Origin of the sequence: Delftia sp. CH05, from assembly GCF_009827015.1 — a bacterium.
GTDB classification, from domain to species: Bacteria; Pseudomonadota; Gammaproteobacteria; order Burkholderiales; family Burkholderiaceae_C; genus Comamonas; species Comamonas tsuruhatensis.
The window spans coordinates 1-56,548 of record NZ_WUMG01000006.1 but is presented as its reverse complement, the minus strand read 5'-3'; the positions used below and the strand labels follow the sequence as shown (position 1 = coordinate 56,548).

Here is a 56,548-nt window from a genome sequence, read left to right as displayed (position 1 = left end):
AGCGCCTCAAGGAAGCGCTGGAGAACACCGGCGAGACCGATGCCCTGGTCGTCATGGGCGGCGCCATCAAGAGCGTCAACGTGGTCGCAGCCTGCTTCGAGTTCGAATTCATGGGCGGCTCCATGGGCTCCGTGGTCGGCGAGCGCTTCGTGCGTGGCGTCGAGACCGCCATCGAGCAGAAGGTCCCCTTCATCTGCTTCACCGCCACCGGCGGCGCGCGCATGCAGGAAGGCCTGCTGAGCCTGATGCAGATGGCCAAGGCCAACGCCGCGCTCACACGCCTGGCCAAGAAGGGCCTGCCCTACGTCTCGGTGCTGACCGACCCCACCTTCGGCGGCGTCTCCGCCAGCTTCGCCTTCGTGGGAGACATCGTCATTGCCGAGCCCAAGACCCTGGTCGGCTTCGCCGGCCCGCGCGTGATCGAAACCACGGTGCGCGTGAAGCTGCCCGAAGGCTTCCAGCGCGCCGAGTTCCTGCAGGACAAGGGCGCCGTGGACATGATCGTGGACCGCCGCGAACTGCGCGACCGCATCGCCGCATCGCTTGCCATGCTGCAGCGCCTGCCGGCCGACGCTGTTCAGTAAAGCCTCGCGCAGACACAAAAAAGCCGCCGCAGGTGGGTGCCTGCGGCGGCTTTTTCACGTCCGGGAAACTGGGGAAATCAGGCCAGCAGCATCAGGCCCGAGCCCTGGATATAGCCCAGCACCATCAGCGCAATCTGCAGCAGCACCAGGGCCACCAGTGCCGACAGATCGATACCGCCGATCAGGGGCACGATGCGGCGAATGGGCCGCAGCATGGGCTCGGACAGGCGCTGCAGCACGCCGTACATCGGCGACTGCGGCTGCACCCACGACAAGATGACATAGATCAGCAGCACGCCCACCATGCCCGACAGCGCCACGCGCGCCAGGCCGCACAGGGCCAGCCACGGCAAGGCGACCACATTGGACTGCCCGCCCATCAGCAGCCACAGCAGCACGAACTGCAGCATCTGCAGCAGGAAGGCCGCGATCAGGCTGGACATGTCCCAGCGCCCGGCCGGCTTGATGACGCGGCGCAGCGGCATCACGATCCAGTCGGACAGCGCAAACACCAGTCGGCCGACCGGGTTGCCGAAGGGAATGCGCTGGGCCTGCATGTACATGCGCAACAGGCAGACGCCGGTCAGCAGGCCAACGACCACATCGAGCAAAAAGGAAACGATCTGAAAAAGCATGGCGTTGTAGGACTGCGAGAGGAAGATCGGACCACGGCCAGCCGGCCTTGGCACAGCATGGGATGATAGCTGCCGCATCCCGCCCATCACATGACCGCCCATACCGCACTGCACTCCCTGCCGCTTTTCCCCCTGGGCAGCGTCCTTTTTCCCCAAGGCCTGCTGAGCCTTCGCGTCTTCGAGGTCCGCTACCTCGACATGATCCGCAAGTGCGAGCGCACGGGAGCCCCCTTCGGCGTGGTGGCATTGCAGGCCGGCAGCGAAGTGCGCAAGGCCGGTGCGGCCGCCGAGCAGCTGCATGCCGTGGGCACGCTGGCACGCATCGTCCAGCTGCAGCAGCCCCAGCCCGGCCTGCTGCACCTGCAGTGCGAGGGCACGCAGCGCTTTCGCATGCAGGATCACCGGCAGCTGCCCCACGGCCTGTGGGTGGCCGATGTGCAGTTGCTGCCTGCCGACACCGCCGTCCCCGTCCCCGATCACCTGCTCGCCACGGCCCAGGCCCTGGCCCAGGTGCTGATGCAGCTGCACGCACGATCCACCGACGCCGACCATGCCCGGCTGCCCAGCGCCGAACAGATGGGCGACTGCGGCTGGGTGGCCAACCGCTGGACCGAGCTGCTGCCCCTGCCCGTGTCCATCAAGCAGCAACTGATGGCCTTGGACAGCCCGCTGGTGCGGCTGGAGCTGGTGGCGGATGTGCTGGAACGCAGCGGCATAGGCAATTCGCAGGGGACGGCGCCCGGCCCCCCGCCCGCCGCGCACTGACGAATTGGCGGTCCTGCGGCGTCATACCGCAGCAAGGTCCGGCACATTGACGGCACCACGCACCGAAAGCGCGACAAAAAACTTAAAATCGCGAATTCAGCCCGCCAGCTGCGGGGCCTGCCGGTGGCATTTGCTGCTGCCGCTGCATTTTCCAGCCCTTCCCGCCTGGCTTTTTTTCGGCTTTCCCCGATTTCCCCCTCCGGCTTTTTTCCGGCCCCTCGGCGTTTTGCGCTGGCGCTCATTGTCATGACCGAACACAACACACCATCTGCAGCGGACCAGACCGCTCCCCAGGACGAAAACCAACTCATCGCCGAGCGCCGCGAAAAACTCAAGGCCCTGCGCGAACAGGTGCGTGAACAGGGCGGCGTGGCCTTCCCCAACGACTTCAAGCCGGCCGACCGCGCCGAGGCCCTGCAGCAGGCCCATGCCGACAAGAGCGCCGAGCAGCTCGACGCCGAATCCGTGCAGGTCAGCCTGGGCGGCCGCATGATGCTCAAGCGCGTCATGGGCAAGGCCAGCTTCGCCACCATCCAGGACGGATCGCTGGGCCCCACGCACGGCCGCATCCAGCTGTACATCACGCGCGACACCGTGGGCGAGGAGGTCTATGCGGCCTTCAAGCGCTGGGACCTGGGCGACATCCTGGGCGCCGAAGGCACGCTGATGAAGACCAAGACCGGCGAGCTGTCGGTCAAGGTGCAGACGCTGCGCCTGCTCACCAAGAGCCTGCGCCCCATGCCTGACAAGTTCCACGGCATGGCCGATCTGGAGCAGAAGGTGCGCCAGCGCTACGTGGACCTGATGATGGACGAGCAGGCCCGCCGCCGCTTCATCGCGCGCAGCAAGGCCGTCTCGGGCATCCGCGAATTCATGGTGGAGCATGGCTTCCTGGAAGTGGAGACGCCCATGCTGCATCCCATTCCCGGCGGCGCCAACGCCAAGCCCTTCGTCACCCACCACAACGCGCTGGACCAGGAGATGTACCTGCGCATCGCGCCCGAGCTGTACCTCAAACGCCTGGTGGTCGGCGGCTTCGAGCGCGTGTTCGAGATCAATCGCAACTTCCGCAACGAAGGCATCTCGGTGCGCCACAACCCCGAGTTCACCATGATGGAGTTCTACGCGGCCTACTGGAACTACCGCGACCTGATGGACTACACCGAGGCACTGGTGCGCGACGCCGCGCAAAAGGCCGTGGGCACGCTGCAGCTGACCTACGGCGGCAAGCCCGTGGACCTGTCCCAGCCCTTCCAGCGCCTGACCATTCCCGAAGCCATCGTCAAGTTCACCGAAGCCGGTGACAAGGTGGCCGACCGCGAATGGCTGACCAATGCCCTGCGCAAGCTGGGCATGACGGAAGAAAAGGACCGCCTGTCCACCCGTACCCTGGCCAGCCTGCAGGTGCTGTACTTCGAGGAAGTGGTCGAGGAAAAGCTCTGGCAGCCCACCTTCATCATGGAGCACCCCACCGAGATCTCGCCGCTGGCACGCGCCAATGACGAGCGCCCCGAAGTCACCGAGCGCTTCGAGCTGTACATCACGGGCCGTGAATTCGGCAACGGCTTCTCCGAACTCAACGACGCCGAGGACCAGGCCGCGCGCTTCAACGCCCAGGTCCAGGCCAAGGACGGCGGCGACGACGAAGCCATGTACTTCGACCACGACTTCGTGCGTGCCCTCGAGTACGGCATGCCCCCCACGGGCGGCTGCGGCATCGGCATCGACCGCCTGATGATGCTGCTGACCGACAGCGCTAGCATCCGCGACGTGATCCTGTTCCCCGCCCTGCGCCGCGAACAGTAACCCCCCGGCATCCAGCGCCTGCGCGCATGGCCAACTGAAGCCGCCTGCGTTCCCTTGGGAGCCAGGCGGCTTTTCCCTATACTGGCTCGCCATGCACATCCCCACCTACTGGGCGCAGGCGCGCCTGCGGCATGAAAGCCGCCCCACCCACGGCATCACCGTCCAGCGCTGGGGATGGTCCGACACCAGCCAGGAGGCTGCCCAGGCCCACGCCCAGGAGCGTGCCGCCAAGGCCCTGCAAGACGCCCGCAATGCGGCGCTGCCCCCAGGCGAGCCGCGCATGGAATGGAAGAACGAGTACGCGCTCGACGGCTTCAGCACCCCCATACGCGAAGAGGTCCTGCAGCGGCGCGACGGCACGGTAATGACACGCAACAGCTACGGCGCCCACTGCCTGAACACCGAGCGCGTGGCCATCGCCGATATCGACCTGCCCGAGCCGCCCAGCGCTGTGCGCTTTCCCGTCGTGACCCTGCTTTTGCTGGCTTCGGCCGCCACCTGGCTGGCCCGGCTGGCACCGCACAAGAACAATTCGAGGATGGTGGCCACGGCGCTGGTCGTGCTGCTGCTGTTCCTGGCCATGCGGCGCGTGCAGCGCTGGTGGGAGGCGCGGCAGGCGCGCCGGCGCGCGGCCACGGACTCGCCGTCCGCACGCGCCATGGAGCGCGTACAGGCCTTCCACCAAAGCCATGCCGACTGGGGGCTGCGCGTCTATGAAACGCCCAAGGGCCTGCGTGTCATCGTCACGCATACCGATTTCGCACCCGACGACCCTGCCGTCGCGCAGTTGTTCGACGCCTTGCAGGTGGACCCGCTCTATGCCCTGCTGTGCGAGCGCCAGCAGTGCTTTCGCGCCCGCGTATCGGGCAAGCCCTGGCGCATGGGCCTGACCGGACTGTCCACCTCGCTGCGCCGCTGGCCCCAGCCCGAGCAGACGCGGCAAGAGCGCCGCCAGTGGGCGCTTGCCTATGACGAAAAAGCCCAGGGCTTTGCAGCTTGCAGGCTACTGCAGCAACTGGGCAACCCACGCCTGTGTGCGGCCGCCGACGCCTTCGTGCAATGGCACGACGAAGCCAGCCGGGCCCGCACGGACCTGCCCCTGGCCTGAAGAAAGCCGGGCATCCACAATCGCACACGAATACAACGACCGACTTACACTGGCGCCACCCCCATGCCGCGTACTGCGCAGCCCCCTGACCCATTTCTGGTCTCACAACCCTGAAGGCCATGCCCGCTGCCCCACCACCTTCGCCCACCGACAGCACCGACTCTCCCGCCATCGAGCCCACCGGAGCGCGCTTCGCCAAGCCGACGGACGAGGCATCGCCGTTTTGCGTGCTGGTCGTGGAAGACCAGGCCTCGGTACGCACCAGTCTGGTCAGCGAGCTGCTGCATGCCGGCGTGACCCGCGTGCTGGAGGCTGCCGATGGCCCCAGCGCCCTGGCACTGTTCCGCGAGCAGCGCCCCGACCTCGTGCTGCTCGACATCCGTCTGCCGGGCGAGGACGGCTACTGGGTGGCCCGCCAGCTGCGCGAGGCCGAGCCCGGCGAGTGGACGCCCGTCATCTTCCTGTCCGGACTGGACAATGACCTGGACGTGTGGCGCGGCATCGAGGCCGGAGGCGACGACTACCTGGTCAAGCCCGTCAAGCCCATCGTGCTCGTGGCCAAGCTGCGCGCCATGCGCCGCCTGCTGGACATGCGCCGGCGCCTGGTATCGCTGTCGGCCGAGCTGCATGAGGCCAACCAGAAGCTCAACGAAATGGTCGAGCTCGACCAGCTCACGGGCCTGGTCAACCGCCGAGGCTTCGACCGCATCCTGCATGCCGAGATCGCCTCGGCCCGCCGCGAGGGCCAGCCGCTGACGCTGATGCTCTGCGACCTGGACCATTTCAAGCGCTACAACGACACCTATGGCCATGTGCATGGCGATGAATGCCTGAAACAGATAGGACGCCTGCTGCGCGAGGTCTGCGTGCGCCCGCGTGACGTGGCGGCGCGCTATGGCGGCGAGGAATTCGCGCTCATCCTGCCGCGCACGCCACGCTCGGGGGCCATGACGTTCGCGCGTGCCGTGGGCCAGATGCTGCGCGTGCTGCGCATACGCCACCCCGACTCACCCCATGAATCGGGCCTCACGCTGTCGGGCGGCATCACCACCTGCGTCCCCGACGAATACACCAGCGCCGAAGCCATGCTCATGCGTGCCGACCAGGCTCTGTACGCGGCCAAGGCGCAGGGGCGCGACCGCTTCTTCAGCTTCGAGATGCAGATGGACACGGTGGAGCAGCGCCGCACCTGACTGCCGGGCCTTGCGCCTGCGCTTACGATCGCAGCTCAATGCCGGGCGCGCGCAAGCCGCGCATCCGGGTCCCGAAAGCGGATTCCTGTTTCCTGAATGTTTGAAGTTATGCGTCGTTTTCAAGCGCACCTGCCCACCTGGATGCAGGATTGGCTGGAGTTCATCATCCCCGGTGCCCAGATCCTGCTGATCATCGGCGCGGCCTGGCTGCTCAATCGCCTGGTTCGCCGGCTGATCGCACGCGCGGGCCGGCACTACGGCCTGCCGCCGGAGCTGCTGGTGCCGCTGCGCGGCGTGTTCCGCTGGATTCTGATTGCCGCCACCGTGCCGCTGGTACTGGAGCGCCTGGGCGTCTCGGCCACCGTGCTGTGGACGGCCTTCACCGGCTTTGCCACCGTGGGCGCCGTGGCCTTCTTTGCGGCCTGGAGCGTGCTGTCCAATCTGTTCTGCGCCCTGCTCATCGTCATCGTCGGGCCCTTTCGCCTGGGCGACTACATCGAGGTGCTGGACACGGCCGAAAAGCCCGGTGCCAAGGGCCGCGTGATCGACATCAACATGCTCTACACCACCTTGCAGGATGCCCATGCGCCCGATGGCTCGCCCAATCTGCTGCAGATCCCCAACTCGCTGATCTTCCAGCGCGTGGTCCGGCGCTGGAAGGGGGGCCTGGGCGCGGATGGCGAGCATGCCAGCCATGGCGAGGAGGAGCGCGCCATCCGGCTGACCACGCCGCATGATGCCCAGCCCTCGCAGCCTCCCATGCACACGACCAACTAAGGCCGGCACCCCATGAAAAAAGCCGCCGCCCGGCAAAGGGACGGCGGCTTTGTCATTGGGCAGCGCCTCAGGGCTTGCGCGGCCGGACCTTGCTGGCGGCCAGCTTGGCGTTGGTGCGCGCCTGCTCCACATCCTGGGCGCGCGCCAGGGCCACGCCCATGCGGCGCTTGACGAAGCTCTCTGGCTTGCCAAACAGGCGCAAGTCCGTGCCCGGCACGGCCAGGGCCTCGTCCACGCCGTCGAACACCAGGCCTTCGGCATCCTGCCCGCCATAGATCACGGCGCTGGCGCCGGGGTTGCGCAGCGAGGCATCCACGGGCAGGCCCAGAATGGCGCGCGCATGCAGCTCGAATTCGCTTTGCCACTGCGTGGCCAGCGTGACCAGCCCCGTGTCGTGCGGGCGTGGCGAGACTTCGCTGAACCAGACCTGCTCGCCCTTGACGAACAGCTCCACGCCAAACAGGCCCAGGCCGCCCAGGTCATCGGTCACCGCCTTGGCGATGTCGCGCGACTTCTGCAGCGCCGCCGGGTGCATGGGATGGGGCTGCCAGCTTTCCACATAGTCGCCGGACTGCTGGATGTGGCCGATGGGATCGCAGAAATGCGTCTGCACCTGGCCGTCCGCACCCTTGGCGCGCACCGTGAGCTGGGTGATTTCGTAGTCGAAGTCGATGAAGCCTTCGACGATCACACGGCCATGGCTCACGCGGCCGCCGGCCATGGCGTAGTCCCAGGCCTTGGCCACGTCGTCCGGGCCGTCCAGCTTGCTCTGGCCCTTGCCCGAGCTGCTCATCACGGGCTTGACCACGCAGGGAAAGCCGATGGCGGGCTGGCCATCCGTGCCGTCGATGGCAGCCTGCAGTTCCTGCTGCGAATCACAGAAGCGGTAAGGGCTGGTGGCCAGGCCCAGCGTCTCGGCGGCCAGGCGGCGAATGCCTTCGCGGTCCATGGTCAGGCGCGCGGCGCGGGCCGTGGGGATCACGGTGACCACGCCTGCCGCCTCCAGCTCTTCGAGCATGGGCGTGGCAATGGCCTCGATCTCGGGCACGACCAGGTCGGGTTTCTCGGCCTCGATCAAGGCCTTGAGCTGGGCCGGATCGCTCATGGTGATGGTGCGTGCGTGGTGGGCCACCTGCTGACCGGGCGCGTTCTCGTAACGGTCCACGGCAATGGTTTCCACGCCCAGGCGCTGCAGCGCGATCAGCACTTCCTTGCCGAGTTCGCCGCTGCCCAGCAGCATGACTTTGGTGGCATGGGGGGAGTAAGGGGTTCCAAGGGTGGTCATCTGCGCGTCCGGTGAGCCAGGCAGAGCCTGGGCAAGATAAGAAAGAGAGGGAGGCAGGCCTGCACGGCCCGCCGCAGCCCCCGATCATAGGATGCCGACACAGGCGCCGCCTACAAACCCAGCGCCTGCGCGAGGTTGCACCGCGCCCGCGCCTCCAGCCGTTGCCGGAACCAGTCGGTGCAGTAGATGGCCTCGCGCTGCATGAAGCCCAGCAACACCTCGCGGCGCCTGGCGCGGTACAGCGGCAAGGGCACCCATTCGTACTCGGCCCGCACCTGTACCTCGTACTCGGCAAACCGCAGAGGGTCGGCCGCGAGAATGCCCAGGTCGGCATCCACCAGCAGTTGGGCGTCGATCCCGGACGGCTGTGCCGCGTGGCAGGTCGCCATGATCAGGCCGTGCACGCGCCCGGCCACCTCCGCCGGCAGACCCTGCCCGCGCACCACGGCCACGGCCCAGTCGGCGCTGCGCGCCTCGTTGTCCTTGGCCTGGGTTTCGTAGACGGCATCATGGAACCACAGCGCCAGCGCCACCTCGCCGGGGTGCGCGGCCAGGCCCAGCGCCGGCTGCAGCAGGCCCAGGGCCTCCCCCAGGTGCTGCAGCGTGTGGTAGTGGCGCTGGGGCTCGCTGTAGCTTTGCAGCAGCTCGGCCAGCACAGGCTGCGGCGCGCTGGCGCCCAGTGCGGACCAGGCATGCTGCCAAGATGCCTGCCAGGTCTGCAGCGATGCATCGTTTGCGCTGGGCATTTCGGCCCCTGGTCCAGCCTGGGTCATCGCCTGCTCCTTGGGTCTTCAGAAGATGCCGGGTGCCAGAGCCCGCAACGGCGCACCCGCCGGTGACAGCAGCCAGGCCAGCAGGCCGCAGTTGATCCCCACGGTGATCCAGAACACCAAACGGAACGAGGCCTTGCTGGACTTGTGCCGCAGCAGCCCTTGCGCGAGCAGCGCGCCAGGCCAGCCGCCCAGCAGCGCCAGCAGGTGCAGGCGGCCTTCGCTGGTACGCCAGCGGTCGTGCACGGCGGCGGACTTGTCGAATCCGTAGACCATGAAGGTCACCAGGCTTGCCGCCGCATACAGGCCGACCAGTGCCCAGGGCATGCGGCCAATCCAGGCAACGGCCATCAGCACGCAGAAGAAAGCAGCGGCCAGCCCCACTGCCACCTGGCCTCGCACAGTTGACTGAGGCCGCGAGGACATGCCGGCACGGCGTCGCCGCGCAGGCTGCGGATGGCCGCTCCTGGACTCGCCAATGAAGGCGACATCCTGGGCGCGCCATTTCCCCTGGGCGTTGCGGCCGGGCACGTAGCTGACGCGCTCGCCGCCCTCGGGCCTGCGGCGGCGGTCGGTGAAGGACTTGATGTGGACAAAGACCGGCGCCCCGCCGCCATCGGGCTCGATGAAGCCGAAGCCCTGATCGTCCTTCCAGCCGGTGATGCGCCCCTGTTGCCGCATGGCGGGCTCAGTGGCGGCCAGCGCGGCCAGCGGCGGCCGGCGACGCAGCAGGCTTGCGGGGCTCGCCCAGGCAAATGCCTATGTCGCGCGCCATGGTGAGCAGGCCGTGGTCCAGCGGCACGGTGCGCTGGGTGTTGGCCACGCGTGAGATTTCCACGCTGCCGATCTGCCCGCCCTGCAGCGTGACCATGCGCCCAAAGCCGCCGGACAGCACCAGCTGCGCCGCATGGTGGCCGTACTGGGTGGCCAGCACGCGGTCAAAGGGAGTGGGGTCGCCGCCGCGTTGCACATGGCCCAGCACCGTGGTGCGCACCTCGCTCCTGAGATGGGGCTGCAGGCGCTCGCGCAGCACATGGCCGACGCCGCCCAGGCGTACGGGGTCCGGGCTTTGCTCTATGCGCTCACGGACCGTGAGGCTGGCACCGCTTTCCTTGGCGCCCTCGCCGATGCAGATGATGGTGTAGCGCTGGCGCTGCTCGCGCATGCGGCAGAAATCCACGATGGCCTGCAGGTCGTAGTCGATCTCGGGCAGCAGGATGACGTCGGCCGCACCGGCAATGCCGGCCTCCAGCGCCAGCCATCCGGCATGGCGCCCCATGGTCTCGACGATCATCACGCGGTGGTGGCTGTTGGCTGTGCTCTCGATGCGGCGCAGCGCCTCGGTGGCCGTGGCCACGGCGGTGTCGAAACCAAAGCTGCGCTCGCAGTTGGCAATGTCGTTGTCGATGGTCTTGGGCACGCCCACGCAGGTCAGTCCCACCTGTTCGGCCAGGCCATGCGCCAGGCTCATGGTGCCGTCGCCGCCGATGGCCACCACCACGTCCAGTCCCAGCGCCCGGACATTGCGGCCCACATGCTCCAGCGTGGCCGCATCGCGCAGGGGGTTGGCGCTGTTGCTGGTGCCCAGGATGGTGCCGCCCACATGCAGGATGCCCGAGACCTCGTCCCAGCCCAGGGGCTTGACGCCGGGCGGGTCGAGCATCAGGCCCTCGAAGCCGTCGGCAATGCCCAGCACCTCGCACTGGCCGTGGTTGATCAGGGACTTGGTGACCGCACGGATCACCGCATTCAGGCCGGGGCAGTCGCCACCTCCGGTCAGCACGCCAACGCGCATGGGAAAACTCTCCTGTGAAAACACTTGGCGTGCGCGTCCTCCATGGCCCGCACAGCCTTTGCAAAGCCCGCCAGCCCTCAGCCGGCCAGCCGCTGCGCTCGTCAATCCATCAAGGCAGCAGGTCCAGCGCCTGGAGGTAGGCCGGCTGGCGCATGAGATCGTCCCAGGGCTGGGGCACGGTCTCCGGCAGCAGGGCCAGGCGGCGCGATTCGCTGTCGGCATCGGGCTGCCAGCGGCCACTGCGCTGCGCGGCCTCCATGCCGGCCAGCAGCTCGTCCACATGCTCGCCCAGGCCCAGGCTCTGGTTGCACAGCAGCACCATGTCGCAGCCGGCCTCCAGCGCGGCCAGGGCTGCGTCGGTGTAGCCGATGAGTTGCCCGTCGATGCGGCGCGCGCCCTCCATGCTCAGGTCGTCGCTGAAGATGGCGCCGTCGTAGCGCAGGCGGCTGCGCAGGATGTCCTTGAGCCACTTGGCGGAAAAACCGGCCGGGCGCCTGTCGACCTTGGGGTAGATCACGTGGGCCGGCATCACGGCCGTGAGCACGCTGGACAGCCAGGGATAGGGCGCGGCATCCTCGCCCAGGATGGCGGTGAGGCTGCGGCCATCGACCGGAATGTCCACATGCGAATCGGCCTTGACGAAGCCGTGGCCGGGAAAGTGCTTGCCGCAGTTGCCCATGCCGGCCTGCAGCAGGCCGTGCATGAGGCTGCGGGCCAGCGCCGCCACCACGCGCGGGTCGCGGTGGAAGCTGCGGTCGCCGATGACGCTGCTGGCACCATAGTCAAGGTCCAGCACCGGGGTAAAGCTGAAATCCACGCCGCAGGCGCGCAGTTCGGTGCCCAGCACGTAGCCGGCCGCCGTGGCGGCGTTCATGGCAGCCAGGGCGCCGCTGCCTTCGCGCTGCCTGCTGCCCTTGCCGTCGTCCATCCACATCTGGCCGAAGGCGCGCATGGGCGGCAGATGCGTGAATCCGTCGGCACGAAAACGCTGCACGCGCCCGCCCTCGTGGTCCACGCAGATCAGCAGGTCGGCTTTGACGCCCTTGATATCGGCGCACAGCTGCACCAGTTGCTCGCGGCTTTCCCAGTTGCGGGCGAAGAGGATGATGCCGCCGACCAGCGGATGCGCCAGGCGCCGGCGGTCCGCGTCGGTGAGCGCCTTGCCGGCGATGTCGATGATCAGGGGTCCGTGCTCGGTCATGCTATGAATCCTGTGGAGTCAAAAAAGCCAGCGCTGCGCCGGCCGGGTGTCAGGCGCGGCGCTCGACCACGCAGAAGCTGGCCGCGTAGTCGCTCTCGTCGGTCACGGACAGGTGAACCTGCAGGTTCCGTGCCTCGAACCATTCCTTGAGCGCGCCGTGCAGCACGATGGCTGGCTGGCCACTGGGCAGCTTGACGACCTCGCAGCTGCGCCAGGTCATGGGCATGACCATGCCCATGCCTATGGCCTTGGAAAAGGCCTCCTTGGCGGAAAAGCGCGTGGCGACGAAGCGGATGCCGCGCTCGGGCCAGCGCGCGCGGCGGGCTCGCCAGGTGGACAGTTCGCCTTCGGCCAGCACCTTCTCGGCGAAACGGTCGCCATGGCGCTCCAGGCTGGCGCGGATGCGGCGCACGTCGCAGATGTCGGTACCGATGCCGTAGATCATGGATTCGCTCCGCGAAAGCTTCAGGCGCGCGCCGCCATGCCCTGGTCTATGCACTGCTGGTAGGCGCGCACGGTTTGGGCGTAGCCCAGCTCCAGCGCGTCGGCGATCAGCGCATGGCCGATGGAGACTTCGAGCAGGCCCGGCACGCGCGCCACGAAGGCGGCCAGGTTGTCGCGGCTGAGGTCATGGCCGGCATTGATGCCCAGCCCGGCGTCCAGCGCAGCCTGGGCCGCCGCCGCGTAGGCCTGCAGTTGAACTTCCTGGTCTGCCGTGCCCCAGGCGGCCGCATAGGGCTCGGTGTACAGCTCGACCCGGTCGGCGCCCGCGGCGCGCGCAGCGGCCATCTGTGCGGGAACCGGGTCCATGAACAGGCTGACGCGCACGCCGAGTTGGCGGCATTCGGCGATCAGCGGCTTCAGGCGCTCGGCGTCCTGCGGGAAGTTCCAGCCATGGTCGCTGGTGAATTGGTCCTCGCTGTCGGGCACGAAGGTGGCCTGGTGCGGGCGCGTGGCCCGGATGAAGTCCATCAGGTTCTGCGTCGGGTTGCCCTCGATGTTGAACTCCGCCTGCGGCCACTGCTTCATCAGCGCATGCAGTTCATAGACATCTTCGCTGCGGATATGGCGCTGGTCGGGACGCGGATGGATGGTGATGCCCTGGGCACCGGCCTCCAGGCAGATGCGCGCGGCGCGCGTCACGCTGGGAATGCCCAGATGGCGCGTGTTGCGCAGCAGCGCAACCTTGTTGACATTGACCGACAGCGCCGTGCGCTGCGAAGCGTGGGAAAGATTCATAGCGATTGCAGATCCATCATCAGCTGGCGGGTGCGCAGCATGGGACTGCCGCAATGGTATTGCAGCAAGGCCCTCAGTTGGGGCTTGAGGGCCAGCGCCGCCTCGGGCTGGGCCACCACATGCAGTGTGGCGTTGAAGGCCTGCCGTGCCTGCAGCGCGCTTTCAATGGCCTGCCATTGCGCAGCGCCCAGCACGGCGCGCTCGCCCTGCAGCGCCGGGCGCAGGCCGCCTTCGGCCACCAGCGCATAGCGACGCCCCTCGGCCAGCGGAGCCAGCGTGGCGCTTTCCTCATTCAAGGCAGGCAGATGGCCCAGTTCGCGCAGCAGCAGCAGCTCGAAGGTGCGCAGCACGGGCTCGATGGCATCGCCATGCTGGCCTGCCAGCACGCGCACCACGCCGGCATAGATGTCGAACAGCGCCGCGTAGGGATCGTCGCGCGCCAGCAGGCGCATCAGCAGCTCGTTGAGGTACAGGCCCGACAGCAGGGCGTCACCCTGGGGCATGACATGCCCGCCCACCCACTCTGCGCCCTTGAGGGTATGGATCTCGCCATTGCCCTCGCCGCCCAGGCTGTAGCTCAGGCTCAGCGGCTGCAGCGGCAGCAGCACGGGGCGAAAGTTCGAGGTCGGCCGCTTGACGCCCTTGGCCGCCAGCGCCACGCGGCCCCGGTGACGCGTGAAGACCTCAAGGATCAGGCTGGACTCGCTCCAGTCGTAGCTGTGCAGGACGAAGGCCGGCTCGTCCGAGACACGCTTGGCGCTAGCCATGGACGCAGGGCCTTGCGGTAAGGGTGCTCACTCGTAGCCGAACGAACGCACGCGGGCTTCGTCGTCGGCCCAGCCGGAGCGGACCTTGACCCAGACTTCGAGGAAGACCTTGGCATCCATGAGCTTCTCCAGCTCCTGGCGCGCCTCGGTGCTGATGCGCTTGAGGCGCTCGCCCTTCTCTCCGATGATCATGGCCTTGTGGCCGTCGCGCTCGACCACGATGGTGGCCGCCACGCGGATGAAACGCTTGTGCTGCTTGCTGGCCTCTTCCTCGAACTTGTCGATGACCACCGTGGAGGTGTAGGGCAGCTCGTCGCCCGTGAATCGGAACAGCTTCTCGCGCACGGTCTCCGAGGCGAGGAACTTCTCGCTGCGGTCGGTCAGCTCGTCGGCGGCGTACATCCAGTCCTGCTCGGGCAGGTACTTCTCGCAGATGCCGAACAGGCGCTCGATGTCTCCCTTGTTCTTGGCCGACATGGGCACGAACTCGGCGAACGGATGGCGCTCCTGCATGCCCTTGAGCCAGGGGGCGATCTCGGCACGGCGGCCCACGGTGTCCAGCTTGTTGGCGATCAGCAGCGTGGGGATGCCAGGCTTGAACAGCGACAGCACCTTGGCATCGGCCAGCGTGAACTGGCCGGCTTCCACGACGAACAGGATCAGGTCCACGTCGCCGATGGCGCCCATCACGGTCTTGTTGAGCGACTTGTTCAGTGCCGTGCTGTGCTTGGTCTGGAAACCCGGCGTATCGACAAAGATGAATTGCGTCGCGGCGCGCGTGCGAATGCCCGTGATGCGGTGGCGCGTGGTCTGCGCCTTGCGCGAGGTGATGCTGATCTTCTGGCCCACCAGCGCATTCATCAGCGTGGACTTGCCCACATTGGGCTTGCCGACGATGGCGATCAGGCCGCAGCGCTGCGGGCCGGTCGGCACCTCGGGTGCCGGGGTGTCATCAGCAGCGGATGCCGTGCGAGCTGCGCCAGCGCCGGGCTTGGCCGCAGCCAGCAGGGCATCGAGTTCGGCGGCGGTCTGTGCCGGCGCCGGGGGTTTGTCTTGGTTCATGCGTGTCTTGCTTTCAATAGTTCCAGCATGGCTGTGGCAGCCGTCTGCTCGGCGGCCCTGCGCGAGGCACCCGTTCCCCGGGCCTGCAGTTGCAACTCGGCAATCGCGCAGGCCACCTCGAAGGTCTGGCGATGGGCGGCGCCCGTGGTGGCAACCACTTCGTACTGCGGCAGCTTCATGCGCCGCCCCTGCAGCCATTCCTGCAGGGCCGTCTTCGCATCCTTTTCGGCTGCGCGCATGTGGGGGTTGATGTCCACGCCCTCGAAGAGATGGTGTACCACCTTCTCGCCCGCAGCGTAGCCGGCGTCCAGATACACTGCGCCGATCAGGGCCTCGACCGCATCGGCCAGGATGGAGGGGCGTTGCTTGCCGCCCGACTTGGATTCGCCTTCGCCCAGGCGCAGCAGATCGGGCAACTGCAGCCTCAGCGCGATCTGGTGCAGCGTGCCTTCCTTGACCAGGTTGGCGCGCACGCGGGACAGATCGCCCTCGGGCATGGAACTGAGCCGCTGGTAGAGCAGGCTGGAAATGGCAAGATTCAGCACCGAGTCGCCGAGGAATTCCAGGCGCTCGTTGTTGTCTGCCGAGAAGCTGCGGTGCGTGACGGCACGCTGCAGCAATGCAGGCTCGGCAAATTGATGCTGCAGCCTCAGCTGCAGCGCATTCAGTAAGGGAGGCACCTATTGGGTCTGCTTCTTAAAACGGTAAGTCAGGTAGGCGGGGCCCACGAGATGGATCTCGCGCGAATATTCGAACCCCACCACCACACGGTCATTGATTTTGGTCACCTCGAGGTCTGCGCCCTTCACGGATGTGAAGTCATCAATGGCGGCGGAACGCTCGAAGCTGGCCTTGACCTCGGCCACGGAATTGCCTTCGCGGGCCGCCTTGTTGGCGGCCTTGACGATGGCCTGGTACTCCAGGAAGACCGGCACTGATTGTGCGCCCACGGCCACCACACCCACGCCCAGGGCAATCACAAACACCAGTCCCAGAAAGGACAGACCGCGCTGGCGCGAACGCCGGTTGTTCGATGTCAACATGCTTTTTCCTCCTCCGATGTGAATCCCTCGCGCATGCCTGGGGGCATCTGGCCCTCAGGCATGCATGTGATCAATGGAAGCCGCCGATGCGCTTGAAATCCCCGAAGTTCATCCAGACGAAGAAGGCCCGGCCAACGATGTTCTTGTCGGGCACAAAGCCCCAGTATCGGGAATCCAGCGAATTGTCGCGGTTGTCTCCCATCATGAAGTACTGGCCCTCGGGCACCTTGCAGGTGATGCCTTCGACGCTGTAGCGGCAGTTCTCGCGGAACTCGAAGCCGCTGGCACCATGGATGAATGCGGGCACGTCCTGGTTCACGATCATGCGGTGCGGCTTGTAGCCCAGCGACTCCTCGTACTGCTTGAAGTAGCGCATCGCGTCCTTGTCGAAGAAGTCCGGCAGTTCGCTGACCGGGACTTCCTTGCCATTGACCGTCAGCCGCTTGTTCAGATAGGAGATCTCGTCACCCGGCAGGCCCACCACGCGCTTGATGTAGTCCAGGCTGGGTTGCGGAGGATAGCGGAACACCACCACATCGCCGCGCTGCAGCGGCTGGCCCTGGGTGATCTTGGTGTTGATCACCGGCAGCCGCACGCCGTAGGTGAACTTGTTCACCAGGATCAGGTCGCCCACGAGCAGCGTGGGAATCATGGAGCCCGAGGGAATCTTGAACGGCTCGAACAGGAACGAGCGCAGGACAAAGACGATGGCGATCACGGGGAACAGGCCCGCGGTCCAGTCCAGCCACCAGGGCTGCATGAGGATGCGGCCCTTGGCCTCTTCCGACACCTCGATGTCGGTCTTGGCGATGCCCATGCGGTCGAGTTCTGCGCGGCGCGCCACGGCAGCCTCCTCGATGGCCACGGCGGCGCGGCGGCGGCGGGGCAGGAAATACAGCCGTTCGGCCACCCAGTACAGGCCCGTGACCACGGTGGCCAGGAACAGCAGCAACGCGAAGTTGCCCTCGATGAAGCCCGTGTACCAGGCGCCGATATAGCCCACGAAAGCCGCCAGCACGACGGCCGTAATCCATTGCATGGCTTGCATCAATCCTCCACTTGCAAGATGGCCAGGAAGGCCTCCTGAGGCACTTCCACCGAACCGATCTGCTTCATGCGCTTCTTGCCGGCCTTTTGCTTCTCCAGCAGCTTGCGCTTGCGGGTGATGTCGCCGCCATAGCACTTGGCCAGCACGTTCTTGCGCATGGCCTTGACGGTTTCCCGAGCAATGATGTTGGCGCCGATGGCGGCCTGGATGGCCACGTCGAACATCTGGCGGCTGATGATCTCGCGCATCTTCGCCACCACGGCCCGGCCGCGGTACGTGGCCTGGGAGCGGTGCACGATGATGGACAGCGCATCGACCTTCTCGCCGTTGAGCAGGATGTCCACCTTGACCACGTCGGAGGCGCGGTACTCCTTGAACTCGTAGTCCATGGAGGCATAGCCGCGTGAGACCGACTTGAGCTTGTCGAAGAAGTCCAGCACGATCTCGCCCAGCGGCATCTCATAGGTGAGCATCACCTGGCGACCGTGGTACTGCATGTTGATCTGCACGCCGCGCTTCTGGTTGGCCAGCGTCATCACCGGACCCACATAGTCCTGCGGCATGTACAGGTGCACGGTCACGATGGGCTCGCGCACCTCCTCGATACGGCCGGCATCGGGCATCTTGGACGGGTTCTCGACCTGGATGACCTCGCCATCGCCCTTGACCACTTCGTAGACCACGCTGGGCGCGGTGGTGATCAGATCCTGGTCGAATTCGCGCTCCAGGCGCTCCTGCACGATTTCCATGTGCAGCAGGCCCAGGAAGCCGCAGCGAAAGCCGAAGCCCAGCGCCTGCGAGACTTCAGGCTCGAACTGCAGGGACGAATCGTTGAGCTGCAGCTTTTCCAGCGCATCGCGCAGCTGGTCATATTCGCTGGCTTCGGTGGGGTACAGACCCGCGAACACCTGGGGCTTGATTTCCTTGAAGCCGGGCAGGGCCTCGGTGGCAGGGCCCAGATTGTTGGGAAGCTTCTTTTCCAGCGTGATGGTGTCGCCCACCTTGGCTGCCTTGAGTTCCTTGATGCCGGCGATGATGTAACCCACCTCGCCGGCGCGCAGCGCGTCGCGCGGCACGTCGGCCGGAGTGAACACGCCAAGGTTGTTGGCTTCGTAGGCAGCGCCCGAAGCCATCATCTTGAAGCGCTCGCCACGCTTGAGTTCACCATCGACCACGCGCACCAGCATCACGACGCCCACGTAAGTGTCGAACCAGCTGTCGATGATCATGGCGCGCAGTTGGCCATTGGGATTGCCCTTGGGCGGCGGCACCTTGGCAACCACGGCCTCCAGGATCTCGTCGATGCCCATGCCGGTCTTGGCCGAGCAGGGAATGGCATCGCTGGCATCGATGCCGATGACGTCCTCGATCTCGGCCTTGGCGTTGTCGGGGTCGGCCTGCGGCAGATCCATCTTGTTGAGAACGGCCGTCACTTCCACGCCGAGATCCAGCGCGGTATAGCAGTTGGCCACGGTCTGTGCCTCTACGCCCTGAGAGGCGTCCACCACCAGCAGCGCTCCCTCGCAGGCCGACAGGGAACGCGAGACTTCGTACGAGAAGTCCACGTGGCCGGGCGTGTCGATGAGGTTGAGGTTGTAGACCTGACCATCCTTGGCCTTGTACTGCAGGGCAGCCGTCTGCGCCTTGATGGTGATGCCGCGCTCTTTCTCGATATCCATCGAGTCCAGCACCTGGGCTTCCATGTCACGGTCAGCCAGGCCTCCGCAACGCTGGATCAGGCGGTCGGCCAGCGTCGACTTGCCATGGTCGATGTGCGCAATGATGGAAAAATTTCTGATGTGGTTCATCAACGAGAAGGACTGCTAGTGAAAGTGGAAAACGACAGGGTCGGCGCGCAAGAAAAAAGGGCGCGTCCATGAACGACGCGCCCCGAACCAACAATCTCTGGCAACTGCGATAGTTGGGACTTTATTGTAGGCAAAAAGGGCTGGAAACCAAGCCCTGACAAGGCCTGCAAAGCTCCGGGCTTGATCTGTCACAATTATTTATCAACAGTTTATCAACAGACCCGACAAGCCATTTCTAGCCCGTCGATCACCGGATTGTTGCGGTGCTTTTGCACCGCAACAATCCTCTTTGAAAACAGGTTTCTGACGCCTTGAGCCGTCACGCTTTGGTGGGGCATTTTACCCAATGCCCCAAGGGGCATGGGCAGGCCTTGATCCGGATTCCGAGGGTATTCCCCAGTACCCCGAAAAACCGGCCTGCCCCAGCCCCTCAACGGGCAGGACGGATGAGCACGTACTGTGCCCATTCGCCGCGGCGCACCAGAAGGTTCACCGGCTTGCTCTTGTCCACCTTGGCCAGCGTGGCCTCGAAGCTCTTGAGCCCCGTGATCTCGACATTGGCCAGTTGCAGGATCACATCACCTTCGCGCAGGCCTGCGCGTGCTGCCGCCTCGACAGCGGCCGTCACGCGGACACCGCCCTTGATGCCCAATTCCCTTTTCTGGGCATCCGTGAGTTCGGCCAGCGTCAGGCCCAGCGACTGGGAGACCAGGGTGCTGCCCTTGCCTGCAGCCTTTGCCTGGGGAGCGCCATCGGGCTCGACTTCGGCGATCACCATGGTCAGATCCTTGGCGGCTCCGCGGCGGAATACGGTGATGGTGCTGCGCGTTCCGGGCTTGGTGTTGCCCACCAGACGCGGCAGGTCGGCGACCTTCTCAATGGCCTTCCCATCGAACTTGATGATCACATCACCCGCCTCGACGCCAGCCTTGGCGGCTGGGGAATCGGGTTCCACGGCAGAGACCAGCGCACCCTGAGCCTTGCCCAGGCCGATGGATTCGGCAATGTCCTTGGTGACCTGCCCGATTTGCACGCCGATGCGCCCTCGCGTGACCTTGCCGGTGGCGCGCAGCTGGTCGCTGACGCGCACGGCCTCGTCGATCGGAATCGCGAAGCTGATTCCCATGAAACCGCCGGAACGCGAATAGATCTGGCTGTTGATGCCCACGACCTCGCCGCGCATGTTCAGCAACGGGCCGCCCGAGTTGCCGGGATTGATGGCCACATCGGTCTGGATGAAGGGCAGATAGTCTCCCGTGTCGCGCTGCTTGGCGCTGACGATGCCTGCGGTGACCGAGTTGTCGAGGCCGAAGGGCGATCCGATGGCCATCACCCACTCACCGACCTTGAGACGGTTCACGTCGCCGATCTTCACGGCGGGCAGTCCGGTGGCATCGATCTTGACCACAGCCACGTCGGTGCGCTTGTCGCTGCCCACGATCTTGGCCTTGAACTCACGCTTGTCGGTCAGCGTGACGATGACCTCGTCAGCACCTTCGACCACGTGGGCATTGGTCATCACAAAGCCGTCCGCCGTCAGGATGAAGCCCGACCCCACGCCACGCGGCTGTTCCTCGTCAGGCTGTGAACGCGGCTGGGGGCGTTGGCGCGGCACATTGGGCACGGGCAGGCCGAAGCGGCGGAAGAACTCGAGCATGTCCTCATCCATGCCCAGCGCCTCGGCAGAGTTGGCCGACGCCTTCTCCAACGTGCGGATGTTGACCACGGAAGGCCCTACCTGCTCGACCAGGTCGGTGAAGTCCGGCAGACCCCGCACCACGGCACCGCTTTGCGCATGAGCGGCACTCACCGGCACCAGCATTGAGGCGCTGCCAGCAGCCAGCGCCAGAACGCCTGCCAGTGTGCAGGACTGCAGCGTCTTCCATCGAACTGTGGTCATGGTGATCCTTTCCTTCTCAATCATTGTGTTGCCCCCGTTCCCATTGCGCCCGGGCGGCCTGTTCAGATACGCGGTGCCGACTTGCATCTCGGACGAACGCCACATTCTGGCGCAGTCCCGGCATGCACCGGCCAGACGATGGCTCAGAAGCCTGAAAGACGCTGTTAGTTCCCGAATCGGCAGCATGCATGCGGCGCGAACCGCCGTACATGGGCCACAAATGACTGCACCCGCGTCCATTTCAATGCCGAACGGCTGGACGCGGGTGCAAAAGAAGGCAGGAGAGCCATGCTCTCCTGCGGGATTCAGCGTTGGTTCGCGCGCGGTGCCGAGGCGAAGTTGGCATTGCGCAGGAAGCTGGCCGGCATCTGCAACGTGGCCGGACCACTGTATTGCGGATGGGAGGCCAGCAGCGCATCCAGGCGCGGATCACGCAGCATGACGCTTTGGCCGTAAGGGCCTGCCACAGCCACCACCGAAGAGGATTGGGCCGTATCTCCGAGAGGGAAGTCCTGGGCATTTCCAGCGACAGCAGCCGCTGCAGGCGCCCCCGTTTCAAGGGCGGCCAATGCCCGGCCCGGCGCCGCGCCGGGGCCTGCAGGCGCGCCGAGCATCACGCTCCAGCCAATGGCAGCCACGGCCGCCACGGACGCAAAACCCGCAGCCATCTTCCAGCGGAATACCGACGCATTGGCTGCATCGTGCAGCGGCGCGCCATTGACGACGGCCCTGCCGTGCGCCGGGCGCGCGACCTGCTCCAGCTCGTCTGCGGCGACGGGAACCAGGGGGCGGCGCGGCTCATTGGCCAACTGGGAGCGGATTCCGGAAAGCAGATCGTGCCGGCTGTGGTGCGCCAGCTCAGGAGAGCGCAGCACATCGCCCACCAGGTGGTACATGCGCCATTCCTGCTGGCCTGCATCGCTTTGCGCATAGGCCAGCGCGGCCTGCAGCTCCGCGGCAGAGAGTTCGCCATCAGCCAATGCCGACAATTGTTCGCGCTTCGTCAGATCGTCATTCATGATCAATCACCTGCCTGTCTGCTCTGAGACCCTGTACCCAAAAAATGCGCCACCCGATGGCCATCACCCGTTGCTACCACCGCTTGCCAGACTGGCGCTCCAGCAAAGGCTTGACTCTCGCTGAAATCGCTTCGCGTGCACGGAAGATGCGTGAACGCACGGTGCCTATGGGACAACCCATGGCGTTCGAGATTTCCTCGTAGCTCAGGCCTTCGATTTCCCGCAACGTGACGGCTTGACGGAGATCTTCGGGCAAGGCCTCCATGGCGGCGTTGACTGCCTGGGCAATCTCCTGGGCCGCCAGGATCGTTTCGGGTGTTTCTTCGGTGGTTAGTTCCTGGCTGAGCCGGGAAGTTTCATCATCGTCATCCCCGTTGTGTAACGCGCTTTCGGTGATCAGCGGCGAGCGCTTCATGTCCAGCAGCGCCTTCTTGGCGGTATTCACGGCGATGCGATACAGCCAGGTGTAGAACTGGGCATCACCCCGGAACTGGTGCAGCGCCCGATAGGCCCGGATGAAGGTTTCCTGCGCAATGTCAGGCACCAGGTCCACGTCGCGCACCATGCGGCCAATGAGGCGCTCGATGCGGCGCTGGTACTTGATGACCAGCAGCTCGAAGGCCCGCATGTCTCCTGCGTTGGTGCGCTCGACCAGAGCCAGGTCGCTGTCGGCAGAAGAAGGCGGGAATTCGGGAGGCGTCATGAAATCGGTGAAGACGGGCCGTGGCGGCCCTGGCGCAGTCACTGCGCGCGTTCTGTAGGTCTGGGCGGGAAATATACAGCACGCCGCAAATCACCCCAGGTTTCAGGACTCTGCCTGTAAGACAGCAGCAGCCAGCGGGAGCTTCGCCAGCGCAAAGACCCCGTCGAAACGGGTCTGGCCTGCGCCCATAGCCATTGACCACCGTCAGCGCGCACCTGCAGCAGCACCGGCTGCGCATCGTGGGCAGCGGCTGCCTCACCAAGCCACCACTGCGCGCCATCCCATGCAACAAAGCCTCTGCCCAGGGCGCGCCATCCATGCCACATGCCTGCAGCTGCAACCAGAGAACCCGTGACAGCCACGACGGCAGGTCCCCATCCGGACTGTAGATCAAGCGCCCACGCCAGCAAAAGCATGGCCGCCAGCAGCCAAAGCGCGCACAGGCATGCGACCGACCCCCGTGGTGGATTCAGCGGATGGCGGACTGCGGGCGGGGCATGGCGTGACGTCATGCCTGCAGTGTCGCAAAACCGCAGCATGTCTGACATGCATCCCACCCCTGCCGGACGCGCCCTGACCCATGGGAGAAATAAAAAAGCCCGCTCCCTTGCGGGGCGGGCTTTTCATGGTGAGGCGTGCAGGCCTCAGATTCGCTTGAACACCAGCGTTCCGTTGGTGCCGCCGAACCCGAAGTTGTTTTTCACTGCCACTTCGATCTTCGCATCCCGTGCCGTGTTGGCGCAGTAGTCGAGATCGCACTCGGGATCCTGGTTGTCCAGATTGATGGTCGGGGGAATCTTCTGCTCGTGCAGTGCCAGCACGGTGAAGACGCTCTCGATGCCGCCAGCGCCACCCAGCAGGTGACCGGTCATGGACTTGGTCGAGCTGACAACGATTTTCTTGGCGTGATCGCCCAGAGCCGCCTTGATGGCATTGGTCTCGTTGAGGTCGCCCAGCGGCGTGGATGTGCCGTGCGCATTCAGATAGTCGATCTGGTCGGCGTTGATGCCGGCGTTGCGCAGAGCTGACAGCATGGCGCGGCGCGGGCCGTCCATGTTGGGCGCCGTCATGTGGCCGGCATCGGCACTCATGCCGTAGCCGCACAGTTCAGCATAGATCTTGGCACCGCGGGCCTTGGCATGCTCGTACTCTTCCAGCACCAGCACGCCTGCACCTTCGCCCAGCACAAAGCCGTCGCGGTCCTTGTCCCAGGGACGCGAGGCGGCCTTGGGATCATCATTGCGCGTGGACAGTGCGCGCATGGCGGCAAAGCCGCCGACGCCCAGCGGGGAGACCGTGGCTTCCGTGCCGCCAGCCACCACCACATCGGCATCGCCGTATTCGATCATGCGTCCTGCTTCGCCTATGCAGTGCAGCCCGGTCGTGCAGGCAGTCACCACGGCGAGATTCGGCCCCTTGAAGCCAAACCGCATGGACACATGGCCAGCCACCATGTTGATGATGGAGGCAGGCACGAAGAACGGCGTGATGCGGCGCGGTCCGCGCGCAGCCAGTTCTGCGTGGGTGTTCTCGATCAGCGGCAAGCCGCCGATGCCCGAACCGATCACACAGCCGATGCGCGTAGCCAGATCATCCGACAAGGCCTCGCCCGTGGGCAGACCTGAGTCCTGCACGGCTTGCGCCGCAGCAGCGATGCCGTAATGGATGAAGGTGTCCATGGAGCGCGCATCCTTGGCGCTCATGTACGACTCCACATCGAATCCCTTGACCTCGCCCGCAATCTTGCAGGCAAAGTTCGAGGCATCGAACTTGGTGATGAGGTCAATGCCGGACTGGCCGGCCAAAAGATTGGCCCAGGCGTCGCCCACCGTGTTACCCACGGGGGAGATGCAACCCAGGCCGGTCACGACAACGCGACGACGGCTCATGCGTAAAACCTTCTGCTGATCGCTCGGGTCAGGGCCCTGTCAGGCCTTCTGGTGGGTGTTGGCGTAGTCGATGGCGTTTTGCACCGTCGTGATCTTTTCCGCGTCTTCGTCGGGGATCTCGATGCCGAATTCATCTTCCAGGGCCATCACCAGCTCCACCGTGTCCAGGGAGTCAGCACCCAGATCAGCCACGAAGGCCTTTTCGTTGGTGACTTGAGACTCTTCAACGCCGAGTTGTTCGGCAATGATTTTTTTGACACGTGCTTCGATATCGCTCATGGTTTCCCTCTGGGGGTTGTGAATGAACCCGCGATTCTAGCCGTTTCGGACCTTACGCCCTCTTCAGCCGGCCGTCGCGAGGAAACGGCCTCTTCGGTTGCAAGCAACGGCGGCTTCTGGCAGGGATTTGCCCGCAGCCGCCGCAGCGCTTACATGTACATGCCGCCGTTGACGTGCAATTCCTGGCCGGTGACGTAGCCTGCGCCCGCCGATGCGAGATAGGCCACGGCATGGGCGATGTCGCTGGGCTGGCCCAGATCACCCATGGCGATCTGCGATTTCAGGGCATTTTTCTGCTCTTCAGGCAGCTCCGCCGTCATGTCGGTGGCGATGAAGCCCGGAGCCACGCAATTGACCGTGATGCCGCGGCTGCCCAGTTCACGGGCCAGCGCACGCGTCATGCCGGCAACGCCGGCCTTGGCAGCTGCATAGTTGGCTTGACCGGGGTTTCCGGAGGCACCAACGACGCTGGTGATGTTGATGATGCGTCCGAAGCGCTGCTTCATCATGGGCCGAATGGCCGTACGGCTGACTCGGAAAACCGCCTTGAGATTGGTGTCGATCACCGCATCCCAGTCATCGTCCTTCATGCGCATGGCCAGGGTGTCGCGTGTGATGCCGGCATTGTTGACCAGCACATGCAGGCCACCGTCATTCTTGACGATGCTGTCGATCAGGGCATCGACGGCGGTCACGTCCGTGACATTGAGGTTCACGCCACGGCAGCCTTCATGGGCCGACAGGGCCTGGCTGATCTTCTCGGCACCACCATCGGTGGTGGCCGTGCCGATCACGCGGTAGCCGCGTGCTGCCAGCTCCTGGGCAATGGCGGCACCGATGCCGCGCGAGGCACCCGTCACCAGGGCAACCTGGGGCTTGTTCTGGTTGTCAGTCATGCGAGGGATTCTTTCACGTCGGCCAGCGTGGCCGGGTCATAGAGGGCAGCGGCCGTCAGGTCCGCGTCAATCCGCTTGGTCAGGCCCATCAGCACCTTGCCGGGACCGCACTCGACGAGGTGGACGACGCCGCGGGCCTTCATGGCCTGAACGCATTCCACCCAGCGCACCGGACCGAAGGCCTGGCGATACAGCGCATCGCGAATGGCGTCGGCATCCTGCTGCACAGTCACGTCGATGTTGTTGAGCACTGGGATGCGCGGTGCAGCCAGCACGGTGGCAGCCAGCGCCGCCTTGAGCTTTTCGGCCGCAGGCTTCATCAGGCTGGAATGGAAAGGCGCCGACACCGGCAGCGGCAGCGCACGCTTGGCACCTGCGGCCTTGAGGGCCTCGCAGGCCTTCTCGACAGCCGCCTTGCTGCCGGCAATCACGGTCTGCGAGGGGTCGTTGAAATTCACGGCCTCGACGACTTCCGCACCACCCAATGCCGCCGTGACTTCTGCGCAGCCTGCGCGCACCTTGTCGGCATCCAGCCCCAGGATGGCAGCCATGGCACCGGTTCCCAGGGGAACGGCCTCCTGCATGGCAGCCGCGCGCAGCCGCACCAGCGGCGCAGCCTGGGCCAGGGTCAGCACACCTGACGCGACCAGGGCCGAGTACTCACCCAGCGAGTGGCCCGCCACAACGTCGGGCAGCGCGCCGCCTTCGGCCTGCCAGACGCGCCAGGCAGCCACACCGGCCACCAGCATCACGGGCTGGGTATTGGTGGTGAGCGCCAGAGCTTCCTTCGGCCCCTGCTGGATCAGCTGGCCGATGTTTTCGCCGAGGGCATCGGAGGCTTCGACCAAGGTCTGGGCCACGACGGGATGGTCACCCCATCCGTCGAGCATGCCCACCGATTGCGAACCCTGACCAGGAAAGACGAATGCAAACTTCTTCATGATTTTCAAAAATAAAGGCCGCGCCATGGGCGCCTGCCCTCAGGCAGGCATCCCGCATCACATCTTGAGAAGTACCGCGCCCCAGGTGAAGCCGCCGCCAACACCTTCCAGCAGCACGGTCTGACCGGGCTTGACCTGGCCACTGCGCACGCCGTGGTCCAGCGCCAGGGGGATCGAGGCAGCCGACGTGTTGCCATGCTGGTCCACCGTCACCACCACCTTGTCCATGGACAGCTTGAGCTTGCGCGCCGTGCTTTGCATGATGCGGATGTTGGCCTGATGGGGGATCAGCCAGTCGATGTCGGCATCGGTGAGCCCTGCCTTGTCCAGCGTGGCGCGAGCAGCCTTCTCCAGCACGCCGACCGCCAGCTTGAACACGGCCTGCCCATCCATCTTCAGCAGCGGATCACCGAGGATCTGGCCACCGGAGACATTGCCTGGCACGCACAGGATGCCGACATGCTTGCCGTCGGCATGCAGGTCGGAAGCCAGAATGCCTGGCTGCTCGGACGCCTCCAGCACCACGGCTCCGGCACCGTCACCGAACAGCACGCAGGTCGTCCGGTCGTTGAAGTCCAGGATGCGGCTGAATACTTCGGAGCCCACCACCAGCGCGCGGCTCGCAGCGCCGGACTGGATCATGGCGTCGGCCACGGTGAGGGCGTAGACAAAGCCGCTGCATACGGCTTGCACATCAAAGGCCGCACAGCCATTGGCGCCGAGCTTGTTTTGCAGGATGCATGCCGTGGACGGGAAGACCATGTCCGGCGTCGATGTGGCGACGATGATCAGATCGATATCCTGCGGCTGGCAGCCGGCGGCTTCCAGCGCCTTCTTCGATGCCTCCAAGGCCAGATCGCTGCTGGCCACTTCTGGCGCGGCAAAGTGTCGGGCATGGATGCCGGTGCGCTCGACGATCCACTCGTCCGAGGTCTCGATGCCGCGCTGGGCCAGTTCGGCTGCCAGATCGTGATTGGTGAGTCGGCGGGGTGGCAGGTAACTGCCCGTGCCGGTGATGCGTGCGTAGCGTCTCATCTGTATTAGGGCGCCGACGGTCCCGATTCCGCCTGCGCAGCCAGCAACAGAGGCAGGGCTGCGGAGATACGGGTACGGACACGGTCGAGCAGGTTGTTGCGGGCCGCATCATACGCGCGCTTCAGCGCGTGCTCGAAAGCCAAGGCATCGGCCGATCCATGGCTTTTGAAGACCAGCCCGCGAAGGCCCAGCAGCGCCGCGCCGTTGTAGCGGCGATGATCTACGCGCCTCATCAAAGCAGTTAGCACCGGATAGGCAACGATGGCCGCCATTTTGGTGAAGATGTTGCGCTTGAACTCCTGCTTGAGGGCATTGGAGATCATGGACGCCACGCCCTCGGAAGACTTGAGAGCCACGTTACCCACAAAGCCATCACAGACCACGACCTGGGTCGTGCCCTTGAAGATGTCGTTGCCTTCGACGTTGCCGTAGAAATTCAGATGACCGGCCTTGCCGGCCGCGCGCAGCAGTTCGCCAGCGCGCTTGATGACCTCGCTGCCCTTGATCTGCTCCTCGCCAATGTTGAGCAGACCCACCGAGGGCGCCTCTTCGTTGTTCAGGGCAGACACCAGGGCCGAGCCCATGACGGCGAACTGCAGCAGATGCTCGGCCGAGCAGTCCACATTGGCACCCAGGTCCAGCACCGTGGTGGCCTCGCCCTTGGCATTGGGCAACTGGGGCGCGATGGCAGGGCGATCAATGCCATCGAGTGTCTTGAGCAGGTAGCGCGAGATGGCCATCAGCGCACCCGTGTTTCCAGCCGACACAGCAGCGGCAGCCGCGCCATCCTTGACTTGCTGGATGGCGATGCGCATGGAGGAATCCTTCTTCCTGCGCAGCGCCATCTCGATCGGATCATCCATGCCGACCACTTCCGAGGCCGGCACCACACTGGCGCGCTCATGCGCAAAGCCAGCCAGCGCATCGGGCTGGCCAACCAGCAGCAGCCGGGCATCGGGGTGGGAATCGAGGAACTGGCGGCACGCCGCAAGCGTGACGCGGGGGCCGTGATCACCCCCCATGCAGTCAACGGCCAAAGTGATCATGTGCGACTGGCAAGCCTGTTGCAAGGCCTGGAAAGATAGGAGCAACCATCAGAAAAAACAAAAGCCCGCGCTACGAAAACTGTAGCCGCGGGCCCTGCGGGAACGGTCGAAGATCAGGCTTCGGACTTGTTCTTCAGCACTTGACGGCCGCGGTACACGCCGTTGGGGCTGATGTGGTGACGCAGATGGGTTTCACCGGTGGTGGGTTCCACGGCAATGCCAGGCACATTCAGTGCGTTGTGCGAACGGTGCATACCGCGCTTGGAGGGGGACTTCTTGTTCTGCTGAACAGCCATGATGGCTCCTGTGTATCTGAAAAGGGTTGGTAAAAAACGCGATCAGCCCATTAAAGACACGAGGGGGTTTCGCGCGAAGCCCTTGATTATAGCGCAATCGCTTTTCCCGGCCTCGGCCTTTTTTCCGGACATCGCAATCAGTCGGCTGACTTGCCCACATCCAGCCCGCGCAGCACGGCAAATGGATTGGGCTTGTCCTCGCTGGCCTGCTCGAAGTCTGCGTCGCTGGACTGCATGCTCACCGGCTCGGGGCAGCTGTCGTGGCATGGCACCACGGGCAACTCCATGAGCAGCTCATCCTCTATGAGTTCAAGCAGGTTGAATTCGCGGCTGAGCACCAGCAGGTCCTCGTCGCTCTCGTCATCCTCGGACTCGGCCGTGGTCTCGTCCGCAACAAAGCGGAAAGACCTATCGACCTGGAGGGAGATGGGCGCCACAGTGAGGCAGCGTTGGCACACCATCGGAACGACAGCATCGGCCTGCAGATGCAGCCAGACCTGGCCCGAACCGCCGGTTTGCTCGACCAGTTCGCCGTCAGCCTGCCAGTGCACCTCGCCGTGCCCATCAGCGGCATCCGGCTGCGCATCCTCGGCCAGACGAGGAAAGGCCGAAAGCGTCGACTGACCCTGGAGATGGCCCGCCGATTGCGCAAAAGCGCGAACATCGAGACGGGCCGCAGAAAATTCCTTGCTCATGCGGGCAGTGTAAGAGAATCCGGGCATGCAAGCTTCCCACCTCGCCTTAGCCCAGGCTCCCGGCCTGGCACGCCCCCTGATCCTTGGTTCCACCTCACGCTACCGCCGCGAACTTCTGGAGCGGCTGCAACTACCATTCCAGACCGTGTCCCCGGAAGTCGATGAGACACCGCTGACCGGCGAAACACCGCATGCACTTTCGTTGCGACTGGCCCTGGCCAAGGCACAGGCCGTGGCGGCGCTGCACCCGGGCGCCGTCGTCATCGGCTCCGATCAGGTACCCGAGCTGGATGGCATGCCGCTGTCCAAGCCCGGCACCCACGAGCGCGCCACCGAACAACTGCGCCAGATGAGCGGGCGCCAGATGAATTTCCACACCGCGGTGAGCGTGGTCTGCCGGGAAAGCGGCTTTGCCGAGACCGATGTGGTCACCGTCCAGGTCCGGTTTCGTGATCTCAACGACGCGGAGATCGAACGCTACCTGCGCGCCGAACAGCCCTATGACTGCGCAGGCAGCGCCAAGAGCGAAGGACTGGGCATCGCGCTGCTGGATGCCATCGTCAGCGACGACCCCACGGCGCTGATCGGCCTGCCGCTGATCCGCACCTGCCAGCTGCTGCGCGCCGCAGGAGCCGTGCTGCCATGAACGATGCTGCAACCCAACCCACCAAAGGAACGCTCTATCTGGTGCCCGCGCCGCTGGACTTCGGCTGCGACGAGCAAATGCCGCTGACGCAGGTCCTGCCCGATGGAACACTGCGCACCGCTGCACGCCTGACCCACTGGATCTGCGAAAACGCCAAAAGCACGCGCGCCTACCTGAAGCGCATTGACGCACTGCACGCCCTGGCCCAACCCTTGCAAGCCCAGCAGATCACAGAACTGCCGCGCGAGGCCCACAAGAAGGGCGACCACGGCGACAAGGGCGCAGCGGTCTTCGATGCCAAGCCACTGCTCGCCCCCTTGCTGCTGGGCCACGACATGGGACTGGTCAGCGAGGCCGGAATGCCCGCCGTGGCCGACCCCGGCAGCTCCATCGTGCGCGCCGCGCATGATCTGGGCATACGGGTCGTGCCCCTGATCGGTCCGGTGTCGTTGCTGCTTGCCCTGGCCGCCAGCGGACTCAACGGACAGAACTATGCCTTTGTGGGGTACCTGCCGCAGGACGCTGGCGGGCGGGTTCAGCGCATCAAGGAGCTTGAAGCCCTGGCATTGCGCCAAGGCCAGACCCAGCAGTTCATAGAGACACCCTACCGCAACGCCGCGCTGTGGCAAGCCCTGCTGCAGACGCTCCAACCCCATACGCGCCTGGCGCTGGCCTGCGGCCTGACACTGGAGAGCGCCCGCATCGAAAGCCGTCTGGTGCGCGAATGGCGCCAGCACAAGGAAGTGCCGGACAACCGCACGCCGGTGGTGTTTTCCATCGGTCGCTGAGACTGTCTTACTCGATGAGCAAAAAAAGCCCGCCTTCCACAAGAAGGCGGGCTTTTTGCATCTTGGCAGACGCCAGGGAAATCAGCGCAGAGACGGAAGGCTGGAGCGCAGCGCCTGAACGGCACCTCCACCGAAGGCCGCGCCAAAACGCTTGGCCAGGCGCTCGGCCACGTTGTCGCGGCGCGTGTAATCCACCACCTCTTCCGCCTTGACCACCTCACGGGCCACGTAGTCAAGACTGCCCAGCTTGTCGGCCAGGCCCATCTCCACGGCCTGCTGACCCGTCCAGAACAGGCCGCTGAACGTCTCGGGCGTCTCGTGCAGGCGATCGCCACGGCCGGCCTTGACCACATTGATGAACTGCGAGTGGATCTGGCCCAGCATCTGATGGGCATGGGCGCGCTGTGCTTCGGACATGGGACTGAACGGGTCCAGGAAGCCCTTGTTCTCGCCAGCCGTCAGCAGGCGGCGCTCCACGCCCAGCTTTTCCATGGCGCCCGTGAAGCCGAAGCCATCCATGAGCACGCCGATGCTGCCCACGATGCTGGCCTTGTCGACAAAGATCTCGTCGGCCGCCGCAGCAATGTAATAAGCAGCCGAAGCGCAGGTTTCCTCCACCACGGCATACAGGGGCTTGTCGTACTTGCCCTTGAGCCGCACGATTTCGTCATTGATGATGCCGGCCTGCACCGGGCTGCCGCCTGGCGAGTTGATCAGCAGCACGACGGCACGCGAGCCCGAGTCCTCGAAGGCGCTGCGCATGGCGGCCACCACGAATTCCGCGCTGGCGTCGGCGCCTGCAGCGATCTCGCCCTTGACCTCGACCACTGCGGTATGCGGAGAGGAGCTGGTCGTGGTCGCCGTGTCCTTGGCAAACAGCACCCACAGGACCACCAGGATGAGTGCCGTCCACAGCAGGCGGCCGAAGAGGCGCCAGCGGCGCGAGGCGCGCTGCTCGTTGATGGTGGCGAAGACCAGCTTTTCCAGCACGTCCCGCTCCCAGCCGCTCGATGCCGCCGTTCGCGCATCGGCAGCCGCCGCGGCGGGCGTGGCCCGGGCCCACAGGTCCGCACCCGGGGAAGGGTGCGATGCGGAGCCAGGATTTTCCGGGGGTATGGGGGAAGTCATGTCAGAACTCGACGGGTTTCAGGTTATCGGCAGTATGCCAGTGCACCACCCCCGCGCTTTCGCTCAGGGAGATTTTCACCAGGCCGCCACGGCAGGGGCCGCCAGCGCAGGCGCCGCTGTCCGGCGCATAGACCGCACCATGGGTTGCGCACAGCAACCAACGCCCGGAATCATCGAAAAAGCGGTCTGGCTGATAGTCCATCTCCATGGCCACGTGCGTGCAGCGGTTCAGATAGGCATGCGCCTGTCCCTCGAAGCGGATGGCGAATGCGCGGCAGGCATGCCCCGCGTAGACCACGTCGAAAGGCACGGCATTCGCACCTTCCTGCAAGGCCTCGCTGGCACACAAAACGATGCGATCAACGGTCACCAGCGCACCTCACAAGCATGGATTCCCGCGCTGACGCGGCCATGACGACTCAACCATGGGCCAGCAGCCACTGATGCAAATCCGCAACACTCTGCGCCACATGCAACGGCTGCAGCACGCCAAAGCCGTCGGTGGGATGCGCGCCATAGCCCACGCCCACGCTGGCACAGCCAGCATTGCGGGCCAGTTCCAGATCGTGCGTGGTGTCGCCGATCATCAGCACGCGGCCAGGCTCCACGCCGAATTCGGCCATCAGCTCCTGCAGCATCAGCGGGTTGGGCTTGCCGGCGGTTTCGTCCGCCGTGCGCGAGCTGTCGAACATGCCGCGCAGTTGCGGGTCCTGCAGCGCATCGTTCAGACCGCGCCGGCTTTTGCCCGTGGCCACGGCCAGCAGGTGGCCGCGCTCGCGCAGCGCCGCCAGCATGGGCAGCACGCCGGCGAACAGGCTGATGTCGTCCTGGTGCTTGATGAAATGGTGGCGATAGCGGTTGCCCAGCTCGGGGTATTTCTCGGGCGACACATCGGGCGCCGCACGCGCCAATGCCGGCATCAGCGCCATGCCGATCACATAGGAGGCCGCCTCATTGCTGGGGGGCGTGCCTCCCACATCGGCCACGGCCGCCTGAATGCACTTGACGATCACCGCGGTGGAATCCGACAGCGTCCCATCCCAGTCGAAGGCGATGAGGTCGAAGCGGCGCGCACGGTAGATCTCGGAAGAACCAGGAGTTGTCATGTCTGCAAGGAGTCAAATCCGGCGTCAGCCGGCGAAACGGGCCAGCTCCTCGGGAAGCTCGGCGCGCAATTCCACCCGCTCACCACTGGACGGGTGTGTGAACTGTAGCCGCCATGCGTGCAGGAACATGCGTTTGAGCCCCTGTTTCTGCAACCGGCGGTTCAGGTCGAAGTCCCCGTACTTGTCATCCCCCGCAATCGGGTGCCCCTGGCTGGACAGGTGCACGCGGATCTGGTGCGTGCGCCCGGTCTTGATGGTCACCTCCAGCAGGCTCATGGCCGGCAGACCCAGCAGGGGCTGGGGCGCCAGCGTGCTGCGAACGCGCACCAGCGTGACGGAGCGCATGCCGTCAGGATCATCGGCCGTAGTCACCCGCACGCGGCGCTCGCCGTCGGCCTGCAGGTATTTGTGCAGCGGCAGATCAATCACCTTGCGGTTGGCAGGCCAGGTGCCCTGGACCAGCGCCAGATAGGTCTTGCCGGTTTCGCGCTCGCGGAACTGGTCCTGCAGATGCGTCAGCGCCGAGCGCTTCTTGGCCACCAGCAAGATGCCGGATGTCTCGCGGTCGAGCCGATGCACCAACTCCAGAAAGCGGCTTTGCGGCCGCGCCTGGCGCAATTGCTCGATGACGCCAAAACTCACGCCCGAGCCCCCGTGCACGGCCACACCGGCAGGCTTGTCGATGGCAATCAGATGCTCGTCTTCCAGCAGACTGGGGAAATCCCTGGCGGGTGCAGGCCGCTCGGCCTTTTCGGCGACTTTTTCGGAAATGCGCACGGGCGGCACGCGAACGACATCGCCGGTCGAGACGCGGGTTTCCGCACTGACGCGCCCCTTGTTGATGCGCACTTCTCCACTGCGGATGATGCGATAGACATGGGTTTTGGGAACGCCCTTGAGATGGCGTATGAGAAAGTTGTCCAACCGCTGTCCGGCCGAATCGTCATCGACTTCGATCAGCCGCACTGCGGCAGTGGCTGCGTTCAGGGAACGGTCGTCTGCCGGTTTGCCCTCTATAATGTGTTTCACCTGTGCCGAACTATTTATAAGTGGTTGATTCTCATGGAGTTTAGTCCAAACAACCATTTCCCCGCACAGGCAGGTCGATGCCATCCGGTGTCATGCACGCGAAACAGCAGGAAAAGATGGCCTGCGAAGTTCGTCGTTGCATCGGTTGTGGCTGACGAATTGAAACACTGATACGGAATCTCAAGCTGGCAGAAGGGGTCGGACCCGGCGTCCGCCGCTGCCAGCGGATCAAAAGCGAGCATGTGGATCTTTTGGGCATGGATGGTCACGCTGTGGAGCAGGAAAACGCCTGCGCCCAGGATCATTGCCGCCCCCAAGCCTCCCGCCTGCCCTGCACGTGCAGCAGCTTCGCTTGAAGCTGGACGGCGTGCCTCTCTCATCGCTCTCGTCCCCCTGCCCTTGCCCCCATTGCTGACTTGAGCCAGGTCTCAAGAAGCAAGGCATTCGGCGATTCCTTTCGTTTCAATGCGTCAGTCCGGCATCTCGGCTCCCTCGCGAGCCTGTCTTTGATTACAAGTCAAAGGCGTGACGGTCTGGCAGCAGAGGCTGCACCCCGGCGCGCCCCAGAGAAAACGAATAAAGGAAACGCATCATGAAACGGATGCTCATCAACGCCACGCAGTCGGAAGAGCGGCGCCTTGCCATCGTCGATGGACAAAAGCTCCTCGACTACGAGATCGAGATCGAAGGACGCGAGCAGCGCAAGGGCAACATCTACAAGGCCGTGGTCACGCGCGTGGAGCCCAGCCTTGAGGCCTGCTTCGTCGACTACGGCGAAGACCGCCACGGCTTCCTGCCCTTCAAGGAAATCTCCAAGCAGTATTTCGCCGAAGGCGTCTCCCCCAGCCAGGCCCGCATCAACGAAGTCATCCGTGAAGGCCAGGAACTGATCGTCCAGGTCGAGAAGGAAGAGCGCGGCAACAAGGGCGCGGCCCTGACCACCTTCATCTCGCTGGCCGGCCGCTATGTGGTGCTGATGCCCAACAACCCGCGCGGCGGTGGCGTCTCGCGCCGCATCGAGGGCGAGGACCGTGCCGAACTCAAGGAGGCGATGGACCAGCTCGAGTACCCCAAGGGCATGTCCATCATTGCGCGCACCGCCGGCATCGGCCGCACCGCGCCCGAGCTGCAGTGGGACCTGAACTACCTGCTCAAGCTGTGGAACGCCATCGACGGCGCAGCCAAGTCGGCCAAGGGCGCCTTCCTGATCTACCAGGAATCGAGCCTGGTGATCCGCGCCATCCGCGACTACTTCAACGGCGACATCGGCGACATCCTCATCGACACCGACGACATCTACGAGCAGGCGCAGCAGTTCATGCAGCACGTCATGCCCGAGCATGCCGCCCGCGTCAAACGCTACCGTGACGATGCCCCCCTGTTCAGCCGTTTCCAGATCGAGCACCAGATCGAATCGGCCTACGCGCGCACCGTGACCCTGCCCTCGGGCGGCGCCATCGTCATCGATCACACCGAGGCTCTGGTCTCCATCGACGTGAACTCGGCCCGCGCCATCAAGGGCGGCGACATCGAGGAAACCGCCACCCGCACCAATCTGGAAGCCGCCGACGAAGTCGCGCGCCAGATGCGCCTGCGCGACCTGGGCGGCCTGATCGTCATCGACTTCATCGACATGGAGGAGAGCAAGAACCGCCGCGAAGTCGAGAATCGCCTGCGCGACGCGCTGCGCCAGGACCGTGCGCGCGTGCAGTTCGGTACCATCAGCAAGTTCGGCCTCATGGAAATGAGCCGCCAGCGCCTCAAGCCCGCCCTGTCCGAAGGCGCGCACATCAACTGCCCGCGCTGCGGCGGCTCCGGCCATATCCGCGACACGGAAAGCTCTGCGCTGCAGATCCTGCGCATCATCCAGGAAGAGTCCATGAAGGACAACACGGCCGCCGTGCACTGCCAGGTGCCCGTGGAAGTGGCCAGCTTCCTGCTCAACGAAAAGCGCGGCGAGATCACCAAGATCGAACTCAAGCAGCGCGTCAACGTGATCATGGTCCCCAACAAGTCCATGGACACGCCGCACTACAAGCTCGAGCGCCTCAAGCACGACGATGCGCGCCTGGAAAGCATGGAAGCCAGCTACAAGCTGGCCGAAGAGCTGGACACCGAAACCACGGTGACACGCCGCTCGCAGGAGCCCACCAACAAGCAGACACCCATGATCAAGGGTGTGCTGCCGGACATGCCGGCTCCCATTGCCGAGCCTCGCCCCGAAGGCAGCCGCAACCGCCCGGCCAACGGCCAGCAGCGCGACGCCAAGCCTGCAGCCACGGCGGCAGCGCCCGCACCGGCCGCCGCCCCCGTCGCGGTCCGCGAACAAGGCTTCTTTGCTTGGCTCAAGAGCCTGTTCGGCTTTGGCGCGGCACCTGCGCCGGTCGCAGCGCCCGTGCCGGCTGCCGAAGCCCCCGCACGCGAAGGTCGCCGTGACGGCCGCAACGACAGCCGTGGCCGCCGCAACGAACGCAATGGCGAGCGTGGTGGTGAGCGCACCGAGCGCAGCGGTGAGCGCGCAGGCGCCCCCAACGCCGAGCGCCAGGCTGGCGGTGGCGATCGCAACCGCCGCAATGCCGAGCGTGGCGAGCGCACGGAACGCGGTGAACGTGGTGAGCGCCCGGATCGTGGCGAGCGCGGTGAACGCACCGACCGCGGCGAACGCCGCGGCCGTGGCGAGCGCAGCCGCGACGGCGAAAACCGCCAGCCGCTGGAGGCCGTGAACGCCTCCGCAGCCCTGGCGGCAGATGGCAGCACCCTCGAGCAGCGTCCCGAGCGCGCGCCGCGTGGCGACCGCCAGGAACGCGGCGAAGGCCGCCGCGAGCGCGGTGAACGAGGCGAGCGTGGAGATCGCGCCGAACGCGGTGAACGCAGCGAGCGCCAGCCCCGTCAGTTCGAAGTCGCGCCCGAGTCCGAAGAAAAGCTGGACAACCAGGCCCAGCAGCAGGACCAGTCCCTGGACAACGCTGCTCCCGCCTCCGGCGAAGAGCAGCCGCGCCAGCGTCGTTCGCGCGACCGCTACGGCCGTGACCGCCGCGAGCGTGGCGATCGCGGTGACCGTGCAGAGCGCGCGCCGCGTGAAGCCGAAGGCGAAGCCGTGCAGTCCTTCGAGGCCTCCGTGCCCGAGCAGGACCAGCAGCCAGCCCGTCGCAGCTACTTCAACGCTGCCAACTCTGCTGCCGAAGTCCAGGCCCCCGAAGCCGTGGCCGAAGCCCCAGTGGCCGCACAGCCTGCGGCAGTTGTGGAAGTGCAGCAACCCGTCGCAGTGCCCGAGCAGCAGAGCGCGGCCTTCGCGCCGGTCGCACCGGCCCCTGTGGCGGCCCCTGCCGTGACGGCAGACGTGCCAGCACCTGCTGCACCTGCCGCTTCTGCTGCTTCTGCCGCAGCCGAGCCCGCTGCAGCCAAGGCCGCTGAGGCAACCGCAGAACGCGGCCTGCCCAAGGTCCAGGCCTACCAGTTGCCCGTGTCCGAGCTGCAGGCGCTGGCCGCCGCCTCGGGCCTGCAATGGGTGGGCTCCGATGCCGACAAGGTGGCCGCTGCGCAGGCAGCCATCGCGGCCGAACCGCAGCCCGAGCGCGTCGTGCGCGAGCGCCCGCCCATGGTCGTGCTGGATGACGGTCCTCTGATCCTCGTGGAAACACGCAAGGACCTGAGCGACCTGCAGCTGCCATTCGAGCAGCAACCGCAGGGCGTGGCCCATGTCTGACCACAGACAGTGACGACACAGGGGCCCTCGCGGCCCCTGTTTGTTTCTGCCGCCACCCCCGTCCATCTGTCTTTTCTCCCTCTCTATCCTGGAGCTTGCGTCCCGCCATGCTGTTGCTGCTCTCCCCCGCCAAATCGCTGGACTACGACACACCGCTGCCGCCGAAGCTGCCACACACGCTTCCCGTCTTCTCCGAACAGCCGCTGGAGCTGATCGAAGTGCTGCGCCGCCAATCGCCGCAGCAACTGTCGGAACTCATGGGCATCAGCGACAAGCTGGCTGCGCTCAACGTGGCGCGCTACGAGGCCTTCAGCCCTCGCTTCACGGCCACCAATGCCCGCCAGGCGCTGCTGGCCTTCAACGGTGATGTCTATGAAGGCCTGCAGGCGCGCAGCCTGGACGCCGAAGACCTGGACTGGGCGCAGCAGCACATCGCCATCCTCAGCGGCCTGTACGGCGTGCTGCGTCCGCTGGACCGCATGCAGCCCTACCGCCTGGAAATGGGCACCCGGCTGGAGACCGCGCATGGCAGCAACCTCTACCAGTTCTGGGGCAGCCGCATTGCCGAGTACCTGAACCAGCGCGCGGCCCGGCAGCCGGCGGGCGAGCGCGTCGTCGTCAACCTGGCTTCGCAGGAATACTTCAAATCGGTAGACTTGAAGCACCTCAAGCCCCCGGTGGTGGAATGCGCGTTCGAGGATTACAAGAACGGCGCCTACAAGATCATCAGCTTCCATGCCAAACGCGCGCGCGGGCTGATGGCACGATTTGCCATACAGCAACGCGCTCGCAGCGCGGCTGAACTCGAAGCCTTCGATCTGGAAGGCTACGCACTGGCGCCAGCTTCCTCGACGCCTGCGCGCCTGGTGTTCCGCCGCAAGACCGCTGACTGAGCCTCGCCGGCCACCGGCCGGCCCCGGCCTCGATGCCTTTGGAGTCCATTCACTGCGGCAAGGGCCGCACTGCACGCCATGAGCCTCAAATCCTCACCAGATTCCCCGAGCACCGCGCAGGACCTGCCGGCGGGTCTCACGCCTGAACTCATGCAATGGGTACGCGACCAGCGCGCATCCGGCATAGGGCCTGCGGCCCTGCTGCGCTCCATGCGCGACGCGGGCTGGAGCGAAGAACTGGCCCGGCGGGCGTTGGACCTGCCCCACCAAGGCGAAGCGGCGCCACCGGCCGTCGTCGTCTCGGCCTCCTCGCTGCCCGAGCCGGACCTCTCCCAGGACCCCACCAGCATCGATGTCGGCGACCGCAAGGTCCAGGTACTGGTCAGCATGCGCAACCCGCGCATCGTGGTCTTCGGCAACCTGCTCTCGCATGAGGAGTGCGACGCCATCATCGCCGCCGCGCGTCCGCGCATGGCGCGCTCACTCACCGTGGCCACGCAAAGCGGCGGTGAAGAGATCAATGACGACCGCACCAGCAACGGCATGTTCTTCCAGCGCGGGGAAACCGGCATCGTCCGCCAGCTGGAAGAACGCATCGCCCGCCTGCTGCGCTGGCCGCTGGACCACGGCGAAGGCCTGCAGGTGCTGCACTACGGCCCGGGCGCCGAGTACAAGCCCCACCACGACTACTTCGCGCCCGGCGAACCCGGCACGCCTACCATCCTCAAGCGCGGCGGCCAGCGCGTGGGCACCCTGGTCATCTACCTGAACGAGCCCGAGCGCGGCGGCGCCACCATCTTTCCCGAAGTGCCACTGCAAGTGGTTCCGCGCCGGGGCAACGCCGTCTTCTTCAGCTACGAACGCCCCGACCCCTCCACGCGTACCCTGCACGGCGGCGCGCCCGTGCTGGCCGGCGAAAAATGGATCGCCACCAAATGGCTGCGCGAACGCGAATTCCACTGAGCACCATCGGACCCGGGCGCACCCACCCTTATTGACCTTATATGGCCGCCCATGCCTGCGGGCATGGAAATTCAGTTAGCTTCAAAGCCTGGGTCCACGCGCTCCGCGCGGACCGTCCAGGCCTGACCAGCGCCGGCACGGCCGGCCCTTTTTCCATGAACACTCCCGAACAATCCCAGCTGGGCAAAAGCTCTGCCTACGTCGACCAGTACGCCCCCTCGCTGCTGTTCCCCCTGCCCCGCGCGCCCAAGCGCGAGGAAATCGGCATTCAGGGCAGCCAGATGCCCTTCTTCGGCGCCGACCTGTGGACGGCGTTCGAACTGTCCTGGCTCAACCTGCGCGGCAAGCCGCAGGTGGCGCTCGTGCATTTCACGATTCCCTGCGAGACCCCCAATCTCATCGAAAGCAAGTCGTTCAAGCTCTACCTCAACAGCTTCAACAATACCCGCCTGGCCGACGCTGCCGAAGTCCAGGCACGCCTTCGCACCGACCTGGCCGAAGCACTATGGCGAGGCAGCGAGCAAAAGGGCAGCATCGGCGTGAAGATCATCGGCCTGGACCGCTTCGACCAGGAAATGGTGCAGGAACTGGACGGCCTGCTGCTGGACCGCCTGGACGTGGAATGCACGCAGTACCAGCCCGCCCCAGAGCTGCTGCACGCCAACCACGAGGAAGCGCCCGTCACCGAGACCCTCGTCAGCCACCTGCTCAAGAGCAACTGCCTGGTCACAGGCCAGCCCGACTGGGGCAGCGTGCAGATCCGCTACAGCGGCGCGCAGATCGACCAGGAAGGCCTGCTGCAATACCTGGTGAGCTTCCGCAACCACAACGAATTCCATGAGCAATGCGTGGAACGCATCTTCATGGACATCTGGACTCGCTGCCGCCCCATCAAGCTCTCGGTGTACGCACGCTACACGCGCCGTGGCGGCCTGGACATCAACCCATTCCGCACCAGCCATCCTGGCGCGCTGCCGGCCAACGTGCGCTCTGCACGGCAGTAAAAGAGGCGGCCGGCCATCCTCAGGCCGGCCGTCATTTCAAGCTTTTCACCGGCATGCCGACGCCGCAGCGGCATGCCCGCACTCCTGCCCATCGAGCCCCGCGCCCAGGCTCCTGTCGGCGGCCCGCACCTGAATTCTGAAAAATAGGAATCGTCCTGCATCGATTCAGATTGACTTTTCAGATCACCCAATTTGAGCCTATTTCGCCTCGATTTATCTGCCACGGATGGATCGTCGAAAACACGGAATTCACTAAATAGCTTGCTATTGAAATGACAGCAAAAATCTCCGTCGATGCATTCAGAAACATCGTCAGGAGTTGTCTTAGAGACAAGCGAGAAAAAAGTTCATAGGCTTGGCGGCACAAGAAATGACTTCAGGCAGCAATGAATCGCCGCCGGAAAGTCAGGCATAGGCAGGTGCCTTTTTCCTGCCAATGCCCCACGCAGAACTGTCCTGGCGCGCAGCGCCAAAGCGGCAGTCCACCGCCAACCTTGAGGGAGAGACCATCCATGCATCGCTTTCATTCAGCGCCTTGACGCAGTGCGCTGACGCCAAGGCCCTGTGCCTGGGCACGGCTGATTCCCTGCACATGCGCAATTCGGAAGAACCGCCAGCCACCGCCCTGGTGCCCGCTTATTCATGAATTGCGTTTTCCCTTTTTCCCGTTTTCTGCGATGCACGGCTGCGGCCCTGCGTCTGCCTGCTCACGTCCCTACAGATTTCTTCCACCAGCACAGGAGCTTTTGCATGACCACCTTCAATACATCACTGCAATCTCGCAAGCAACGCGGCCAAGGCATGACCGAGTACATCATCATCGTGGCCCTGATTGGTGTGGCCGCCATTGCCGTCTACCAATACTTTGGCCAAACCATCCGCGCCCAGACATCGGGCATCGCCAACGAAGTCGCGGGCAAGTCCGCCAAGGAGGCCATCAAGGACGCAAAAGCCGCCGCCGGCAATGCCGATATAGAGCGCAAGGAAAAAGGCCTCGACGCCTACGAGAACAAGTAAGCGGGCCTGCCCATGTGCACCATCACCACCCTGCGCGGCGGTCGGATACGGATACGGAGGCGGGACGGGCAACGCGGGCAGGCACTGATCTACGGCATCTTTGTCCTGATCGGCGCACTGGCCTCGCTGTTCTTTCTGTTCAACACCGGCCAGCTCTCGCAGGAAAAAACCAAGCTCGTCAGCACGGCCGATGCCGTGGCCTACAGCGCCGGCGTGATGCACGCGCGGGCGCTGAATTTCACGGCCTACGGCAATCGCGCCCTGATCGCCAACGAGGTGCTGGTGGCGCAGATGGTGAGCCTGTCCTCGTGGGCGCAATACGCCCAGACCCATGCGGAGAACCTGCCCACGCAGTTCCCCGAATGCAACGACCCCTATGGATACGGCGCAGCCATTGGGGCAGCGTTCAAATACGGCCCGGTGTATGCGCTCATGTGCTACGGCACCGTTCAGTATGCAGGCGAGTACATCCAGCGGATAGCCAAGACCGTGCCGCCGCTGGCCTCCGCCACAGTCTCTGCGGTGGAGGTCAACAAGCTGGCCATACAGCAGGCCCATAACCTGCTGCATCGCCCGCTTTACCTGCAGAGCATTCGCCGCAGCGTTATGCAGGCCGTGGCCCAGGCCAACTACGCGGGCGACGGCAGCGTGAAGGTGCAGCCCCTGGGCCCTGGCACCGCCGTGGCGCTGACTGACGACCTGGGTGGCTTTACCCAAAGCTACAGTGGCAAGGACCGGGGCCGCATGGCAGAGCTGGCCGTGTATGCGGCCCATAGCGACAGATTCACCAAGGAACGCGTCTGGACGGCCGAGGCAGAAGTGCCCGGCCCAGACGAGATCTGCATTGCGAGAGAGCGCAAAAGCGAGGTGCGCCGACGCGGCGGCACCGAACTGGTCAACTACGACGAGTGGATCGCCGAAGACACCGAGTCCTTCTGGCGTGCCCAGCGAAGGGGTGGACTCATCCCACGCTGCCGGCTCAGGGAGGAGCCCATTGCCTGGGGCGAACAGCAGGCCCACCCCGACGACCTGGACCAGAATGACTCGTCCGCCTGGCTCGGAGGCTCCCGCAACAACAGAAGGGCCTCTGCCAGAGCCTCCTCCGCGCACTGGACCCACTACACCGGCCTGCCCAGCTACTACGACCTGAGCCAGCTGCAACCGGACAAGGACGACCTCACGTTGCGGTTCAGCGTGCGCCTGTCGCGGGCGCGCAGCGAATTGCGCACCTCCGATGGCGCCAGCGAAATAAGCGGCACGCCGGACAGCCGCATCAACGCCTATCAGAGCCAGGTCGCCAAAGGCGAAATGGTGGCCGTTGCCACGTCCGAAGTGTTCTTCGAGCGCCCTCTGGCACAGCGTCAGAACCGCTATGGCGCAAGCCAGGGTCTCCCCCTGGAGCTGCCCAGCCTGTTCAACCCGTATTGGCAGGTGCGCCTGATCCACTCCCAACCCGATGTACTTGGCCAGCAGATGCGCCAGCGAGGGCTGATCCCATGAACCTCCTGAACCGCGCCCGCTACCCAAGGCGGCAGGCAGGCCAGGCCCTGGTCGAATTCCTGGCCATGGCGGCGCCCCTGCTGGGCCTGTTCCTGCTGATGCCCATGATCGGCAAGTACCAAGACATTGCCCATGCCACCCAGATGGCCAGCCGCTATGCAGCCTTCGATGCCACGGTACACAACGACGAGGCGGGCAGCTACAAGCCGCCTGCCCAACTGGCAGCCGAAGTGCGCAGGCGCTACTTCAGCCGACCCGACGCCCCCATCAAGACGGACGATACGGCAGGCGACTTCGACGCACACCGCAATCCGCTGTGGACGGACCCCGCAGGCAATCCGCTGATCCCGCGCTTTTCAGACATTTCGGTCAGCTTTGGAGCAAGCCAGTCCACAGCGCACAGAGATGCCTTCACGGCCAGCCCAGACGGCGTACCCTTCAGCATAGTGCCTCTGGCGAACCACGGACGCATCGGGTTGAACGCCCCAGGCATCTACCGCGCCAACATCTCCGTGCCACTGGCCAACCTGCCCGCAGGCATCCAAAGCTACACCCCCTTCGACCAACTGGACCTGCGCGTCACACGCCACACCAGCGTGCTCATCGAGCCTTGGGCCTCGCGCTCCGTGGAGCAGACCATGGACCGGTTCGGCCGGCTGGCGCCGCTCAACAGCCTGTTCTCCCCGGTGGAGACGCTGCTGGATGTGGCCATACCGGTCTTCGAGTTGATGGAGGTGCCGGCCCCCAAGTTCGGACGCCTGGACAAGTGGCAGGACATTGTTCCGGCAGACAGGCTCAGGGCCGAATGATGACAACGGCTCGCATGCTCCGTTCCATCTGCCTGAGCCTGCTGACGCCAGGGCTCACCCATGCCTTTGCGCAGGCCAACTGGCCCGAGATCCCGCTGCCCGAACATGCCAGGAGCTACCACATCGGCCAGCAGATGGACCTGGACGGCCTGCCCATGCGGCTGACCGGCTTCGCCACCCGCAGCACACCCAGGCAGACCGGCGACTGGTTTGTGCGCACCCTGGGCCAGCCCCTGATGGACGACCAGCGCGATGGCCAGCGCATTCTGGGCCGCGCCCAGGGCGAGCACTACCTCACCATCCGACTGGAACCCGCCCCCGACGGCGGCACGCGTGGCCTTGTCGCTGTCACCCACCTGCGCGCAGCCTTGAGCGGCAAGGCCCGCAGCCAGGGGGAAAGAGCCCGATGGCGACGCCTGCTGCCAGCGGGAACCGAGATCGCCAGCCTGCTGAACACCCAGGACGGTGGCCAGCTGTCCACCCATCTCGTTGCCACGAACAGGCACGGCGAGGCGCTCAATGCGCAACGCCTCACTGCGGCGCTGCAGGAGCAGGGCTATGCGCTGGAACGCCGCTTCGACGCCGCCACAGACACCAAGGCCCACGCGTTCGGCTCTGAGACCGGCGCCATCACGGTGCTGATGCGCGGCCCGGGCAAAGAGGCGACGGCCGTCATTTCCCGCAATGCGCTGGGCCTCACCAGCATCGTTCTCGTCACCAGCGTGGCGGTGGAGACCGCGCCATGAAGCTTGCCCATCGCCTGCGCGGCCAGTCCTCGGTGGAGTACGCCGTGGTCTGCGCGGCCCTGGCCTTCGCGCTGGGCGTCGGCATGGTGGACAGCAACAGCGTGCTGCACCAGTTGCTGCTCGCCCTGCAGGCTGCCTACCAGAAGTTCAGCTTCGCCCTCTCCCTGCCCATTTGACCCGTCAGCCATGAACTCCGCACTCGCCCGAATCACCGCCCTGCGTCCCAACAAAACCTGGGTCGCTCTTGCCATGGCCCTGGCCATCGGCCTGGGCGCAGCCGTCATTGCACGCAGTTACCTGCATCGCCAGATGGAGGCCATAGAAGCGCGCGGAAAAAGCAAAACCCGGCCGCTGATCGTTGCCAAGCGCAATCTCAGCAAAGGCGAGCCCATATCCAAGGAGACCATTGCCGTGCGCGACGTTCCCCACGACTACGCGCACTCGCTGGCCATCGGCCCCGAGGATTTTTCCCGCATTGCAGGCCGCGCGCTGGAGCATGGCATGCAGCACGGCGACATCCTGCTGTGGAACCTGCTCGAAGGCGACAAGGTGCCGACCTTCTCGGCCCGCATCGAGGTAGGGCGGCGCGCCATCACCGTGCATGTGGACGAGATCAACTCCATCTCGGGCCTGCTGGAGCCGGGGGATGCCATCGACCTGATGCTCACCCTGGATCAGAAAGGCCGCAAGACCACCTTTCCACTGCTGCAGAACGTCCAGGTCATGGCCACCGGCCAGCGGTCCGTGGATGACCCCAGAAGCGGTGAGCGGCGCCAGTACTCCACGGTCACGCTGGACACCTCCAAGGCGCAGGCCCGGAGCGTGATCATCGCGCGAGAGGCGGGAAAGATCACCGCCTTGCTGCGCAATCCCAAGGACTCGGAGGTTGTCGAAGAAGACAGCGCTGCCATGGCCGCCCTGCTGGGCCTGGCAGGCGACGTGCAGTCCCTGATTCAGACAGCGGGCGCAGCGCAATCACCGAGCCGAGCCGTTCCCGTGCTCTATGGCGGACGCCGCATGGACTTCAAGCCCGAAGACCTGCTGCTGCGCCAGGACAAGGCCCACGATGCCGGCGAAGGCCCGCCCGAGGCAGCCGCAGCCCCCACGCCTGTGCAGCCAGCCCCGCAAGCCGCACTGCAACCAGGCCAGGCTCCTCTTTTCCCTGCGTCCTTCCCGATCCAGCCAAGCGCGTTGCCTCGCTGAAGGCGTCTCACCCGCTCCTGCCTTTTTCATCGCTCCATGCGCCTGATCCCAATGTCCATCCGTTCAGCCCACACTGCATCCCTGTCCGCCCGCTCCAGTCCAACGCCCTTTCTGCAGGCCTTGCGCTGCGGCTTCGTGCTGACCCTGGGCTGGAGCCTGGCCGGCCCGGCAACAGCCCAGATACCAGAGGATGCAACAAGCTCTGCGCAGTCCCTAGGCATGCCGGGTGGATTCGCGCCCATGCTGCAGGGCGTGCCCAGCCGCGAGGCAGCGGCGGGCCAGCCGTACCGCCCCATACAGAAACCGGACGACCAGGCTCAGGTGCCGGAAATCGAGATGTTCGTGGGCGAATCGCGCGTCTTCCCCAGCCCCGGCGTGGCGCGCATTGCCGTGGGCAATGGCCGGGTGCTGACGGCCGCCGCGCTGGACGAGCGCGAGGTCATCATCTTCGCCAACGAGATCGGCACCTCCTCGCTGTTCGTGTGGAACGCCGACGGCCGATATCAGCGCGTCAAGATCCATGTGGTGCGCGGCGACACAAGCCGCCATGCGCGCGAGATCGCAGCCTTTCTCAGCACCATCCCCAACGCGCGGGCCTCCATCATCGGTGACAAGGTCGTGGTCGAAGGGGACCATCTCAGCGATGTCGATCTCAAGAAGATCGAAGACCTCAGAAAGCACTACCCGCAGATCATCAACTTCACCAACCAGATCGGCTGGGAGCAGATGGTGCTCATGGACGTGAAGGTGGTCGAATTCCCGGTCAATGAGCTGCGCGAATTCGGCTTGCGCTGGACCGCCCAGGGCGGGGCCAGCGTGGGAGGCATCTGGGCGCCGGCGCGGCGCGGCCATCAGCCCGGTCTGGTCATCGGCGTCCAGAACCCGCCAATCACCCCGGACAGCGGTGACAAAGGCCCGCTGCCCCAAGGCCTGAACATCCTCACCGCCGTCAACATGGGCCTGACCGCAAAGCTGGACCTGCTGGCCCGCGACGGAAAGGCCAGCATTCTTGCCCAGCCCCAGCTGTCGGCTCGCAACGGCTCCAAGGCCGAGTTCCTGGCCGGTGGCGAATATCCGTACTCCGTGGCCACGATCTACGGCCCCGTGGTCATGTTCAAGCCCTACGGCGTCAAGCTGCGCATCACGCCGCGCGTGGACCGCAACGGCGTCATCAGGGCCGAGATCGACAGCGAGGTCAGCAACATCGACCCATCGTTCTCCACGCCCTCGGGGCCCGGGTTGAGCACTCGGCGCACCTTCACCGAATTCAACGTCCAGGACGGCGAGACCATGGTGCTGGCCGGCTTGCTGTCGCGCAAAGGTGGCGACAACGTCGACAAGGTTCCCTTCCTGGGAGACCTGCCCGTGCTGGGTGCTCTGTTCCGGTCCCAGCGATTCCAGAACGAAGAGACCGAATTGGTGGTCTTCGTCACGCCCACGGTGATCAACAGCCGATCGCCGGGCCTGCTGCAGCGCGTGGAAGACGCCGGTGCGCGCCTGGGCCAGCGCTACGGTCCCCAGCCCTACCTGACCGAACCCGGCCCTGCGCCCGAGCATCCTCCCCGGCTGGCGCCCCTGCCTGTGGCCAGCGCAAGCGCCAGCATCGCGGCGCCTGTGCAGGAACTCCCCGCGCCAGTGCGGCCCCTGCCCGCACCGGCCACCGCGACCCTGCCCGAACACTGGCCCGCCCTGCCGCACACCGGCAACCCGCTGGCCTCCGCGGCAGCAGCGGACCAGCCGCTGGTCAACCACTGGCGCGTGGTGCATGACGGGCTGGCCTTGCATGCCGAACCTCGGGCGCAAAGCGACACCCTGCTGCAACTGGGCCAAGGCAGTTTCGTGCGTGCCGCACCCGGTTCATCTGCCGCCCACAACCCGCACTCCGGCTGGCGCGCGGTGGCGGTCGCAGCCCTGACGGGCTGGGTGCGCGATGAAAGCCTGCAGCCCGTCGCGCACGTCCCCGGCATGAAGCCCGCACCCGACGGACCCCATGCGCGCCAGGCGCGGCAAGGCCGGGCTCTCACGCCCCATGAATCCGGCGCCACCACGGGCCACTCCGCACCAGGCACCTACCGTGTGGGCCTTGATCGGCTTGCCCTTCGCGTGTCCCCCGACATCAACGCCCCCGTCCTCCAGAACCTGCCCGTGGGCAGCCTTGTGCAGGTGCTGCCCCAGGCCCCGCAGGCCCAGTTCTCGGCCGTGCGCATCAATGACCGGCTGGGCTGGGCCGAGACCCAGTGGCTTTCTCCCCTGACCTCCGCAACCGGCAGCCCCCCATGATCGACCTTGAAATCATCCACCCCGACGGCCGGCACCAGCCGTTGAGCGTGCCCGATATGTGCTCCATCGGCAAAGGCTCCCAGTGCGAAGTCCGCCTGGACAACTGGCGCCTTGCCAAGGAGCATGCACGCCTTTTCACCAGCCCCTCGGGCGTGCTGATCGACGACGCAGGCAGCTTCGGCGGCGTGCTGGTCAACGGTCAGCGCATCACCGCCCAATACGGCCCGCTGCAAAACGGCGACCTCATCGGCATTGGCCCGTTCCAGTTGCGCATCCTGAACAGCGGTGAAGAGCCGCAAGCCGCGCCTTTTCCTGTACCGGCCGCAGCGCATGCCGCCACCACAGCGCCCATGCAGAGCACACAGGACACGGCGCTGGCAGTGCCTGCCGACGCGCCCGAGCCTGCGGCAGCCGAGCCCGGGGAAGCCCACTTTCAGGCGCTGCAATTCGAATGGCGCAAGCGCCTGCACACCAAGCTCATCGACACCATGGACCTGCGCCGCCATGACGTCTCCAGCATGTCCGACGAACACCTGCGCGCCGAGGCGGACCGGCTCATCGCCAGAACGCTGCAGGACATGGACGACGAGATACCGGCCCAGCTGGACCGCAACGCGCTGCGCAGGCAGGTTCTGGACGAGGCCGTGGGGCTGGGGCCGCTGGAGGAATTGCTGGCCGACGAAACGGTCAGCGAAATCATGGTCAACCGCTTCGACGAAATCTATGTCGAGCGCGCGGGGCGCCTGCAAAAGCATGCCCTGAGCTTCACCAGCGATCGCGCCGTCATGGGCGTGATCGAGCGCATCGTGGCACCGCTGGGCCGGCGCATCGACGAATCCTCGCCCATGGTCGATGCACGGCTCAAGGACGGCTCGCGCGTCAACGCCATCATCGCGCCGCTGGCGCTCAAGGGCTCCACGCTGACCATCCGCAAGTTCGCCAGGCGCAAGCTCAATGCCGCCGACCTTGTGCAGTTCGGCGCGCTCAGCCCGGCCATGGCCGACTTCTTGCGCATCTGCGTGGAGGCCCGCAAGAACATCATCGTCTCGGGCGGCACGGGGTCTGGCAAGACCACGCTGCTCAACATCCTGTCCAACTTCATCCCGTCCGGCGAACGCGTGATCACCGTCGAGGACGCCGCCGAACTCAAGCTGGCCCACGAGCACCTGATCAGCCTGGAGTCGCGCCCCGCGAATGTCGAAGGCAAGGGCGGCGTGCCCATCCGAGAACTGGTGCGCAACACCCTGCGCATGCGCCCGGACCGCATCGTGGTCGGCGAATGCCGCGGCGCCGAGGCGCTGGACATGCTCCAGGCCATGAACACGGGCCATGAGGGATCTCTGACCACGCTGCACGCCAACACCCCGCGCGACGGGCTCGCCCGGCTGGAGACCATGGTGCTGATGGCCGGCATGGAACTGCCCTTGGCGGCCATACGCGAGCAGATCGCCAGCGCCGTGGACATCATCGTGCAGCAGACCCGCTTTGCCTGCGGCACACGCCTGGTCACCCACATCTGCGAAGTCAGCGGCATGGAAAGCGGAAAGATCCAGCTGCAGGAGCTGTTCCGCTTTGCCAACAAAGGCTACGCCGCCCAGGCCAACGGCCTGGCCAAGGTGCAGGGCCTGTTCACCGGCTGCGACGTCGTTCCCCACTTCTACGACGAACTGCGCGCCAGCGGCCATGCGCTGGACCTGGACATCTTCCGTCCGGGCGCCGAGAGCGCGGACCTGCATGCCGGAGAGCGGCCATGAGCGGGCTCTCGCCAGACACCGTCCTGGCCCTGATCACGGCCGTGGTCGCCCTCTGCGTCGGTCTGCTGACATGGCTGGCCTTGGACCTGGGAGGCTCCACGCTCAGGCGCTACCGGGCCGGCTTCACGGAGCGCGCCGGCTTTCAGGCCGCGGAATTCTTCCTCTTCATCGACCCGCGCAAACTCTTCCTGGCCAACCTGGCAGTCATGTCGCTGGGCGGCGTCCTGGTGTGGCTGGTCAGCGGCAGCCATCTGCTGGCTGTGCCCGCCTTCTTCGCGCTGGGGCTGCTGCCCCGGCTGCTGTACCGGCACATGCGCAAGCGCCGGCTGCGCAAATTTGAAGAGCAGTTGCCCGATGCGCTGATGATGCTCAGCGGCGGCCTGCGCGCCGGCATTGGCCTGAGCAGCGCCATCGCCCAGCTTGTGGCCGAGTCCCGCCCGCCGCTGAGCCAGGAGTTCTCGCTGATGCTGCGCGAGCAGCGCCTGGGCGTATCCCTGGAACAGGCACTCAATCACCTGAGCCTGCGCGTGCCCACCCAGAGCACCGTGCTCATCACCTCGGCCATGCGCATCGCCAGCGAAACCGGAGGCGGCCTGGCCGAGACCATGGAACGCACGGCCTCCACCGTGCGCAGCCGGCTGCAAATGGAAGCCAAGATCGGCTCCCTCACCGCCCAGGGAAAACTGCAGGCCTGGGTCGTCGGCGCCCTGCCCCTCGTCCTCATGCTCATCCTCGACCGGATGGAGCCTGAAGCCATGTCCATGCTCTGGCACTCCCGCGTGGGCTGGGGGGCGCTGGCCGTGATCGCCTGCTTCGAGGCCATGGGCATCTATGTCATCCGAAAGATCGTCGCCATCGACGTCTGAAGGCCGCACCATGGACTCCAACGCCGTGATACTCGCCCTGATCGCTGTGGCAGCCGGACTCAGTGCTGCCCTGGTGGCCTGGCTCCTGGGCCACTCGATGAGCAGCGTTCCCGCCGAGGACCGCAGCTACAAGGATCCGCCGCCACTGGCCCTGCGCATGGTCTGGTGGCCCATCCAGTGGATCAGCCACCACCTGTCGCCCCGGCTCGGAACGGGCAGAACCGCGCAAGCCGTGCAACTGCGGCTGCGACAGGCGGGACTGGACTACGCGCTCAGTCCTGCGCAGTTCATCGCCAGCCGCATCGTCGGCGCCGGGGTGGCCGCGCTGGCGGCCTGGTGGCTGGTCTCCAGCTTCGACGGCCTGCCCCGGGGCGCCGATGGCGGTGCACGCCACATCGCCCTGCCCATCTATCTGCAGGCCATGGCCGCAGGCGCACTGCTGGGCTGGGCCTACCCCGCCATCTGGCTCAGGGATCGCATCGCCGTGCGCCGGCGCGAACTGCTGCGCATGCTGCCCTTCTTCCTAGACATCATCACGCTGTGCGTGGAAGCCGGCCTGAACATGCAGGGCGCCATGACCCAGGCCGTGGCCAAAGGCCCCCAGGGACTGGTGCGCGACGAATTCCAGCGCGTGCTGCGCGACATACGCGCCGGCAAGGCGCGTGCCGAAGCACTGCGCGGCATGGCCGAGCGCCTGAACGAGCCGAGCGTCGCCAACTTCACCTCCGCCGTGATCCAGGCAGAGAGCATGGGCATGAACCTCGGCCCCGTGCTGCGGGCACAGGCCGATCAGCGCCGCTCCGAACGCTTCATGCGCGCGGAAAAACTCGCGATGGAAGCGCCCGTGAAGATGCTCTTTCCGCTGATCGCCTTCATCTTTCCCTGCACCTTCATCGTCTTGCTGTTCCCCATAGCGATGAAGCTGCTGAACTCGGGACTGTGATGCAGATGCCGCCCTCCCCCTTCCTGGTGCGCCAGGCCTGCGGCTTCTGGCAGCGCCTTGCCGGCCTCATGGGCCAGGCCCAACCCGCCGCCCGCTGCGCATTGCTCATCGCGCGCTGCACCAGCGTGCACACCTGCTTCATGCGGCAGGCCATCGACATCGTCTACCTCGACCGGCAGGGCCGCATCACCGGCCTGCGCCCTGGCGTTGACCCCTGGCGCTTCAGCCGGGGCGGACGCGGCAGCGCCCATGTGCTGGAGATGCGTGCAGGTGCCATCGCCTGCCAGGGCCTGGTGCCGGGCATGCAGTTGCAGCCCTGGCCCATCGAAGGTGCCGGGGCTGCGCTGAACGTCTGCGCCTTCACCCCTGACGGGTCCAACTCCTAATACAACGCCGAGGAGGTGCCCACACAACGCATTGCCCAGAACACACCAAAGTGAATTGCCAGCCGGCCCTGCCGGCCTTCCTCCACTACGCATTGAAAAACCGACGGACATGCACCATCCATCCATCACCTCTCCCACAGACCACGGTGCCACGCACATGCGGCTGACACACCCTTCATCCTGGCTACTGGCCTGCGCCGCTGGCCTGGCCCTGACCGCCTGCGGTGGCGGCTCCGGCAACGAAGGCGGCGCGGGAGACCCAGGCCCCGGAGGCACCGCCAGTTCCGGCGTCTTCATCGCCCCCTCAGGCCCGCTGTGCACCAAACTCAGCAGCACGGGCAACTGTCTGCAACCCACCTCATCGGCCATTGAGGAGTCTGACCTGATCAAACTCATCACCGATCCCGATGCACAAACGTCGTTGATCGATTTCAGCGGCATGGGTGTGATCCACAACACCACACTCACCTATAGCCAGCAGCCGGGCCAGGCCATCGAAAGCAGTTTCATCTACAGCTCCTACGGCATGGCAAGGCGCGACTTCCAGGTAGGGCGCAACACCTTCATCGTGCAGGGCAGGCAGTACCCGCAGGTCACGCACTACCCGGAGGCAGGCCAGAGCCACTACAAGAACATCAGCGACGATGCAGGCGTCATCTTCCTCGTAGGACCACCGGACCAGCACGAGGAAGGCATCTGGGGCACCACCTTCTCGGAAGGCCAGAACCTCAGCATGGTCGGCCGCATGCCCAACATGCGCAGCGAAAACACCAACTGGATTTCCGCCATCAGACTGCTCACCGACCAGAGCCAGGCGCCGAGCGAGCCGACCGTGACCTATATCGGCAGTGTCAGCACGCTGGCCGGCACGGCACAACGGCTGGACCCGTACACCACCGACATACTGGACACCGGCGTCAACTACGAGGCGGAATTCAATACGGCCACGGGCAAGCTCACTGGCGTAAAGATCGACTACACAGACCCCAAAAGCCAGAGGCGCACAGTGATGGAAGTGCCAGAGCTGACGTTTGTGAACTCGCAGTTGATCCCTGACTCGCGCAGCCAACGCATCAACGTCGTGCTGGAAGGCCCTGCGAGCGACGTCCGCGCAGATGCTCCACGGCCCGACACACCCCTCACCCGGCAGGACTACACCCTCGATGGCCTCGAAGGCGAAATCACCGGCAAGCAGGCCGAGATCATCCACATCCTCGGCGCCGGCCCCCAGGGCACCATGCAATTGATGCTGATGCGCAAGGACAAGGCCGGACCGGACGTGCCCATCCACATCCCCCTGCCACACCCAAACAGGCCCTGAAGCATGGCCAGCGGGTGGATACAAGCCCGTCCGCCGGCCGCAAACCTGCAGGCATCCTCATGCGCCAGAGCACCTCATTCCGCAGGCCGCGCCAGCGCGGCAGCGCCATGGTCGAGTTCACCGTGGTCGGCCCCATCATCACCCTGCTGGGGCTGGCCCTGCTGCAGTACGGCCTGGTTTTCTTCAACAAGAACCAGATCAATCACGCCAGCTTCATGGCCGCCCGCGCGGGCACCATGGCCCATGCGCGCATGGACGATATCCGTGACGCCTATCTGCGCGCCATGGTTCCGCTGTATGGCGGTGGCAGCAACAGTGACGAACTGGCGGATGCCAAGACAAAGGCCAAGGCCGACCTTGAAGGCCACCTGCGCATAGACCTCATCAACCCCACGCGCGAGAGCTTCGACGACTGGAGCGCTCCCCACCTGAAGCAGAAATACGGCGTGCGAGCCATTCCAAACGCCGGCCTGGCGCACCGAGACAAAAAAGACATAGGCAGCAAGTCGGGCCAGAGCGTTCAGGACGCCAACCTGCTCAAGATCCGCGTCACCCACGGCTACGAACTCAAGATCCCGCTGGTGCGCGGCATCTACCAACACTACCTGCGCTGGCTGGACGACGGCAGCGACCCCTTCCACACCGAACTCATACGGCACGGTCGACTGCCCATCGTCGCGCAAGCCACCTTGCACATGCAAAGCGACGCCATGCAAAGCGATGCCACGGTATCCATCCCCGACAAAGGCAACAAGGGCAATCCGCAGGACCCAGGCCAGCCCGATACATCGGAACCCGGTGAACCGCCCGATTGCGAAACCGTGGGCTGCACCACGGTCGGGCCGCCGGTGCCGGGCGATGAGGGTGAAGAAGACGGTGACGGTGACGGTGACGGTGGCGGTGGCGGAGATGGAGATGGAGGCAATGAAGGCGATGGCGATGGAAACGACAAGGACTGCAAAGGGGCCGAATGCCCCAGTTGCGAGGGGAAAGCATGATGCTCACTAGGACGTACCTCATTCAGTTGCTGCACAGCGCCCTGCTGTGCCTCGCCGCACTGCTGGCCCAGGCCACGCCCACCCTGGCGACTGCCGCCCCCAACCTGGGCGGCGGCTCCGGCAAATGCGACCCCACCGTGCAAAGCTGCGCCCCCGGCACGGGCGGCGGCATCGACCTCGGCGGTGGCGGTGGCGGCTCGGGCGGCGGCACCTGCACCCCCACGCCCGGCGGCAGCCCCTGCGGCGGCGCCGGCCCCGCCACCCAGGGCAACTCCAGCAGCACCMACCAGGGYGCAGGCAACCCCATCCACCTCATCAACGGCAACAAATACCAGCGCGAAGTGGACATGCCCGCCTTGCCAGGCGTGCTCGGCCTGGAAGTCGTGCGCCACTACAACAGCAGCTACAGCCGGGCCTACGTGCCGCCAGGCCTGCTCGGCCGCGGCTGGCTGCTCAGCTACGAGGCCCGCCTGTACGACCACCCCACCAACCTGCAGATCGTGCAGGCCGACGGCACCCGCATCATCTTCAGCAAGCTGCGCGAGCATCCCAGCCTGTGCGCCAGCGAGCAGCCGGGCAACGGCATCGTGCGCATCGAAGGCCCGGATACAAAGGGCACCAAGGAAACCAAGCCCGGCCAGGAACGGCACTACACCTGGCARTGGATGGACGGKCGCGAGYTGCGCTTCAACCACCGGGGGCGCCTGACCCGCATCAGCCTGCCCTCGGGCGAACAGGTCCGCCTGGACTACAACGCCAAGGGCAACCGCCTGCTCAAGGTCACCGACCCGCAGGGCCGCAGCCTGCGCCTGCACTACGCCCAATCTTCGGGCGAGGGCAGCTTCACCGGCGTGCAGGCCATCGACACCCCGCTGGGCCGCATCGGCTACCGCCACGGCAGCGCACCGTTGCCCGGCAGCACCCAGCCCCAGGCCAAGCTGAACGCCAGCCTCGTGCAGGTCAGCCTCCCATCGGCCGATGGCCAAGCCCCGGTCCAGCGCCACTACCACTATGAAGACCCACGCCACCCCACCTTGCTCACCGGCATCAGCGTCCAGGGCCAGGGCAGCGACGGCAAGCCCATGGACGTGCGCATCGCCAGCTACGCCTACGGCGACACCGGCCGCGCCATCTTGAGCGTGCGCGGCCCGCCGGACAGCCAGCAGGAAAAAGTCACCCTGGACCTCAGCCAGCCCTGGAAGAACACCCTCACCAACAGCCTTGGGCAAACAACCACCTACCACTACGACACCATCGGCGGGCAATGGCGATTGCTTGAAGTGCGCGGCCCGGGCTGCGCCAGCTGCGGCCCCGGCGACATGCGCTACCGGTACGACGCGCAAGGGCGCCTGACCGACGCCACGCGGCTCGATCCCGCAGGCCGCCCGCTGGAAGGCACGCGCACCGAGCTGGACCCCTTCGGCCGCCCGCTGGCCGTATACCGCATCGCCTACACACAAGGCCAAGCCCGGGCCCCGCAGCTGCAGGTGCGCTACGGCTACGGCAAGGACCCCTGGAAGCAATACGCGCCCGAACTCATCGCCCGGCCCAGCGTCGTGCCCGGGCGCGAACACCAGATCCGCATCCGCTACAACAGCAGCCGCCAGCCGCTGCAGATCACCGAGACGGGCTTCAGCCCATTGGATGCCCAGGGCCAGCCCGCAGGCAATGCGGACGGCGCCACGCCCATCGAGCGCAGCACGCGCTACCGCTACACCGAGATCAACGGCCGCAGCGTGCTGGTGGACATCGACGGGCCGCTGCCCACCTCGCTGGCAGGCTATGACGATGGAAGCCCGGCGCAGAACGACCTCACGCGGCTGCGCTGGGACCGCAGCGGCAGCCACGTCACGCGCGTGCTGCAGCCCGATGGCACC

The 56,548-nt window shown here is 65.6% G+C and carries 55 protein-coding genes (1 of these 55 cut by a window edge); 26 read left to right on the top strand and 29 right to left on the bottom strand.

The window, feature by feature from the left end:
* Positions 1-584 carry the 3' portion of an acetyl-CoA carboxylase, carboxyltransferase subunit beta gene (gene accD / locus GRX31_RS07650; RefSeq protein ID WP_016447771.1) on the top strand. 292 nt of this gene lie to the left of the window's left edge, so the window shows 584 of its 876 coding nt (coding positions 293-876); its start codon lies off the left edge, out of view; it ends in the stop codon at positions 582-584.
* 77 nt (positions 585-661) lie between these two features.
* On the opposite strand, the gene GRX31_RS07645 is transcribed toward accD, so the two are convergent.
* Entirely contained in the window at positions 662-1,219 is a 558-nt protein-coding gene (locus GRX31_RS07645) for a YggT family protein (RefSeq protein WP_160852078.1), read from the bottom strand.
* Between the two features lie 90 nt (positions 1,220-1,309).
* On the opposite strand from GRX31_RS07645, the gene GRX31_RS07640 reads away from it, so the two are divergent.
* From GRX31_RS07640 to GRX31_RS07620, 5 genes are all read left to right on the top strand, one after another.
* On the top strand, positions 1,310-1,984 hold the full coding sequence (locus tag GRX31_RS07640; RefSeq protein WP_017405349.1) for an LON peptidase substrate-binding domain-containing protein: 675 nt from the start codon (positions 1,310-1,312) through the stop codon (positions 1,982-1,984).
* A gap of 246 nt (positions 1,985-2,230) precedes the next feature.
* Entirely contained in the window at positions 2,231-3,790 is a 1,560-nt protein-coding gene (gene lysS, locus GRX31_RS07635; RefSeq protein WP_016447774.1) for a lysine--tRNA ligase, read from the top strand.
* A 91-nt stretch (positions 3,791-3,881) separates the two neighbouring features.
* On the top strand, positions 3,882-4,898 hold the full coding sequence (locus tag GRX31_RS07630; protein WP_046239858.1) for a hypothetical protein: 1,017 nt from the start codon (positions 3,882-3,884) through the stop codon (positions 4,896-4,898).
* Positions 4,899-5,017: 119 nt separating this feature from the next.
* On the top strand, positions 5,018-6,091 hold the full coding sequence (locus GRX31_RS07625) for a GGDEF domain-containing response regulator (RefSeq protein ID WP_016447776.1): 1,074 nt from the start codon (positions 5,018-5,020) through the stop codon (positions 6,089-6,091).
* Positions 6,092-6,199: 108 nt separating this feature from the next.
* Positions 6,200-6,868 carry a mechanosensitive ion channel family protein gene (locus tag GRX31_RS07620; protein ID WP_170962006.1) on the top strand — a complete coding sequence of 223 codons (669 nt, stop codon included), beginning with the start codon at positions 6,200-6,202 and terminating at the stop codon, positions 6,866-6,868.
* 67 nt (positions 6,869-6,935) lie between these two features.
* On the opposite strand, the gene purT is transcribed toward GRX31_RS07620, so the two are convergent.
* The 24 genes from purT to GRX31_RS07500 all read right to left on the bottom strand — a co-directional run bounded on the left by purT (position 6,936) and on the right by GRX31_RS07500 (position 29,585).
* Entirely contained in the window at positions 6,936-8,153 is a 1,218-nt protein-coding gene (purT, locus tag GRX31_RS07615; RefSeq protein WP_016451185.1) for a formate-dependent phosphoribosylglycinamide formyltransferase, read from the bottom strand.
* A 110-nt stretch (positions 8,154-8,263) separates the two neighbouring features.
* Positions 8,264-8,926: an HD domain-containing protein gene (locus GRX31_RS07610; RefSeq protein WP_160852077.1), complete on the bottom strand. Its 663-nt coding sequence runs from the start codon at positions 8,924-8,926 to the stop codon at positions 8,264-8,266.
* Positions 8,927-8,944: 18 nt separating this feature from the next.
* Positions 8,945-9,604 carry a DUF1294 domain-containing protein gene (locus GRX31_RS07605; protein ID WP_160852075.1) on the bottom strand — a complete coding sequence of 220 codons (660 nt, stop codon included), beginning with the start codon at positions 9,602-9,604 and terminating at the stop codon, positions 8,945-8,947.
* A gap of 7 nt (positions 9,605-9,611) precedes the next feature.
* Entirely contained in the window at positions 9,612-10,718 is a 1,107-nt protein-coding gene (locus tag GRX31_RS07600) for a 6-phosphofructokinase (RefSeq protein WP_160852073.1), read from the bottom strand.
* 109 nt (positions 10,719-10,827) lie between these two features.
* Positions 10,828-11,919, bottom strand: coding sequence for a beta-N-acetylhexosaminidase (gene nagZ / locus GRX31_RS07595; RefSeq protein WP_160852071.1), 1,092 nt, complete (start codon positions 11,917-11,919; stop codon positions 10,828-10,830).
* Between the two features lie 49 nt (positions 11,920-11,968).
* The gene (acpS, locus tag GRX31_RS07590) at positions 11,969-12,364 is read right to left on the bottom strand and encodes a holo-ACP synthase (RefSeq protein ID WP_016447783.1); all 396 of its coding nucleotides are present in this window, start codon (positions 12,362-12,364) and stop codon (positions 11,969-11,971) included.
* A 20-nt stretch (positions 12,365-12,384) separates the two neighbouring features.
* Positions 12,385-13,158, bottom strand: coding sequence for a pyridoxine 5'-phosphate synthase (locus GRX31_RS07585; protein ID WP_160852070.1), 774 nt, complete (start codon positions 13,156-13,158; stop codon positions 12,385-12,387).
* A complete protein-coding gene (gene recO / locus GRX31_RS07580; RefSeq protein WP_016451180.1) occupies positions 13,155-13,925 on the bottom strand; it encodes a DNA repair protein RecO in 771 nt (256 codons plus the stop codon). The genes GRX31_RS07585 and recO overlap by 4 nt, the downstream gene beginning before the upstream one ends.
* Positions 13,926-13,952: 27 nt before the next feature.
* Positions 13,953-14,987, bottom strand: coding sequence for a GTPase Era (gene era / locus GRX31_RS07575; protein WP_016447786.1), 1,035 nt, complete (start codon positions 14,985-14,987; stop codon positions 13,953-13,955).
* Positions 14,984-15,667 carry a ribonuclease III gene (gene rnc, locus GRX31_RS07570; RefSeq protein ID WP_012207060.1) on the bottom strand — a complete coding sequence of 228 codons (684 nt, stop codon included), beginning with the start codon at positions 15,665-15,667 and terminating at the stop codon, positions 14,984-14,986. Before rnc ends, era begins: the two co-directional genes overlap by 4 nt.
* Positions 15,668-16,030, bottom strand: a complete 363-nt coding sequence (locus GRX31_RS07565; RefSeq protein ID WP_016451179.1) for a DUF4845 domain-containing protein — start codon at positions 16,028-16,030, stop codon at positions 15,668-15,670.
* Between the two features lie 70 nt (positions 16,031-16,100).
* Positions 16,101-17,078, bottom strand: a complete 978-nt coding sequence (gene lepB / locus GRX31_RS07560) for a signal peptidase I (protein ID WP_160852068.1) — start codon at positions 17,076-17,078, stop codon at positions 16,101-16,103.
* On the bottom strand, positions 17,078-18,886 hold the full coding sequence (gene lepA, locus GRX31_RS07555; protein ID WP_016447789.1) for a translation elongation factor 4: 1,809 nt from the start codon (positions 18,884-18,886) through the stop codon (positions 17,078-17,080). The genes lepB and lepA overlap by 1 nt, the downstream gene beginning before the upstream one ends.
* Positions 18,887-19,316: 430 nt before the next feature.
* Positions 19,317-20,786 (bottom strand): DegQ family serine endoprotease, encoded by a 1,470-nt coding sequence (locus GRX31_RS07550; RefSeq protein WP_026062374.1) that lies wholly within the window; start codon positions 20,784-20,786, stop codon positions 19,317-19,319.
* A 305-nt stretch (positions 20,787-21,091) separates the two neighbouring features.
* The gene (locus GRX31_RS07545; RefSeq protein ID WP_016447791.1) at positions 21,092-21,805 is read right to left on the bottom strand and encodes a sigma-E factor negative regulatory protein; all 714 of its coding nucleotides are present in this window, start codon (positions 21,803-21,805) and stop codon (positions 21,092-21,094) included.
* Positions 21,806-21,878: 73 nt separating this feature from the next.
* Complete coding sequence (gene rpoE, locus GRX31_RS07540; protein ID WP_016447792.1) at positions 21,879-22,508, bottom strand: RNA polymerase sigma factor RpoE; 630 nt, start codon at positions 22,506-22,508, stop codon at positions 21,879-21,881.
* A gap of 644 nt (positions 22,509-23,152) precedes the next feature.
* Entirely contained in the window at positions 23,153-24,397 is a 1,245-nt protein-coding gene (gene fabF, locus GRX31_RS07535) for a beta-ketoacyl-ACP synthase II (RefSeq protein ID WP_016447793.1), read from the bottom strand.
* A gap of 39 nt (positions 24,398-24,436) precedes the next feature.
* On the bottom strand, positions 24,437-24,676 hold the full coding sequence (acpP, locus tag GRX31_RS07530; RefSeq protein ID WP_003058049.1) for an acyl carrier protein: 240 nt from the start codon (positions 24,674-24,676) through the stop codon (positions 24,437-24,439).
* Positions 24,677-24,825: 149 nt separating this feature from the next.
* The gene (gene fabG / locus GRX31_RS07525; protein WP_016447794.1) at positions 24,826-25,572 is read right to left on the bottom strand and encodes a 3-oxoacyl-ACP reductase FabG; all 747 of its coding nucleotides are present in this window, start codon (positions 25,570-25,572) and stop codon (positions 24,826-24,828) included.
* A complete protein-coding gene (gene fabD / locus GRX31_RS07520) occupies positions 25,569-26,513 on the bottom strand; it encodes an ACP S-malonyltransferase (RefSeq protein WP_160852066.1) in 945 nt (314 codons plus the stop codon). Before fabD ends, fabG begins: the two co-directional genes overlap by 4 nt.
* A 57-nt stretch (positions 26,514-26,570) precedes the next feature.
* A complete protein-coding gene (locus GRX31_RS07515) occupies positions 26,571-27,548 on the bottom strand; it encodes a beta-ketoacyl-ACP synthase III (protein ID WP_016447796.1) in 978 nt (325 codons plus the stop codon).
* Positions 27,549-27,553: 5 nt separating this feature from the next.
* Positions 27,554-28,594 carry a phosphate acyltransferase PlsX gene (gene plsX / locus GRX31_RS07510; protein ID WP_160852064.1) on the bottom strand — a complete coding sequence of 347 codons (1,041 nt, stop codon included), beginning with the start codon at positions 28,592-28,594 and terminating at the stop codon, positions 27,554-27,556.
* Between the two features lie 113 nt (positions 28,595-28,707).
* Entirely contained in the window at positions 28,708-28,890 is a 183-nt protein-coding gene (gene rpmF / locus GRX31_RS07505) for a 50S ribosomal protein L32 (protein WP_012207072.1), read from the bottom strand.
* Between the two features lie 137 nt (positions 28,891-29,027).
* Positions 29,028-29,585, bottom strand: coding sequence for a YceD family protein (locus GRX31_RS07500; protein WP_160852063.1), 558 nt, complete (start codon positions 29,583-29,585; stop codon positions 29,028-29,030).
* Between the two features lie 25 nt (positions 29,586-29,610).
* On the opposite strand from GRX31_RS07500, the gene GRX31_RS07495 reads away from it, so the two are divergent.
* Both GRX31_RS07495 and GRX31_RS07490 read left to right on the top strand, forming a co-directional pair.
* A complete protein-coding gene (locus GRX31_RS07495) occupies positions 29,611-30,231 on the top strand; it encodes a Maf family nucleotide pyrophosphatase (protein WP_016447799.1) in 621 nt (206 codons plus the stop codon).
* Complete coding sequence (locus GRX31_RS07490; RefSeq protein ID WP_047326615.1) at positions 30,228-31,019, top strand: SAM-dependent methyltransferase; 792 nt, start codon at positions 30,228-30,230, stop codon at positions 31,017-31,019. Before GRX31_RS07495 ends, GRX31_RS07490 begins: the two co-directional genes overlap by 4 nt.
* Positions 31,020-31,100: 81 nt before the next feature.
* Here GRX31_RS07490 and GRX31_RS07485 read toward each other — a convergent pair whose 3' ends face one another.
* The 4 genes from GRX31_RS07485 to GRX31_RS07470 are packed head-to-tail and all read right to left on the bottom strand — an operon-like array spanning position 31,101 to position 34,339.
* Positions 31,101-32,147 (bottom strand): S49 family peptidase, encoded by a 1,047-nt coding sequence (locus GRX31_RS07485; RefSeq protein WP_016451171.1) that lies wholly within the window; start codon positions 32,145-32,147, stop codon positions 31,101-31,103.
* Position 32,148: 1 nt separating this feature from the next.
* Positions 32,149-32,517, bottom strand: a complete 369-nt coding sequence (locus GRX31_RS07480) for a Rieske (2Fe-2S) protein (RefSeq protein WP_016451170.1) — start codon at positions 32,515-32,517, stop codon at positions 32,149-32,151.
* A gap of 49 nt (positions 32,518-32,566) precedes the next feature.
* Positions 32,567-33,253: an HAD family hydrolase gene (locus tag GRX31_RS07475; protein WP_016451169.1), complete on the bottom strand. Its 687-nt coding sequence runs from the start codon at positions 33,251-33,253 to the stop codon at positions 32,567-32,569.
* Between the two features lie 24 nt (positions 33,254-33,277).
* Positions 33,278-34,339, bottom strand: a complete 1,062-nt coding sequence (locus GRX31_RS07470) for an RluA family pseudouridine synthase (protein ID WP_016447804.1) — start codon at positions 34,337-34,339, stop codon at positions 33,278-33,280.
* A 535-nt stretch (positions 34,340-34,874) separates the two neighbouring features.
* On the opposite strand from GRX31_RS07470, the gene GRX31_RS07460 reads away from it, so the two are divergent.
* The 18 genes from GRX31_RS07460 to GRX31_RS07370 all read left to right on the top strand — a co-directional run.
* Positions 34,875-37,988 (top strand): Rne/Rng family ribonuclease, encoded by a 3,114-nt coding sequence (locus tag GRX31_RS07460; protein WP_160852061.1) that lies wholly within the window; start codon positions 34,875-34,877, stop codon positions 37,986-37,988.
* 107 nt (positions 37,989-38,095) lie between these two features.
* Positions 38,096-38,881, top strand: coding sequence for a peroxide stress protein YaaA (gene yaaA / locus GRX31_RS07455; protein ID WP_016447806.1), 786 nt, complete (start codon positions 38,096-38,098; stop codon positions 38,879-38,881).
* Between the two features lie 78 nt (positions 38,882-38,959).
* On the top strand, positions 38,960-39,844 hold the full coding sequence (locus GRX31_RS07450; protein WP_160852059.1) for a 2OG-Fe(II) oxygenase: 885 nt from the start codon (positions 38,960-38,962) through the stop codon (positions 39,842-39,844).
* A 155-nt stretch (positions 39,845-39,999) separates the two neighbouring features.
* On the top strand, positions 40,000-40,848 hold the full coding sequence (queF, locus tag GRX31_RS07445; RefSeq protein WP_016451166.1) for an NADPH-dependent 7-cyano-7-deazaguanine reductase QueF: 849 nt from the start codon (positions 40,000-40,002) through the stop codon (positions 40,846-40,848).
* 750 nt (positions 40,849-41,598) lie between these two features.
* The gene (locus tag GRX31_RS07435; protein WP_034363829.1) at positions 41,599-41,865 is read left to right on the top strand and encodes a Flp family type IVb pilin; all 267 of its coding nucleotides are present in this window, start codon (positions 41,599-41,601) and stop codon (positions 41,863-41,865) included.
* A gap of 12 nt (positions 41,866-41,877) precedes the next feature.
* On the top strand, positions 41,878-43,365 hold the full coding sequence (locus GRX31_RS07430; RefSeq protein WP_160852057.1) for a pilus assembly protein TadG-related protein: 1,488 nt from the start codon (positions 41,878-41,880) through the stop codon (positions 43,363-43,365).
* Complete coding sequence (locus GRX31_RS07425; RefSeq protein WP_017406513.1) at positions 43,362-44,174, top strand: TadE/TadG family type IV pilus assembly protein; 813 nt, start codon at positions 43,362-43,364, stop codon at positions 44,172-44,174. Before GRX31_RS07430 ends, GRX31_RS07425 begins: the two co-directional genes overlap by 4 nt.
* A gap of 14 nt (positions 44,175-44,188) precedes the next feature.
* On the top strand, positions 44,189-44,920 hold the full coding sequence (locus GRX31_RS07420; protein WP_237426627.1) for a hypothetical protein: 732 nt from the start codon (positions 44,189-44,191) through the stop codon (positions 44,918-44,920).
* Complete coding sequence (locus GRX31_RS07415; protein ID WP_016447814.1) at positions 44,917-45,096, top strand: hypothetical protein; 180 nt, start codon at positions 44,917-44,919, stop codon at positions 45,094-45,096. The genes GRX31_RS07420 and GRX31_RS07415 overlap by 4 nt, the downstream gene beginning before the upstream one ends.
* Positions 45,097-45,106: 10 nt before the next feature.
* Entirely contained in the window at positions 45,107-46,123 is a 1,017-nt protein-coding gene (gene cpaB, locus GRX31_RS07410; RefSeq protein ID WP_160852054.1) for a Flp pilus assembly protein CpaB, read from the top strand.
* 51 nt (positions 46,124-46,174) lie between these two features.
* Positions 46,175-48,403, top strand: a complete 2,229-nt coding sequence (locus tag GRX31_RS07405; protein WP_237426626.1) for a pilus assembly protein N-terminal domain-containing protein — start codon at positions 46,175-46,177, stop codon at positions 48,401-48,403.
* Positions 48,400-50,157 carry an ATPase, T2SS/T4P/T4SS family gene (locus GRX31_RS07400; RefSeq protein ID WP_046988796.1) on the top strand — a complete coding sequence of 586 codons (1,758 nt, stop codon included), beginning with the start codon at positions 48,400-48,402 and terminating at the stop codon, positions 50,155-50,157. Before GRX31_RS07405 ends, GRX31_RS07400 begins: the two co-directional genes overlap by 4 nt.
* Entirely contained in the window at positions 50,154-51,023 is an 870-nt protein-coding gene (locus GRX31_RS07395; RefSeq protein WP_016451158.1) for a type II secretion system F family protein, read from the top strand. The genes GRX31_RS07400 and GRX31_RS07395 overlap by 4 nt, the downstream gene beginning before the upstream one ends.
* A gap of 10 nt (positions 51,024-51,033) precedes the next feature.
* Entirely contained in the window at positions 51,034-51,966 is a 933-nt protein-coding gene (locus GRX31_RS07390; protein ID WP_046988795.1) for a type II secretion system F family protein, read from the top strand.
* Positions 51,966-52,352 (top strand): DUF192 domain-containing protein, encoded by a 387-nt coding sequence (locus tag GRX31_RS07385; protein WP_016451156.1) that lies wholly within the window; start codon positions 51,966-51,968, stop codon positions 52,350-52,352. The genes GRX31_RS07390 and GRX31_RS07385 overlap by 1 nt, the downstream gene beginning before the upstream one ends.
* 157 nt (positions 52,353-52,509) lie before the next feature.
* Positions 52,510-53,673, top strand: coding sequence for a hypothetical protein (locus GRX31_RS07380; protein ID WP_046988800.1), 1,164 nt, complete (start codon positions 52,510-52,512; stop codon positions 53,671-53,673).
* Positions 53,674-53,732: 59 nt separating this feature from the next.
* A complete protein-coding gene (locus tag GRX31_RS07375) occupies positions 53,733-54,671 on the top strand; it encodes a TadE/TadG family type IV pilus assembly protein (protein ID WP_160852052.1) in 939 nt (312 codons plus the stop codon).
* Positions 54,671-56,548, top strand: a 1,878-nt coding sequence (locus GRX31_RS07370) for an RHS repeat domain-containing protein (protein WP_160852050.1), incomplete at its 3' end; no start/stop codon positions are given. The genes GRX31_RS07375 and GRX31_RS07370, both read left to right, overlap by 1 nt.

Excerpts from the sequence above, each read along its gene's own strand:
- GRX31_RS07545 (WP_016447791.1), bottom strand. The coding sequence starts at position 21,805 with ATGAATGACGATCTGACGAAGCGCGAACAATTGTCGGCATTGGCTGAT.
- GRX31_RS07435 (WP_034363829.1), top strand. The coding sequence starts at position 41,599 with ATGACCACCTTCAATACATCACTGCAATCTCGCAAGCAACGCGGCCAA.
- GRX31_RS07485 (WP_016451171.1), bottom strand. The coding sequence starts at position 32,147 with ATGACTTCCCCCATACCCCCGGAAAATCCTGGCTCCGCATCGCACCCT.
- GRX31_RS07380 (WP_046988800.1), top strand. The coding sequence starts at position 52,510 with ATGCGGCTGACACACCCTTCATCCTGGCTACTGGCCTGCGCCGCTGGC.
- nagZ (WP_160852071.1), bottom strand. The coding sequence starts at position 11,919 with ATGACCGAGCACGGACCCCTGATCATCGACATCGCCGGCAAGGCGCTC.
- plsX (WP_160852064.1), bottom strand. The coding sequence starts at position 28,594 with ATGATCACTTTGGCCGTTGACTGCATGGGGGGTGATCACGGCCCCCGC.
- GRX31_RS07385 (WP_016451156.1), top strand. The coding sequence starts at position 51,966 with ATGCAGATGCCGCCCTCCCCCTTCCTGGTGCGCCAGGCCTGCGGCTTC.
- purT (WP_016451185.1), bottom strand. The coding sequence starts at position 8,153 with ATGACCACCCTTGGAACCCCTTACTCCCCCCATGCCACCAAAGTCATG.
- fabD (WP_160852066.1), bottom strand. The coding sequence starts at position 26,513 with ATGAAGAAGTTTGCATTCGTCTTTCCTGGTCAGGGTTCGCAATCGGTG.
- fabF (WP_016447793.1), bottom strand. The coding sequence starts at position 24,397 with ATGAGCCGTCGTCGCGTTGTCGTGACCGGCCTGGGTTGCATCTCCCCC.
- GRX31_RS07395 (WP_016451158.1), top strand. The coding sequence starts at position 50,154 with ATGAGCGGGCTCTCGCCAGACACCGTCCTGGCCCTGATCACGGCCGTG.
- GRX31_RS07495 (WP_016447799.1), top strand. The coding sequence starts at position 29,611 with ATGCAAGCTTCCCACCTCGCCTTAGCCCAGGCTCCCGGCCTGGCACGC.
- GRX31_RS07430 (WP_160852057.1), top strand. The coding sequence starts at position 41,878 with ATGTGCACCATCACCACCCTGCGCGGCGGTCGGATACGGATACGGAGG.
- GRX31_RS07470 (WP_016447804.1), bottom strand. The coding sequence starts at position 34,339 with ATGGTTGTTTGGACTAAACTCCATGAGAATCAACCACTTATAAATAGT.
- recO (WP_016451180.1), bottom strand. The coding sequence starts at position 13,925 with ATGGCTAGCGCCAAGCGTGTCTCGGACGAGCCGGCCTTCGTCCTGCAC.
- GRX31_RS07585 (WP_160852070.1), bottom strand. The coding sequence starts at position 13,158 with ATGAATCTTTCCCACGCTTCGCAGCGCACGGCGCTGTCGGTCAATGTC.
- GRX31_RS07625 (WP_016447776.1), top strand. The coding sequence starts at position 5,018 with ATGCCCGCTGCCCCACCACCTTCGCCCACCGACAGCACCGACTCTCCC.
- acpP (WP_003058049.1), bottom strand. The coding sequence starts at position 24,676 with ATGAGCGATATCGAAGCACGTGTCAAAAAAATCATTGCCGAACAACTC.
- GRX31_RS07550 (WP_026062374.1), bottom strand. The coding sequence starts at position 20,786 with ATGACCACAGTTCGATGGAAGACGCTGCAGTCCTGCACACTGGCAGGC.
- GRX31_RS07500 (WP_160852063.1), bottom strand. The coding sequence starts at position 29,585 with ATGAGCAAGGAATTTTCTGCGGCCCGTCTCGATGTTCGCGCTTTTGCG.
- GRX31_RS07475 (WP_016451169.1), bottom strand. The coding sequence starts at position 33,253 with ATGACAACTCCTGGTTCTTCCGAGATCTACCGTGCGCGCCGCTTCGAC.
- GRX31_RS07390 (WP_046988795.1), top strand. The coding sequence starts at position 51,034 with ATGGACTCCAACGCCGTGATACTCGCCCTGATCGCTGTGGCAGCCGGA.
- yaaA (WP_016447806.1), top strand. The coding sequence starts at position 38,096 with ATGCTGTTGCTGCTCTCCCCCGCCAAATCGCTGGACTACGACACACCG.
- GRX31_RS07605 (WP_160852075.1), bottom strand. The coding sequence starts at position 9,604 with ATGCGGCAACAGGGGCGCATCACCGGCTGGAAGGACGATCAGGGCTTC.
- rpmF (WP_012207072.1), bottom strand. The coding sequence starts at position 28,890 with ATGGCTGTTCAGCAGAACAAGAAGTCCCCCTCCAAGCGCGGTATGCAC.
- GRX31_RS07490 (WP_047326615.1), top strand. The coding sequence starts at position 30,228 with ATGAACGATGCTGCAACCCAACCCACCAAAGGAACGCTCTATCTGGTG.
- GRX31_RS07415 (WP_016447814.1), top strand. The coding sequence starts at position 44,917 with ATGAAGCTTGCCCATCGCCTGCGCGGCCAGTCCTCGGTGGAGTACGCC.
- GRX31_RS07610 (WP_160852077.1), bottom strand. The coding sequence starts at position 8,926 with ATGACCCAGGCTGGACCAGGGGCCGAAATGCCCAGCGCAAACGATGCA.
- GRX31_RS07565 (WP_016451179.1), bottom strand. The coding sequence starts at position 16,030 with ATGTTGACATCGAACAACCGGCGTTCGCGCCAGCGCGGTCTGTCCTTT.
- lepB (WP_160852068.1), bottom strand. The coding sequence starts at position 17,078 with ATGCAAGCCATGCAATGGATTACGGCCGTCGTGCTGGCGGCTTTCGTG.
- GRX31_RS07630 (WP_046239858.1), top strand. The coding sequence starts at position 3,882 with ATGCACATCCCCACCTACTGGGCGCAGGCGCGCCTGCGGCATGAAAGC.
- cpaB (WP_160852054.1), top strand. The coding sequence starts at position 45,107 with ATGAACTCCGCACTCGCCCGAATCACCGCCCTGCGTCCCAACAAAACC.
- lysS (WP_016447774.1), top strand. The coding sequence starts at position 2,231 with ATGACCGAACACAACACACCATCTGCAGCGGACCAGACCGCTCCCCAG.
- GRX31_RS07425 (WP_017406513.1), top strand. The coding sequence starts at position 43,362 with ATGAACCTCCTGAACCGCGCCCGCTACCCAAGGCGGCAGGCAGGCCAG.
- era (WP_016447786.1), bottom strand. The coding sequence starts at position 14,987 with ATGAACCAAGACAAACCCCCGGCGCCGGCACAGACCGCCGCCGAACTC.
- GRX31_RS07420 (WP_237426627.1), top strand. The coding sequence starts at position 44,189 with ATGCTCCGTTCCATCTGCCTGAGCCTGCTGACGCCAGGGCTCACCCAT.
- GRX31_RS07405 (WP_237426626.1), top strand. The coding sequence starts at position 46,175 with ATGTCCATCCGTTCAGCCCACACTGCATCCCTGTCCGCCCGCTCCAGT.
- GRX31_RS07640 (WP_017405349.1), top strand. The coding sequence starts at position 1,310 with ATGACCGCCCATACCGCACTGCACTCCCTGCCGCTTTTCCCCCTGGGC.
- GRX31_RS07375 (WP_160852052.1), top strand. The coding sequence starts at position 53,733 with ATGCGCCAGAGCACCTCATTCCGCAGGCCGCGCCAGCGCGGCAGCGCC.
- rpoE (WP_016447792.1), bottom strand. The coding sequence starts at position 22,508 with ATGACGCCTCCCGAATTCCCGCCTTCTTCTGCCGACAGCGACCTGGCT.
- GRX31_RS07515 (WP_016447796.1), bottom strand. The coding sequence starts at position 27,548 with ATGAGACGCTACGCACGCATCACCGGCACGGGCAGTTACCTGCCACCC.
- GRX31_RS07450 (WP_160852059.1), top strand. The coding sequence starts at position 38,960 with ATGAGCCTCAAATCCTCACCAGATTCCCCGAGCACCGCGCAGGACCTG.
- GRX31_RS07600 (WP_160852073.1), bottom strand. The coding sequence starts at position 10,718 with ATGCGCGTTGGCGTGCTGACCGGAGGTGGCGACTGCCCCGGCCTGAAT.
- GRX31_RS07400 (WP_046988796.1), top strand. The coding sequence starts at position 48,400 with ATGATCGACCTTGAAATCATCCACCCCGACGGCCGGCACCAGCCGTTG.
- acpS (WP_016447783.1), bottom strand. The coding sequence starts at position 12,364 with ATGATCTACGGCATCGGTACCGACATCTGCGACGTGCGCCGCATCCGC.
- GRX31_RS07645 (WP_160852078.1), bottom strand. The coding sequence starts at position 1,219 with ATGCTTTTTCAGATCGTTTCCTTTTTGCTCGATGTGGTCGTTGGCCTG.
- queF (WP_016451166.1), top strand. The coding sequence starts at position 40,000 with ATGAACACTCCCGAACAATCCCAGCTGGGCAAAAGCTCTGCCTACGTC.
- fabG (WP_016447794.1), bottom strand. The coding sequence starts at position 25,572 with ATGACTGACAACCAGAACAAGCCCCAGGTTGCCCTGGTGACGGGTGCC.
- GRX31_RS07460 (WP_160852061.1), top strand. The coding sequence starts at position 34,875 with ATGAAACGGATGCTCATCAACGCCACGCAGTCGGAAGAGCGGCGCCTT.
- lepA (WP_016447789.1), bottom strand. The coding sequence starts at position 18,886 with ATGAACCACATCAGAAATTTTTCCATCATTGCGCACATCGACCATGGC.
- GRX31_RS07620 (WP_170962006.1), top strand. The coding sequence starts at position 6,200 with ATGCGTCGTTTTCAAGCGCACCTGCCCACCTGGATGCAGGATTGGCTG.